The sequence below is a fragment of the Rhodococcus sp. NPDC076796 genome (genome assembly GCF_040702765.1).
Lineage (GTDB): Bacteria > Actinomycetota > Actinomycetes > Mycobacteriales > Mycobacteriaceae > Rhodococcoides.
In genome coordinates, this window is sequence record NZ_JBFBMS010000010.1 from 57,672 (window position 1) to 115,076 (window position 57,405).

Here is a 57,405-nt window from a genome sequence, read left to right on the forward strand (position 1 = left end):
TCCGGGCTGAGGTAGTGCGCAGTACCGACCGTGGTGCCGTGTTCGGTGAGTCGTTCGGCGTCGACGATACGGGCGATGCCGAAATCAGCAAGTTTGGCGCACTGTCCCACACCGACGTCCAGCGCCTGCGCAACGAGGATGTTGGCGGGTTTGATGTCGCGATGCACCACACCCTGATCGTGAATGTAGGCGAGAGCCTCCGCCAGCTCGCATCCGATCCGCGCGACGTGGGCACCGTCCATTGTTCGGCCCTGGCGATACGCACTCAAAGTCGGACCGTCGATCAGCTCCATCACAAGGTACGGCACCGGCATCCCGCCGGCATCGAGTGCAGTGCCCGCGTCGTACAGCGTCACCAGACCAGGGTGCGACAGCGAGGCGAGAGTCCGAATTTCTGCATCGATGCGCTGGGCAGTGTCCGGCGGCTCACCGTGGCGGAATATCTTCACCGCTACCGATCGGCCGAGAACGTGGTCGTCGGCGTGCACCACGTCGGCCATTCCGCCGCGCCCCAATACCGTGCCCAGCCGGTATCGACCCGCGAAGAGGTGGTCGTGAGGGGCACCGGGACGAGAGTCCGCTTCCACCATCGGTCACCGCCGTTCGTCGAGTCCTTGGAGCACCTTATAGCCAAAGAATCGACGCGCAGACCGCAGTCGGGTATCGACATCACGGTGCGGTCGGGCATGATGATGCCCCGGGTGGGGACCGATCGAGCAGTATCGAGGGAGGTCAACCCATGCACCGACGTTCGACGGGTGCCGAGATTTCGCCGATGTCGGTCGATATCACGTCGGTCTATCAGCCGATCGTCACGCTGGACGGACGCGTCGTCGTGGGTTACGAAGCGTTGGTGCGGACCTGTGGAGACGGTGCCTCGATTCCGCCGCCGGAACTGCTGCGCGTGGCTCGGGAACAGGGCGTCACTGCCGATTTCGATTGGCGGTGCCGACTCAGCGCGCTGCGCGGTGCCGTCGACTCCGGCTATCCCGACCAGCTCGCACTGTTCGTCAATGCCGAACCCATCGCCCTCGATGCACCGCCTCCTCGGGACTACCTACCGATTCTCGCCGACGCGTCGCGGCTGTCCATCTTCGTCGAAATCACCGAGCGAGACCTGATGGGTGATCCGGCCGGTCTGCTGAGGGCGGCCGAGCACGCTCGAAACCTGGGGTGGCGAGTCGCCATCGACGATGTGGGGGCGGATTCGTCCAGCCTGGCGCTGATCCCACTGCTGCGTCCCGATGTGATCAAGCTGGACATGGCACTCGTACAGGGGCATTCGAGCAACGAGACCGCCGCGATCGTCGCTGCCGTCGCCGCCGAGGCCGAACGCACCGGTGCGCTGGTCTTGGCCGAGGGAATCGAAACCGAGCAACACGAGAGTTGTGCGCGAGCCATGGGCGCCGTTCTCGGTCAGGGATACCTCTACGGCGCACCGGACGCTCTCCCGGATTTCGGTGAGGTGCAGGGGCCGGCCCGTTCGCTCGAGCTGGATGGAACGGTGACCGTGCGTGCCCCCGTGGCGGTCACGCCGTACGGCCTCACTCATGTGCTCGGCGCTCGCAGGCACGCGGATTCGACTCTGCTCGACGCGATCGAGAACAGTTTGCTGCACAGTGCGTACGGCACCGGTTCCTCGACCGTCGTACTGGCGACGGTGAGCGCGTCCACCGGCCTGACGCCTGCGCGCGAAGCGATCTTCGAAGACCTTGCTGCACGTACTGCGCTGACGGCGGTCTTCGACTCCCACACCGCCCCGCCCGCCGCCGGCTTCCGGACTGTGGTCGTGGGCGCGGACGAACCGTTGGCGCTGGAACGGTCGATCGTGATCGTGGCTCCTATGTCGAGCGTGGCGCTCATCGCGGTAGAGCGAGGTACGGCCGAGGACGGCACCCCGATGTACGACTACCGCCTCACCTACGACCGCCATGTCGTACTGGATGCTGCAACAGTGCTTTTGAGACGAATCCCGGCCAGATCTGCGGAGTGAGTCTCCGGCCTCGGTCAAGATCACGTAAATTATCGCGCGAAATTCGGTAAATCGCGTCCTCTGCCGTCCACGTGCTGTTCACTCGAAGCCATGAGCTCTCACCCCCTCGCAACCGATTTACTGGCCGCGGACGGAGGCACGATCAGCTCCATCGAGACGGCGATCAACAATGCCTTCGATCCGATCTCCGCTGCCGTGTCGAATGTCGTCTTCTTCACCGTGAATATCGGTGGAGCCGCCGTCCCGCTGATCGTCCTCTGGCTCATCGTCGGTGCCGTCGTCTTCACGGTGGCGTTCAAGTTCATCCAGGTCCGCGGAATCAAACGTGCGTTGATTCTCGTCAGCGGCAAGGAGGACGAGGCGGACGCGCCCGGTGAAGTCAGCCACTTCAGAGCGCTCACCGCCGCAGTGTCCGGAACCGTCGGGCTCGGCAACATCGCCGGTGTCGCCGTCGCAGTGACGCTCGGTGGACCGGGTGCCACCCTGTGGATGATCCTCGCCGGCTTGTTGGGAATGGCATCGAAGTTCGTCGAGTGCACACTCGGCGTGAAGTATCGCGACATCAACGAGGACGGCACCGTCTCCGGTGGGCCCATGAAGTACCTGACCAAGGGTCTCGCAGAGCGGGGACTTGCCAAGGTCGGCAAGGTCATGGCCGTCTTCTACGCCATCGTCATCACGTTCTTCGCCATCAGCGGCGGAAACATGTTCCAGGCCAATCAGACGTACGCGCAGGTCCGTTCGGTCACCGGCGGTGACGACGGGTTCCTCGGCTCCGACGGAGCCAAGGCCGTCTTCGGTATCGTCATCGCGCTGATCATCGGACTGGTCATCATCGGCGGCATGAAGTCGATCTCGGCGGTCACTGCCAAGCTGGTGCCGACCATGGCGCTGGTCTACATCGTCGCGTGCGGCGTCGTCATCGCCGTCAACTTCCGTTCGGTCCCCACGGCGTTCACCGCGATCTTCGAGGGTGCGTTCTCGCCCGAGGGTGTGGCCGGCGGTGTACTCGGCGTCATGATCATCGGATTCCAGCGCGCCGCGTTCTCGAACGAGGCCGGACTGGGTTCGGCTGCCATCGCGCACTCGGCCGTCAAGACCAGGCATCCGGTCACCGAGGGCTTCGTGGCCATGCTCGAACCCTTCATCGACACGGTCGTCATCTGTACCGCGACGGCACTGACCATCGTGATCGCCAATACCGTCACCTGGCAGGACCAGCGGGCGATCGTCGCCGAGACGGGCGAGCTTCCCGCCGGAGGTGTGACCCTCACGTCCGACGCTTTCGAGACCGTGCTGCCGTGGTTCCCGTACGTACTGACGGTTGCAGTCGCGCTGTTCGCGCTGTCCACTGCCATCACCTGGGCCTACTACGGGCTGCAGGCGTGGACGTCGCTGTTCGGACGCAGCCGCCTGTCGCGCAGCTTCTTCAACGTCATGTTCTGCGTGTTCACCGTCATCGGAACCGTGCTGTCGCTCGGTTCGGTGCTCGACTTCGCCGACGCGACCCTGTTCCTGCTGGCGCTGGTCAACATCACGGGCCTGTACTTGCTGTTGCCTGTGGTCAAGCGCGAGCTCTCCGAGTACCTGGCGATGCGCCGAGGCGAGCCGGACAAGGTCGACGCCGAGGTGTGACGGGTCGGACGAACCGAATCGGCGAGACTGGGTGGTATCAGTCTCGTCGATTTCGGTTATCAGGTATATCTCTTTGACTGATGTTCCCTAGTGCTCGACAGTGGTGGTAGTCACATACACGCCACAACGAAAGTCGGCCTTCGTGGACATTTCAACAATTTCTCTGCCCAACTTCGCGGTCGGTACCGCTGAAACCGGCGGCAAGCCGCACGCCGTTCTACTGAAGAGCGGTCGGCTGCTGGATCTCGACTCGGTGGCCGATCGGCTCGGCCTCTCGGCACCGATCACAACCCGTGATCTGTTCGAGGTCTGGGATCGGGTACTGCCGGTTCTGCGTTCGTTCGACGATGCGGACGGACAATGGACCGACGCCTCCGATGCCACGGTGCATGCGCCCGTCGAACCCCGCCAGATTCTGCAGGCCGGAGCCAACTACCGCACTCACGTCATCGATCTCGCGGTCAAGCATGCCGACATCGCCGACGGCAGGACCGAGGACGAGGTTCGCGCCGAGACCGCGGCCATGATGGACAAGCGTGCGGCGGAAGGCGATCCGTATTTCTTCGTCGGATTGCCCTCGGCGATCACCGGCCCGTACGACGAGGTCGTCCTGCCTCCCGGTACTTCCAAGAACGACTGGGAGCTCGAACTCGTTGCCGTCGTGGGACGTTCGGGCTACCGCCTGGATCGATCCGAGGCGCTCGACGTGATCGCCGGCTATACGATCGCAAACGACCTGACCACGCGTGAGTTGGTGTTCCGGCGCGACATGCCCGAAATCGGCACCGACTGGCTGCGGGCGAAGAACGCACCGGGCTTTCTGCCACTCGGTCCGTGGATAGTGCCGAAGGACGACGCGGGCGACGTCGCGCAGATGCGGCTGACCCTCGAACTCGACGGCACGACAATGCAGGACGAATCCACCCAGGACATGCTCTTCGACGTGGCAGCTCTGGTCTCTGCCGTCTCACAGACTGTACGACTGCTGCCCGGCGACCTCGTTCTGACGGGCAGTCCGGCAGGCAACGGAATGCACTGGGGTCGGTTGCTGCGCGACGGCGACGTGATGACATCGACCATCACCGGTCTGGGCTACCAGCAGACACCGGTCGTGGGCAGCGCGTCATGACATCGGTGTTGGTCATCGGAGCCGGAATCGCCGGGTCGGCAGTGAGCATCGCACTGGCTCGAGGCGGAGCGTCCGTGGACGTCGTCGAGGCCGCGCCACGGTCGAGCGCGAGCGGGTCCGGAATCACTTTGCAGGGCAACGCGTTGCGCGCACTGCGAGAGCTCGGGGTCTGGGACGACGTTCGGGCCTGCGGCTACGGATTCGACACCATCGGGATCCGCGCCCCCGACGCCCACGGCACTGTCATCGTCGAGATGGACGACGCCCGCACCGGTGGACCGGATCTTCCTGCCGGAATGGGTATGGAACGACCCGTCCTCGCCGGAATCCTGCACGACGCTGCCGAACGCGCGGGAGCGAAGATTCGATTCGACACTGTCCCGGATGGATTGGCGCACAGCGAGACCGGTACATCGGTCACGTTCTCGGATGGCACCGAGAGCCACTACGACCTGGTGATCGGCGCGGACGGGGTGCGGTCGTGGACGCGTCGCACACTCGGGATCGAACTCGAGACCGAGCGCACCGGAATGGGTATCTGGCGTCTGGTCGGACCACGTCCGGCAAGCGTCGTCCGTACCGAGCTCTATTACGGCGGAGCAGCTTTCATCGCAGGCTACTGCCCGACCGGTGAGGACTCGCTGTACGCCTACATCGTCGAGGCCGCGCAGGACCACACGCACTCGACGGCAGAGGAACGACTCGCGGTGATGCAGAACCTGGCCTCGCAGTATCACGGGCCCTGGGACGAGATCCGGGAGCAACTGCGCGATTCCACGAAGATCAACTACACCTGGTTCGAGAGCCACGTCCTCGAAGGACGGTGGCATCGAGGCCGCGTCGTGCTGATCGGCGATGCGGCACATTGCTGCCCACCCACCGTCGCTCAGGGCGGGGCACAAGCGCTCGAGGACGCGCTGGTGCTCGCCGAGATGGTGCTCGCCGCCGACACCGTCGACGACGCGGTTCTCGATGCCTTCGTCGCGCGTCGGCTACCCCGTGCAAAACAGGTGGTGGAGGCCTCACGGCAGATCTGTACCTGGATGCTCGAGTGCGATCCTCACGCCGACGTACCCGCAGTGATGGGGCAGGTGTCCGCACTCGTCACCGAGGTGCCCTGATGCGTCCGATCATCGACGTCCACGCACATGCCATCGTGCCCGAGGTCGAGGCCGTGGTTGCGGGTCACCCTGGCCTGGCCGCGCACCGCGCACTCGATGCGCTGCGCAACGGTTCCGAGTCGCAGCAGGTTTCGGGCCGGATGGTGGCGTCGAGAATTCCGCAGCTCACTTCGATCGATCGTCGGATCGCGGACATGGATGCCGCTGGAATCGACGTGCAGGTGGTGTCTCCCTCGCCCTCGCAGTATCACTACTGGGCCGATCGCGAACTGGCCGAAGTGGTGACGTCGAGTGCGAATCGCGGAATCGCCGCACTCGTCGCGGAGGAGCCCAGCCGATTGACCGGCCTTGGACTGATTGCTCTGCAACACCCGGATGCAGCCGTCGATGCGCTCGACGACGCTGTGCTCACCTGCGGGCTCGCCGGTGTGGAAATATCCTCGTTCGCACCGGGTGTGGAGCTGTCGGACGAACGTCTGGAGCCGTTCTGGAGCCGAGCAGCGCATCTAGGTGCAGTGGTCTTCCTGCACCCTTTCGGATGCTCGCTGGACGAGCGCCTGGACAGGTACTACCTGTCCAACACCGTAGGACAGCCGGTGGAGAACGCGGTCGCCCTGTCCCATCTGATCTTCTCCGGTGTGCTCGACCGCCACCCGGGCCTGAAAGTCGTTGCCGCGCACGGCGGCGGGTACCTCCCCACGTACCTGGGGAGATCCGACCATGCGTGGCGGGTCCGACCCGAGGCTCGGCGTTGCGCGTTACCGCCGAGTGACTATCTCGGTCGGATCACGTTCGACAGCCTCGTCCACGGTCCCGGTGCGTTGCGCGCGCTGATCGATGCCGTGGGGCCACAGTCGGTGGTTCTCGGCTCGGACTATCCGTTCGACATGGGCAACGAAAACCCGGTTGCCGAACTACGCGCGGCCGAACTCTCTGCCGACGTCACCCGATCCATTCTCAGTGGCAACGCCGAACGTCTCGGATTGTCGCCCGCACCAACAGGAGTGAACTCATGAACGACTACGCCTTCACACACCTCCGCCATGTCGATCTCGCGGTACCGGACTTCGACAAGCAACTCGATTTCTACACCCGCCAGTGGGGACTGACCGCGGTCGGAACCGACGGCGACATCACGTATCTCGCCGCCGAAGGTTCGCCCGAGCAGTACGTGGTGCGGATCCGCAAGGATTCCGACAAGCGACTCGACCTGGTGTCCTACGGGATGTCGGACGCCGCAGCGGTGGACGCCTTGGCAGAGCGCCTCGCGGTGGGAGGAGTGCAGTTGGTGAACGAGCCGAACACCCTGCAGACCATGGGCGGCGGGTACGGGTTCCGATTCTTCGACATCGACGGTAGGACGATCGAGGTGTCGTCCGACGTCGCGGTGCGCCGGCATCGAAAAGTCGAAGAGGGCGAATCCATTCCGGTCAAACTCTCGCACGTCGTTCTGAACTCGCCCGACCCCGAGAAGACCGTCGAGTTCTACGACAAGTGGTTCGGCTTCAAGCTCTCCGACACTCTGATGCATCCACGGATGGGCAACATGATGTGGTTCCTGCGCACCAACGCGCAGCACCACAGCATGGCCGTCGCCCGCGGACCGCACGTTTCGCTGCACCACGCGTCCTTCGAGCTGCGTGGTCTCGACGAATACATGCGCGGCACCGGCCGGATGTTGAGGGCTGGGGTGGAGAAGATCTGGGGTCCCGGCCGTCACCAGGCCGGAAACAACACCTTCTCCTACTTTCTCGATCCCAACGGAAACACCATGGAGTACACCACCGAACTCGAGACTCTCGACGAGGACACGTGGCATCCCCATCTGCTCGACTTCTCGCTGCCGGAGGTCTCGGACCAGTGGGGCACCGCGAATGCGATGAACGAATTCGTGGCCACCAGATCCTTCAACGATCCGGACAAGGGTCTGTTCGTGGCACCGCCGGCATGATCCTCGCAACGTACGTTCACGGCGGCGAGACGACGGCCGGCGTCGTCGACGACGGCATGGTCCACTCGCTGGACTGCACCATGGCCGAGTTGCTCGCGGCCGGCCTGCCCGCAGCGCTCGACGCAGGAGCGCGGGCGGTCGAAGCAGTCGGAGTTCCGGTATCGGATGTCCGCCTCCTTGCACCGTTGCAGCCGTCCACCATTCGAGACTTCGTGACCTTCGAGGAACACGTCGAAGGAGTACGCCGCAGCGTCGACGGTGCGGTAGGTGTGGTCGACGCGTGGTACGAGGCACCTCGGTTCTACTTCACCAACCCGTACACGGTGCACGGGACCGGCGACACCGTTCGTCCGCCCGAGGCATGTGTCGATCTCGACTTCGAGTTGGAAGTCGCTGCGGTGGTGGGCAGATCGGGCTCGAGCGTGTCCGTGGACGATGCCGGTGGGCACATTTTCGGATACACGGTCCTCAACGACTGGTCGGCTCGCGACATTCAACGGCGCGAGATGCAAGTGAGCCTGGGGCCTGCGAAGGGCAAGGATTTCGCCAACACGCTCGGGCCCTGGATCGTCACGGCCGACGAGTTCGACGCGTATCGCACCGAGGACGGATTCTTCGAGGTCGGCTGCTCGGTGGAGGTCAACGGTGAGGAAATCGGACGCGATTCGCTCGCGAACATGGGGTGGACCTTCGATTCCATGCTGGCCTACGCCTCACGTGACTCCTGGGTCCATCCGGGTGACGTGTTGGGCAGTGGAACCGTAGGTAACGGTGGGTGTCTGGCCGAACTGTGGGGTCGAAGGGGAGAACAGAGTCCCGAGCCCCTGGCCTTCGGGGATGTGGTGACGATGACGGTCGACGGAATCGGATCGATCACCAACACCGTCGGTCGCCCGCGATCGACGCCGCGCGTGCCACCGGCGAGGCGTCCCGATCGTGAGCAGAATCGAGCACGGACGAGTCATGTCTGATCTGACGGGTCGGGTCGTCGTGGTCACCGGCTCCGATGGAGGCATCGGACGTGCGGTGGCCGCGTGCGCGCGGGACCACGGCGCAACGGTCGTCGGGGTGGACCACGTGAGCGGATTCGATGTGACGTGCGAGCAGAACTGGGCCGCACTGATGGACTCGATCGACGGCCCCGTACACGGGCTGGTGAACTGCGCGGGCATCACGTGGCGATCCCGCCTCTCCGACGTGCGGCCCGACGACATGGCGAGGATCTACTCGGTGAACGTGATCGGCACCCTGCTGGCTGTCCAGGCCGTCGGTGCTCGAATGCCCTCGGGCAGTTCGATCGTGAACCTGGGATCGCTTGCGGCACTGACCGCGCACTACCCGGTGGCCTACACCGCCGCCAAATGGGCGTTGCGCGGATTGACCAAGGCTGCTGCCCTCGAATGGGGATCACGGGGTGTGCGAGTGAACATCGTGCATCCGGGATTCATCGATACCGCGATGACCCGCTCGGCTCCCGGAGTCTTTCGCGAGTCATCGATTGCGGAGACTCCGCTGGGTCGAGCAGGCGACGCCGAGGAAGTCGCGCGAGTCGCGGTGTTCCTGCTCGGAGACGACTCGTCGTTCGTCACGGGTGCAGAAATCCCCGTCGACGGCGGAGCGAGTTCGCACGGCGGCGTCAAATCCATCGCGGACGCGCTCCGCGCCGACAATCGAAAGGAATCCACATGAGCGATGTTTCGCTCGATCGAACCGATCCCGAAGGTGAGATCGCCACCGCGGCTGCACGAAACTCGAACTGGGGCAGATGGGGTGAGGGCGACGTCCTGGGAACCATGAACTTTCTCACCGACGACATACGTAGCGCTGCAGCAGGTCTCGTCCGCTCCGGCGTCTCGTTCTCGCTGTCTCAGAGCTTCGACATGGACGGCCCTCAGCGCGGCTGGCGGCGGCGAACCAATCCGGTCCACACGATGCTCGACACCGGTACCGACGCCGTCAGCGGAATTCAGGGCTTCCCGCACGGACTGGGGGGAGCGGACGACGTGGTGTCGATGCCCCTGCAGTGCTCGACGCAATGGGACGGGCTGGGGCACATCTTCGATCACGGCAAGGCGTGGAACGGACGCGACGCCGACAAGGTCGTCACCTCGCTCGGCGATTCCGTGACCGGAATCGAAACCGTCGCCAACGGCATCGTCGGACGCGGAGTCCTGCTCGATGTGGGCCGGCACTGCGGTGAAAGCGGTGAACTACCCGACGGATTCGCGATCACCACAGCGCATCTGGAGGCCACCATCGAAGCGCAGGGACCGTCGTCGACGGTCCGGCGGGGAGATCTGGTGTTGGTCCGCACCGGGCAGCTCACCCGAGCGCGCCGTTGCGGTTGGGGTGAGTACGCGGGCGGTCCGGCGCCGGGCCTGTCGTTCACCACCGCAGACTGGTTGCACGACAGTGAGATTGCCGGAATCGCCACCGATACTTGGGGATTCGAGGTTCGGCCGAACGAGTTCGACGTGGCGTTCCAGCCGCTGCACCAGGTGGCGATCCCCAACATCGGCTTGTTCCTCGGCGAGATGTGGGACCTCGATGCCCTGGCGGAGCATTGTGCGGGGGACGGTACGTACGAGTTCTTCCTCACCGCCGCACCGATTCCGGTCACGGGTGCGGTCGGGGCCCCGGTGAATCCGATAGCCGTCAAGTAGGCCAGGGCACGCCGGGCTCGTCGGTGGCCATCGAGGCCGCTCGGGTGACCAGATCGCGAAGGAACAGGTGTTCGGGATCCCGCTCGTAGACCGGGTGCCACCACATGGCCTCCACCAATTCCCCGACGTCGACGGGGCAGGCGACGGTCCGGAGCCCGACGTTCAACGGCAGCAAGTGAACCAAGCGCTCCTGTAGCAGCGCAATTCGTTTGCTGCCGACGACGAGTTGCGGCACCGTGAGGAAGCTTTCGGTGATCACCTGCACGGTCGGCTCGATCCCGAGCATGCGCAATTGCCGCGCAGCAGGCGTCGACGCGGTTTGACCGTGATAGACCACGACCCAGGGCGACGTTCTCAGATCGTCCGTCGTCATCGATTCGCCCACGTCGTCGTTGTCGGACGAGAGCACCATCACCCACCGGTCCCGGTACAGATCCTGGTGCGGAAGATCGGTGACGAATCCGTGGGGAACCAGCATCAGGTCTGATCCGAGCAAGGAATGCTCGGCGCGGGCAACCAGGTCCGGACTGGTAGGGCCGAATCTCAGACGCGCTCGGGGCGCGGCGTCGGCAAACAGTCCTGCCAGTGTGTCACCCAGAACTCCGATTCCGTAGTCGCTCACCAGAATACTGAATTCACGCGTACTCTCCGCCGGGTCGAAATCAGGCTGTGCGGAGAAGACGCGTTCGACGCCGTCGAGTGCGAGGCGCACACGTTGCCGCAGCTCGGCAGCCAAGGGACTCAGGTGATATTCGTTGCCCACGCGGTAGAGCAGGTTGTCGTCGAAATGCCTGCGCAGCCGGCCGAGTGCGGCCGACAGCGCAGGCTGGCTCAATCCCAATTGATTCGCAGCCTTCGTCACGCTGCGATGCTGAAGCAGTGCATCGAGTGAGACGAGAAGATTGAGATCCAGATTGGCGACACTGTGCACTTCCCGCATTGAGCTAGCCTATCTCCGCTCGACTGCGTGAAGCAGCGGGTTCGATATATGGGGCGCAGCCGATGTCACGGTTGCAGTGACAGTTTCCGTACGCTCTGCGAACTACGGAGGAGGAGCGCAGTGAGCACTGCCAGTACTCCCAAAGCTGCGAGGGCTGCGGTCAATCCGCCCAATGCGAGCGCAAAGGCGAGCACCACGAGCGGGCTGAGGAATTGCCCGAGGAAGATCGATGCGGTGAAGGCTCCCGTACCGCGAGCGCGTTGCGCGAACTCGAGCTCACCGATCACCCACATCAGCAGGGTCGGCAGCAGCATTCCCGATCCGGCCGAGGCAACGATTCCTCCGGCGGCGACCATCGCTGCATTCGGGGCAAGCCCCACGACGACCAGACCGACACCGGAAACTCCGAATGCCATGGGCAGCAGCACCTTCGGGCCACGATCGGAGATCCGTCCGAACATGAAGGCAGACGCCGCGGTCGCGACCGCGACGATGGCGCTGATCGCCCCGATCGTCCCCGGGTTGTCGATGCCGACGCCGTCGAGTTTGAGCGGTATCTGGACGATCGGTGTGTAGAAGACGGCTCCTCCGAACAAGGTGACGGTCAGTGGCAGGGCAAGGGGCCGCCACGCGAGGCTGTGCACCGTGCCGGACTCGGTATCTGCGTTGGGTTGCCACAGCACGAACGGCACGACGACGGCGAAGACGATGCCCACCGAGTAGAGCCAGAACGGCGTCCGCCACGTGTCCTGTGCCAACGCCCCACCGAGTGCGATGAAGACGACTGCCGACAACGAGGTGAACGCAATCTGCAGTCCGAAGTACCGAGCCCGCTGTTTGCCCGTGAAGTAGTCGGCGATCAGGGTGGTGCAGCACGTCATGATCCCGGCTTCCGCAATTCCCACACCGAGACGCGAGAGGACGATCAGTGGCAGGGAATCGAGCAGAAGCGGGGCGATGCCGCATACGGAATACAGGACGAGGGCGACGGTGAGTAGCCGTATGCGACCGAGGCCGTCCGCGATTCGTCCTGCCGCGAACGCGAGAAGACCGATCATGAGTGCTGGAGCGGTGATCGTGAGCGGCACGAGCGCGTTCACGCCCGCGGTCTCGGAGAAATGCTCGAGCATCTGCGGTTGCAGCGGCGCAAGCAGAACGGCCCCGAGAACGGGTAGACAGCTCATCGATACGAGCAACAGCCCGTGTTTGCGGCCGGCCTGCCTTTCGGTGGACTCGAGTCTGGATCCAAGGTGTGTCATCTGCCATCTCCAGGATTTAGAGTGAGGTACATCACGGTCGAATCACAGTCTCGGGTGCACCGCGCGATCAGGGAAGTCGTGATTGCTGACGGTGGGTATCAGTCGAATCTATGGGGCCGGTCGCACTGGACCAGTGCGATCGAGAACTCGATCGGGGGAGACCAGCGGTGAAAATCGACTTCAAGAAGACGCTCGACGCATATTCGGCGCGGCACAACACCTTTCGTACCCTCGTCGTTCCGCCGTTGACCTACCTGATGATCGACGGTCGCGGCGATCCGAACACCGCTCCGGAGTATGCCGAAGCAATCGGGGCGCTCTACCCCGTGGCCTACGCACTGAAGTTCGCCAGCAAGAACACCCTCGACCGCGACTACGTCGTCATGCCGCTCGAGGCGTTGTGGTGGGCCGAGAACATGGCCTCGTTCACCACCGAGAGGGACAAGAACCAGTGGAACTGGACGGCCATGATCATGGTGCCCGACTGGATCGACCGATCGATGTTCGAGGTGGCGAAGGCGTCCGCCGACGCGAGGAGCCACTCGGATGCGTCGAGCAGTATTCGATTGGAGACTCTCGACGAGGGACTGTGCGTGCAGACGCTGCACATCGGGTCCTACGACGACGAGACGCCGGTACTCGACGAGCTCCACCACCGATACATTCCCAGTTCCGGACTGACGATGACCGGCAGACATCACGAGATCTACCTGAGCGATGCGCGCCGGGTCGAACCCGCGAAGCTCCGCACCATTCTTCGCCAGCCTGTTGCGCATTCAGCGGAGTCGGCGTCGCTCTGACACGATGACCGTCATGACCAACGCGGTGCGCCCGGCATCGTTCACCGCCGGGACCCTCACTCTCCTGGGTGCGCTCTACTTCGCACAGGGACTGCCGTTCGGATTCTTCACCCAGGCCCTGCCGGTGGTACTGCGGGAGTCCGGGTTCTCCTTGGTGAAGATCAGCGCGACCGGTGTGCTGTTCCTGCCGTGGGCACTCAAGTTTCTCTGGGCTCCGTACGTCGATCGGTACGGATCGAGGCGGCGGTGGCTGCTGTCGCTGCAGTGTTCGGCCGCGGCGGTGGCACTGGCGTTGTCGTTCCTCGACCTGTCCTCGACATTGCGCTGGCTGTTCGTCGGCATCTTCGTCATGAATGCTCTCTCGGCGACGCAGGACATCGCGACCGACGGCATCGCGGTGCGTACGCTCACCGCGGCGCAGCGCGGGTTGGGCAACGGTCTCCAGGTCGGTGCCTACCGGATCGGGATGGTGTGCGGTGGCGGACTGCTGTTGTGGCTGTTCACCTTTGCCGGATGGCGGGCGCTGTTCGTCGCGATGGCACTGCTGATCGTGCTGACGACGATCCCCGTGTGGTGGATGCGCAGACAACTCGACGCGGCCGACGCGGACTCCGATCCTCGGGCCGAGCGCCCGACGCCGGGGCGGCTTGCCGGTGCGTGGTGGTCGCGGCTTCGCAGACCCGGAATGGTGGCATTCATTCTGCTGATCATCGGGTTCAAGTTCGGGAACTCGATGGGGTCGGCCCTCGTGGGTCCCTTTCTGTCGGACAGTGGACTGTCCCTGCCCCAGATAGCACTGGTCGAGGGCGGTCTGTCGTCGGTGGCGGCGGTCGGGGGAGCCGCACTCGGGGCATGGTTGGCGTTTCGGCACGGACGTCGCCGGGCGCTGTTGGTGGGCGGCGTGAGCCAAACGCTGAGCCTCGGTCTGTATGTCGTTGCGTCCCTGGGCGTCGGCGGCTTTCCACTTCTGGTCACCGCCAACATCACCGAACACGTGCTCGGTGGTGCGGCCACCGTCGCGGTGTTCGCGCTGATGATGGACGCGTCGGAGAAGCGCTTCGCGGGAAGCGATTACACGCTGATGGCGTGCGCGATCGTCTTCGCGCAGGGCGCGGCCGGGATTGCCGCCGGAGTGGTCGGAGACTTGTTCGGATACACGGCGATGTTCGGTTCCGCGCTCGTCCTGTCCGGTATCGGCTGTGCATTGCTACTGGTGGCACTCGATCGAGGCTGGGGGCCCGAAGGTCTCCGACAGGTGATCCCGCCGAAGACCGTCGTCCGGTAGCGGCGGCCGCTGTGCTCAGCTCCCGCTGGGGGATCCGGCGATGTTGACCATCCACTGCACACCGAACTTGTCGGTCAACATGCCGAAAGTGTCGCCCCACGGAGCCTTCTCGAGACCCATGGTGAACTGTGCGTCGACGGCCAACGCGTTCCAGTAGCCCGTCAGTTCGTCCTCTTCGTCGCCGCTGAGCGAGACGCTCATGGTGTTGCCCGGGGTGTGCTCCATCGACGACGGCGTGTCGGCTCCCATCAGAGTGAAGCCGCTCGGGGTGGTCAACTGGCCGTGCATGATCTTGTCCTGGTCGGCGGGATCCTCGCTGGCGTTGGCCTCGCCGAGCGTGGTGACGGTGAGCTCGCCACCGAAGACCGACCGATAGAACTCCATGGCCTCGCGGGCGTTGTCTCGGAACGACAGATAGGGATTGAGAATGGACATGAGCCGGTCTCCTTCTTCGCTGGACGAGCTACTTCGTAGAACTGCATCGACGACATCCGTCGAAACAATAGACACGCCCCACGACGGAAAGTCACCGCAGACGACTAGATGGAGGCGTCGGTGTCGGCCAGAATCGCGCGCAGTGCCGCCACGTGACGGCGATACGCCGTTCTTCCGTCCTTGGTCAACGACAACCACAGTCGACGCGAGTCCGTGCGTGATCGCTGCTGCTCGACGTACCCCGCATCGACCAGAGCGGCGACCTGTTTGCTCAGCGCCGATGCGCTCAACCCGCTGTGTTCCTTGACGATCGCGAGTTCCACCGTCGTCGCCGCGGCCAGAAGGGCGCAGATTCGCAGCCGGTGGGCGGGGTGAATGATCGGATCGAGATCGCTCGTCATCGACGTGTACTGCGGTAGTGCAGGATCGAGCCGATCGAGTAGATCGACGCGGCCGCGGCCGCGAGCAGAACCACCGGCCCGGCCGGTCCGCTGGGATTGCCGACAGCCTGCGCCAGTGCGACGCAGAGCGCCGAGAGCGCCACGCAGGCGAGGAAGCCTCGGTTGGTGGGTAGGGCCCACGGCGTCCCCATTCGGTATCCGGTGATGACGTTGACTGCGATGATCACCGCGAGGACTCCGAGCAGCGAGGCGGGGCTGTCGAGCAGGGCGGTCAGTGCGGATGCTGCAAGCAGTACGGCGTTGACCGGATACAGCCACACCGGCCAGGGAGTGTCTCGTACCGCGCGTTGAACTCGGTCGATGTCGTCGAGAGCTGTTCGTGCTTCGGCAGGTGTGGGTTCTCCGATGCTTTCCATAGTGGAAACTGTATTGGATAGTTTCCACTATGGCAACGATCTGGCGAGGATCAGGTCTCGGCCGGCCGCGGCACTTCCGCTTCCCATCGAGCTCGTCGCTCGTCGTCGGACTGCTCCCACCACGGTGTTCCTCGCTCGCCGAGGGCGACTTTGGTGGCCTGCACACCTGCACGAGATTCCGGTGCACCCGACGTACGTTTGACCTCCCTGCGCCACGCCATCAGAATCGATCGCAATTCGGCGTTGCGATCCTCCGGGATGTCAGGATCCGTTGCGCGCCAACGTCGACCCTTGATGACGATGTAGTGACCGTCCTCGGTGCGTTCCGGTTCCTCGGCCATGGGTCCACACTGCCATGCGTCAGCTGCTCAGATACTGCGGCACTGCAAGCCCGTCGAGTCCGAGCGCCACGGCGGCACGAGCGGTGACCGGTCCGACCAGATTGCCTGTCCCGTTGTAACCGCCGAACGCGATCACGGTGTCGTCGACCGACGTGCACAGCGGCCGCCCATCGGTGGTGAATCCGACGGATGCAGCCCACCGCGCATCGACCGAGACAGGTTCCCCTGCAAACGATGTCGCGACGGATTCGATGTATTTCTGAACCTGAGCGGTCGGTTCGCCGGACGGTGTCCACTCGTCCACGGCGAAGAGGTCGCGACCGCCCCCGACATACAGCCGTCCCGACGCGTCCTGCTGTGCGTAGTCGTACCCCCATCGTCCGTACACGGGGCACGGCAGCCGACCCGGCGTGACGGGTGAGGTGGCGAGCATCTGCAGACGTGCGGTCCGAACCCGGCCGTCGAGCTGGGGGAGTAGCTGTTCGAGGCGACCGTCGACGGCAACGAGAATCAGGCCGCACCGAACCACTCCATTCGGCGTCGTGACCGCTCCTGGCTCGATAGCAGTTGCGGGCGTGTACTCGTACAGCCGCGCTCGGCCCGCGAGAATCGACGCCAACCCGAGCGCGCGACGCGCGGGATTCATCACCGCGTCGTCCGGTAGGAAGATGCCGCGCCCCAAATCGCCGGAATACTGCTCGACGGCAACGTCGTTCTCGCGCAGGCACTGTGCCAGCGCGTCGCAGTCCTCCGAGTCGGAGAGTTCGATCGGCGCACCGGGGACTCCCGCGAGCCTGATGGAACCGGTGCGTCGGACGACGTCGGATCCGAGAAGCCTTTCCAGCGAGTCGATCTCGGCCAGAGTCGCTCGATACAGATCCACCGCGCACGGACCCCATGTCGCGAGCGCTGTGTGCAGAAAGGTCGCAGGACCACCGAGTAGGAAGCCGCCGTTCCGACCCGCGGCACCGGCAGCGACCCGCCCTGCGTCGATTCCGACCACATCGAGACCACGGTCGAGGAGTTCGGCGACAGCGGCCAGACCCGAGCCTCCCAGGCCGACGACGCAGACGTCGGCGGTGTCGTCACGCTCCAGAACGGGCAGGCCCGGCCAGCCGGACACGGCCGGATCGTCGTCCCACGCCGGGCGGGTCATGTCGCTGGCCATCATCGGTCGATGGTATCGACGGATTCGGCGGCCGGATGGTTTACGATTCCGGCACCCGCATCCCAGCTCCGGTAAGGACCGTCCATGCGCACTGTGATCGTGACCGCGTTCGTTTCGCTCGACGGCGTGATGGAGGGACCGGGCGGCGAGGTGGGCTATCGCAACTCCGGGTGGACGTTTCAGGGCATCGAATTCGATCCGGCAGCGTACGAGATCAAGGGACGCGAGCAGGATGAGGCCACCGCGCTGCTGTTGGGCCGCACCTCGTACGAGGCATTTGCACCGATCTGGCCCACCATGGACGATTTCGCCGGGTACAACGCGATGCCGAGGTACGTGGTGTCGACGACGCTCGAGCAGGACGACTCACGGTGGCCGGCAACCATTCTGCGCAGTGTCGACGACGTTGCCGAGCTCAGGAACTCCGATGGTGGGCCGATCTCGATACACGGCAGCGCCACCCTGGGGCGAAGCCTGGCCGACGCCGGGCTCGTCGATCGGTACCACCTGCTCGTCTTTCCACTCCTGCTCGGGGCGGGGAAGCGACTGTTCAGTGAGGCCGACAAGGACACCACGCATCTCGAACTGGTCGAACACGAGGTCTACGGCAACGGAATTCAGAAGCAGGTGTTCGACGTACGTCGCTGACCCGGCGGGGCGGGTCTCAGATGTCGTCGCTTCGAATGGTGCGCCGCCGAACGGAGACGAGTTGCAGCTCGGGACGTGAGGCCGCCACGCGCTCGATTCGGTCGAGGACATCGGTGACGTGGTCGCGATCGCCTGCAACGACGGACGCGCCGATACCTGCTCGTCTGTGCAACTCGCGATGATCGGTCTCCGCGACCGACACCGCGAACTTGCGTTGCATGTCGGAGATCACCGGCCGGATCACGGAGCGCTTCTCTTTGAGTGAGTGAACATCTCCGAGAAGGAAGTCGAATTCTATCCATCCAATCCACATATGCCGACCATTCTACCGCTGGAGCGATACCCGAGCGGTCGGAATTCGACTCGGCGATGCTTCGGATGCGCACCATTCGCCGAACATGTTCGTACACTGGCGTCATGGCTGCACCGGCGGGACACGGTTCTTTGCCGCCGAGCCTTGTCGAAATGGCGACTCGCCAGGTTCGATCCGAGGTGCTCAGCGGTGCGCTAGAGCCCGGATCCCGCGTGGTCGAGGAAACCCTGTGCGCGCGCCTCGGGATCAGCCGAGCACCGGTACGTGAGGCGTTGCGCCTGTTGGCTCAGCAGGGTCTGGTCGAACATCTCCCACGTCGCGGATTCCGAGTGACGGTGTGGTCGGCAGAGGACATTCTCGAACTCTTCGAGCTGCGTCAGGTTCTCGAACGGCACGCGCTCGAGCGCGCGCTGCCGCTCACGTCGTCTCCCGACGGTGCGTTCGCGCCGGTGAGAACGGCGCTCGACGAGATGCGTGACGCCGATGCGCGGGGGGACACCCTCGAGAAGGACGACGCCCACCGGCGTTTCCACGAGGCCATCGTGGCGTTGGCCGGCAGTCGCCAGCTCGATACGGCGTATGCGCCCATCCTGCTGAAATTGCAGCTACCGATGGCGCGCAATCTCAGGGAAGAAGCCCGAGTCGCCAACCCGGTCGACGGGATTCGGCGTCACGAGTGGTTGCTCGATGCCATCGAATCGAACGACGTGTCGGTGGCGCTCGCTGCGTTGAAGCAGCACGGCGAACTGACCTACCTACATCTCGAGAGTATTTCCTAACAGACTCGAAACACGGCAACAACCTGCAGTAACAGGAAACTGTCGACAATCGACGGTATGAATTCAGACCTGGGACCTGCACTCGGCCCGACCGTCACCGAGATGCTCGCGGCGTACAGAACCGGAAGAACGACTCCCAGTGCAACGGTGGAGGCGTTCTCGACCGCAGTGGCTGCCCGCGGCGACGACGGAACATGGATCACCGTCGTCGGCCGAGCAGAATTGCTCGCGGCCGCCGCTGCTCTCGAAGCGCGACCCGACGCAATGTCGCTACCCCTGTACGGAATTCCCTTCGGAGTCAAGGACAGCATCGATGTGGCCGGATACCCGACCACCCTCGCCTGTCCCGACTACGCGTACACGGCGAATACGACGGCCCCCGCAGTGCAGGCGTTGGTCGACGCCGGAGCCATTTTCGTCGGCAAGACCAGCCTCGACCAGTTCGCGACCGGGCTGAACGGAACCCGCACGCCGCACCCGATTCCGCGGAGCGTCTACGGCAACGACATGATCTCCGGTGGCTCGAGTTCCGGTTCGGCACTGGCCGTCGCCCTCGGACAGGTGCCGTTCTGCGTGGCCACCGACACCGCAGGATCGGGTCGAGTGCCTGCTGCGCTCAACGGCATCGTCGGATACAAGCCGTCCCGCGGCCTGATCAGCACCGTCGGACTCGTCCCCGCGTGCAAGTCGCTGGACTGCATCACCTTGATGGCGACCACGATCGAGGACCTCGATCTCGTATTCGACATCATGTGCGCCGAGGATCCAGCGGACGGGTGGGCACGCCCGCGCGGAGCGAGATACGACGGGCGAGAGATCACTGTCGGACTACCGGACCTGCAGCAGCTGGACTTTTTCGGCGACGCAGCCATGTTCGACGCGCATTCGGTCGCACGCCTGTCGCTCGCCGATCGTGGATTACTCACCACCACAGTGGATCTCACGCCGTTTCTCGAAGCCGGTTCGTTGCTGTATCAGGGGCCGTGGGTCGCCGAGCGACTGGTCGAGTTCGATGAATTCCTCATCGAGAAACCCGATTCCATCGTTCCCGTCGTCCGCGAGATCTTTCTGGGTGGGCGCCGGTACAGCGCCGTCGATGCCTTCCGTGCACTGCAGACGCTGCAAGACCTTCGCGCTCGCGTCGCACAGCTGTGGACGTCGATGGACGTGATGATCGTGCCGACCATCGGCACCACCTTCACCGTGCCGGAGGTACTCGCGGACCCCATTGCGTGCAATACGAAGCTCGGTCACTACACCCACTTCGGGAACCTTGTCGACCTGACTGCAGTTGCGGTTCCCGTGGGGCTCACCGAGGACGGCCGACCGGTCAGTCTCATGGTGATCGGGCCTGCGCTGGCCGACGATACGATTCTCGCGGTCGCGGCTCGGTTGCTCGGAGAAGGGCGCGCCGACTCGCCGCACCCCGCAGCCGATGGGTCGACAGTCGAGACCATCGACATCGTCGTTGCCGGGCATCACCTGTCGGGGGAGCGGGCCAACCCGCAGCTGCTCGAGCTGGGCGGGTCCCTGGTCGAGGCCACGTCCACCGCCCCGACATACACACTGCTTCGGATCGGAACCGCCGATCCGACACCCGGCCTGTTGCGAGTTCCTCTCGGCGGCAGCGCAATCGACGTGGAGAGGTGGCGTCTGCCCGCTACTTCTCTTGCGGTACTCGCGGGCAGAATGCCGGCGGTACTCGCTCTGGGACGAGTACTGCTGGCCGACGGTTCCGATGTTCTCGGCTACGTCTGCGACGTCACTGTGCAGACCGGCGCGCAGCGGCACACCGTCGACGACATCAGCGAGTTCGGTGGCTGGCGGGCATATTCCCGGGCGATCAGTTCTGCTCACGACACTTCCATTGCAGCACAGGAGATCTCATGACCTCAGCACACACTCGGGAAACGTCGATACCGTCGGCGTCACCATCGGAGTTCACCATCGATGCCGCGACGACGGCACTACTCGTCATCGACATGCAGAGGGACTTTCTGCTCCCCGGCGGTTTCGGTGAGAGCCTCGGCAACGATGTCGGCCTGCTCCGAACCGTGATCGAACCACTCGCAGGTCTCATCGCAGTGGCCAGGGAAGCCGGGATACCCGTGATCCACACCAGGGAGGGGCATCTACCGGACCTGTCGGACTGCCCGCCGGCAAAGCTGCGCCGCGGCAACCCGTCACAGCGCATCGGCGATCCAGGAGCGTTCGGCCGCATCCTCGTTCGCGGTGAGTACGGTCACGACATCGTCGACGAGCTGGCACCGCTCGAAGGCGAGGCAGTCATCGACAAGCCCGGCAAAGGGGCGTTCTACGCCACCGAGCTCTCCGAGATCCTCACGCGCGCCGGAACCACCACTCTGCTCGTCACCGGTGTGACGACCGAGGTGTGCGTGCACACCACGGTTCGGGAGGCCAATGATCGAGGATACGAGTGCCTCGTGGTGACGGACTGTGTCGGTTCGTACTTCCCGGAGTTTCAGCGTGTGGGCCTCGAGATGATTTCGGCTCAAGGCGGCATTTTCGGTTGGACCGCGCCGTCGGAGGACGTCGTGGCCGCGTTGGTTGCACTCGTCCCCACCTCGGCAAGTCGATAGGACCGAACATGACCATGGACGTCAAGGACTCACCCGCTGCAGGCTCCTCGTCCTCGTTCACCCTCCCGTGGTGGACGAAGGGCGACACCAACGCATTCTTCGGACTCGGCTTCAACATTCTCGTCAACGTGCTCACTCTGACGACACTGAGCATCGCGGTCGTCGGAATTCCAGGAAGCGACGTCCTCGGGACCCTGCTGCCTGCCCTCGGGATCGCCCTGATCCTGGGGAATCTGTACTACATGGTTCTCGCCCGTCGACTTGCCAAGCGCGAGAACCGAACCGATGTGACGGCGCTACCGTACGGCCCGAGCGTTCCGCACATGTTCATCGTCGTGTTCGTGGTCATGCTCCCGGTCTACCTGGCGACGGGTAACGCGGTGCAGGCGTGGGCGGCTGGACTCGCCTGGGCCTTCATGATCGGCATCATCGTCATGATCGGAGCGTTCGTCGGGCCCTACATTCGCAGGATCACCCCGCGCGCGGCGATGCTCGGCACGTTGGCCGGCATCTCGATCACGTTCATCGCGATGCGCCCGGCCGCGCAGATGTGGGAGGCCGCCTGGATCGGGTTGCCCGTTCTCGCAATCATTCTCATCGGCTTCTTCACCGATGTGAAGTTGCCCGGCAATATTCCGGTGGGGCTCGCCGCGCTCCTGGTGGGCACGGCGATCGGCTGGATCGGCGGGTACATGTCCGTGCCGGACGTGACCGAGGCGGCGAGCAACATCGCCCTCGGCCTTCCCGATCTACGCCTCGACCTACTACTGGACGGGCTCGGAAATCTGGCACCGCTGCTCGCGACGGCAATTCCTCTGGGGGTGTACAACTTCACCGAGGCGATGAGCAACGTCGAGAGCGCATCTGCTGCCGGAGACAACTACAACCTGCGCAGTGTGCTGCTCGCTGACGGCTTCGGTGCGGTCGTCGGCTCGGCGTTCGGATCGCCGTTCCCGCCCGCGGTCTACATCGGCCATCCCGGCTGGAAAGACGCAGGCGGCCGGACCGGATACTCGGTCGCGTCGGGCGTCGCGATCGGGGTGATGTGTTTTCTCGGATTGTTCGGATTGCTGGCAACGTTGCTTCCGATTCCCGCGATCGTCCCGATTCTGCTGTACATCGGACTGCTGATCGGTGCCCAAGCATTCCAGTCGGTGCCCAAGCTGCACGCCATCGCGGTGGTCGTGGCCCTGCTACCGAACCTCGCGGAGTGGGCGGTGGGTCTGATCGACAACGCACTCAGCGCGGCAGGCACGTCGGCGACGGAAGTGGGAAGCGAGGCACTGGGTCAGGCGGGTGTCGTCTACGACGGGCTGAAGACATTCGGGTCGGGAGCGGTACTCGCCGGACTCATGTTGGGCACCATCGTCACGTTCGTTCTCGACAAACGGTTTCTCGCCGCCGCAACAGCGAGTGGGGTGGCCGCGGCACTGTCGTGGGTCGGTCTGATCCACTCGCACGAGGTGGGGTGGGCAGCCAATCCCCAAGTCGCACTCGGCTATCTGTTCTTCGGGCTCGTGTGTCTGGCGTACTCGCGGCTGATTCCCGCGCCGAAGCCGACGACCGAGCCACAACCGGTCGGGGAGTAGGGCATCCCGATGCGGGCCGCACGGCCCGCATCGGGAACTTCTCTAGCGCTTGCTCACGAGCTCGAGCGCCACGAGATCGGAGAGATACTTCTCGATCAGTTCGCGCCCGAGGTGCGGAATATCCCCGACGGCCGAGGCGAACTCGTCGGCAGGCAGTATCGCCCCGGACGACGGGTGTTGCGGCTCTGCGTACGAGGCGATCAGGGGGAGCAGCGAGTGTGAACGTTGCTTCTCCGGAAGAGCCTCGACTGCGGCGCTGAAACGCTCGAACCATTCGTCGTAGTTCTCGACAGTCTCGATGTCGCGACCTGCGTCACGGATCCAGTCGACGAACGTGTCCAGCGAGATGTCGTCGTCGTGTGGGTTGAGGATGTCGAAGGTTCGGTAGCCCGAGGTATCCCCACCCGCGATCGACGTGATGGCCGACGCACTGAAATCGGCCGGCAGTCCGTCGTAGTGGGCCAGCGGTCGCCCCTTCTCGTCGGTGGGTGCCCCGGTGTCGGTGGCGTAGAACGTGTGTGGAGCCAGACCGGTTGCGACGACCGACAGGATCAAACGCGTGAACACGTCCGGGACGTTGAGCTGACCCGTCCAGGTGCTGTGCGCCAGAATCATGTCCGAGCGGAAGACCGAGACGGGCAAGCCGAATTCGTCGAACGCATTGCGCAACAGCACTTCACCGGCCCACTTGGAGTTGCCGTAGCCGTTGGCGTACGAGTCGTCCACAGCCCGCGACGGACTGTCGACACGGATGTCGCCGTTTTCCCGGAATTCCTCGACGCCCGCTGCGACGGCCACCGTCGACAGGTAGGTCACCGGCTTGACATGGTCGGTCAGCGCCAGCCGGATCACCTCGGCCGTGCCGACGACGTTGGGCCCGAAGAGGTGCTCGTACGGCAGGGCATGGTTGACCAGCGCTGCGGGGTGGACGATGCGATCCACCCGTTCGGCCAGCGCCTCGAATGCCTTGTGGTCCAGGCCGAAGTGAGGTGTCCCGAGATCGCCTGCCACGACCTCGAGAGCGGCGTCGGCCAAGGTTCGATAACGCTCCGACAGTTCCGCGTCTCCACTGTCGAAGGCTGCATCGAGACGAGCTCGCGCGTCGGAATCGGAGCGTCCGCGCACCAGGCAGACCACCTTTCCGCCGACCTCGGCCATGCGCCCCAGCCATTCCAGGCAGAGGAAGCGACCGAGGTACCCGTTGGCACCGGTCAGCAAGACCGTGCTGGTCTGTTCTCGTGGGCCGGGAACATGGTGTGCGGCGTCCAGGAGCGCGTCGTCGAGAAATGCCGACAGACGCAGGTCGGAGGCGCGTGCAACGGCGGCACCGCGGCCGTGCACCGAGGCGAATGTCGCTGTGTCGCAATCATTGTCGCGAGCCGAGGAAATGTACTCGGCCAGCGCTGCCAGGTCCATGGCGGGTCCGGTGATCACTCCGACCGGAACATCGACGTCGTAGATCTCACGGAGCAGCGTCGAGAAGGTCAACGCCGACAACGAATCTCCGCCCAAGTCGCTGAAGTGGGCATCGGGGCGAACATCGGACCCGGCGCACCCGAGCAGGGCCTGCGCGGCATCGCCGACGGTGGTCAGGACAGGGGCATCGGCAGCAGTGCGCCTGAGCTCGCGCAGGCGCTCGTTCTGACCGGATTCCAGGTCTGCGTAGCGGCGCTCGAGTTCGTCCCCGTAGCGCTCGACGAGTTTGGGCCTCAGTTGCTTGCCTGCACCGGACAGCAATCCGTTCTCCTGTGTGAACGGCTGGTGCTCGACGATGACCTCGCGCGGAATTTCGTACGAGTTCAGCGCTTCGGTGCGCGCGATCCTCTGCAACGATTCGATGACCGAACCCGCAGTCGTATCCGGGTGGGCCGGTACGACGATTGCCAGGAGATACGCCCGTTGGCTGTTGCCGTACAGAAATATCTGATCGACTAGCTCGCTGGTACCGAACAGGGCTTCGAGGCGCGCCAGCGCGACGAACTCGCCCTGCGCCAGTTTCAGAACGTTCTTGCGTCGGTCGACGTATGCGAGTCGGTCCGGCTCGATCTCGGCGACGACGTCACCGGTGCGATAGAAGCCCTCGGAGTCGAAGACGTCGGCCGTGACGTCCGGGCGCTTGTAGTAGCCGGGAATGATGGACGCCGTCTTGAGCAGGAGCTCACCGCGCGGATGCGGCGTGTCGGTGGAGAAATAGCCGAGTTCGGGCACATCGTCGAGCTTGTATTCGATCACCGGCGGGCGTTGAACGACACCGTCGTGCAACACCATTCCGGCTTCGGTGGAGCCGTAGTTGTCGCGCACCTCGATATCGAGCAGCTCCGTGACGAAGTCCTTGACCTCCTCGGCGATCGGTGCGGTGCCGACCATTGCTGCCAGAACACGTCCGCCGAATTGTTCGATCCTGTTGCGTTCGAGGACCTCCCGACGCGTCCTGTCGGCATCGCTGCCGGCAGAGCGTTCGACCTCGCGGTCGATCTCTGCCAGGACGTTGTGGCGAATCATCTCGCAGACCCGCGGGATCAACAGTGCCATCGTGGGCCGGGCGAGCGCGAAATCCTCGAACAGGGTGGACAGGTCGCTCGCCCCTGCGAAGTGGACGGTGCCGCCGGCCGCAAGCGTCGAGAAGACGAGGCCACGGCCGGCCAGGTGACTCATCGGCAGATAGTCGAGAGTGATGACCGGGAAGGCCGGCCCGTCCGTGGACTCGGAGGACGCTCCGGTGTGGTGCCAGGCCCCGGTCCAGGCTCCGCACACGATTTTTTCGGTGTGCATCGCCCCTTTGGGGGTGCCGGTGCTGCCGGAGGTGTAGATCAGCGTTGCGAGTCGGTCGGGATCCTCGGCATCGGGTAGTGGAACCTCCGGAAGTTGCGCGCCGTCGCGAACCAGCTCGGTGAGCGGCCGAACGAAGACTCCCACCTGTTCGGCATCGGTGCGCGCAGACTTCATAATTCGCGTGTGCGCGTCGATGGCACCGTCGTAGTCGAGAACGACGATTCGGCGAATGGACCGACAATGGGTGGCAACCTGGACCGCGACGGACAGGTTGTCGACATCGGCTGCGAGGACGACGGGTTCGACCTCGTCGGCGATGGCCGAGAGCTGGCCCGCGGTTGCACCGGCCTGCAACGGAACGGCAATCGCGCCGAGTCGAATCGTGGCCAGTTCCGCGATGACATAGTCGGCACTCGCGAATCCCAAGGTTGCGAAGAAGTCTCCTGAAGCAATACCGAATGCGTCGTGCGTGAGCGCCGAGGCCAGTGCACCGGCGTCTTTCCACGCTCGGCCGTAGGTGACGGTGTCGAAGCGGGGGAGCAGCCGCAGCGTGTTCGCGCCGTCGATTCGGGCGGTCTCTCGAGCCCGGCGGCCGAGGGCAGGCCGATTCGAGTAACGCGTCATGATCTCGGCAACCACGCGGGCCAGGTTGGGCGACAGCTCCTGGGCGGCGTCGGCTACTGCGCTGTCCGGTTCGGCGGCTCGAAACTCCTGGTCGGACCCGTGCAGTTCCTGGAATCGACTGCGTTGCCTGCTCTGACGATCCTGTCGGCTGTCGACGGCCAGTGTGTGCGTCATGCTCGACTCCCTCCGACGAAGCGCGCCGATCATTCGGGGCACCTCGCGATTGTCCGCTTCATTTCGTTATCAAAGGTAAGTATATGCCGCGGTGCTCGTTGGTAATCGTGACGCTCCTCATAGTCTGATTGGTCGTAAATGTCTGCCTGACTGCGCTTTTCGAGTCCGGATCGCGGACGCGGATCTGCGCTGACAGCTCACGCGGGTACTCGGTGAAGGCGGGAGATCGCGACTTGTATGGTGAATCCACAGTCATGTGCGTCACAGTGCTCGTCACCATCGTGCGCACGTGTCACCCCTCGCGATCGGAGAAGTGAATGTCGGACGTCCTCTCGCGACGCGACCTGGATTTTCTGCTGTACGAATGGCTGGACGTGGCGGCACTGACTGCTCGACCTCGCTTCGCGGAGCACTCGAGGGAGACCTTCGACGCGGTACTCGACCTCAGCGCGGACATCGCCCGCAAGCATTTCGCTCCGCACAACAAGAAGGCGGATGCGCAGGAGCCGACGATGAATGCGGACGGTTCGGTCGAGTTGATACCGGAAGTCAAGGAAGCGCTCGATGTCTACGCGTCGGCGGGTCTGATCGCCGGGCAGTTCGACGAGTCGATCGGTGGCATGCAATTGCCCGCGACCGTCTCTCGGGCAGCGATGGCGTTCTTCCAGGCTGCCAACGCCGGGACTTCCTCGTACCCGTTTCTCACCATGGCCAACGCCAACCTGATCGCGACGTACGGCACGCCGGATCAGGTGCGAGACTACGTCCGGCCCATGCTGGACGGGCGCTGGTTCGGAACCATGTGTCTGTCGGAGCCGCAGGCCGGATCGTCACTGGCGGACATCACGACCAAGGCGGTACCGCAGGACGACGGAAGCTTTCGTATCACCGGTACGAAGATGTGGATTTCGGGTGGAGATCACGAACTCACCGAGAACATCGTTCACCTGGTGCTCGCCAAGACGCCGGGCGGACCGCCGGGGGTCAAGGGAATCTCCCTGTTCATCGTTCCCAAATTCCTTCCGAATGGCGACGGCGGTACGGGCGAGCGCAACGACATCGTGTTGACCGGCCTCAATCACAAGATGGGCAACCGCGGCACCACCAACACTCTGCTGGCCTTCGGCGACGGAACCCACTCTCCCGGTGGACAACCCGGAGCAGTCGGCTTCCTCGTCGCCGAGGAGAACCGCGGACTGTCGTACATGTTCCACATGATGAACGAAGCCCGGATCGGCGTCGGATTCCTCGCGATCGCCCTCGGCTACGTCGGCTACCTGAAGTCGGTGGAGTATGCGAGGACCCGTACTCAGGGTCGACCACTCGGTGCCAAGGACCCGGCTGCGCCTGCGGTCGCGCTGATCGAACACGCCGACGTTCGTCGAATGTTGTTGGCGCAGAAGTCCTACGTCGAGGGAGCGCTGGCGCTCGGACTCTACTGTTCGCGTCTGGTCGATCATCAGGACTCGGCGTCCGACGATGCCGAAGCTGCGCGATCGACACTGCTGCTCGACGTACTGACGCCCATCGCCAAGAGTTGGCCGTCGCAGTGGTGCCTCGAAGCCAACAGTTTGGCCATTCAGGTGCACGGCGGCTACGGATACACCCGCGACTACGACGTCGAGCAGCACTACCGCGACAATCGCCTGAATCCCATTCACGAGGGCACACACGGTATTCAAGGTTTGGATCTGCTCGGGCGCAAGGTGATCATGCAGGGCGGCGCGGGATTGGCTCTGCTGGCCGAACACATCGCGGAGACAGTCGATCGGGCGCACGCAGCGGGCGGTGACGCTGCTCGGTACGCGGACGAACTGCACGCGCGCGTCGTCAGAATCGTCGAGGTCACCGCTGCAGTGTGGGGTACCGGCGATGCCGCTGTGGCGCTGGCGAACTCCACGGCTTACCTCGAGGCGATGGGGCACACGGTCATCGCCTGGATGTGGCTCGAGCAGTTGCTGGCCGTCGGCACGAAAGCCGGAGACTTCTACGACGGAAAGCGTTCTGCAGCAAAGTATTTCTACGTCTACGAGTTGCCGAAGGTGGACGTCCAGCTCGACCTGTTGGCGAGACTGGACCGCACGACCCTCGATATGTCACCCGCTTGGTTCTGAGTCGAGTACAAGGAGATTCATCAACATGTCGATCTTGGACAAATTTCGCCTGGACGGTCGCGTCGTCATCGTCACCGGTGCATCCTCGGGACTGGGCGTGGCATTCGCCAAAGCAGCCGCCGAGGCAGGAGCGGATGTGGTGCTCGCCGCACGGCGAGTGGACAAGTTGGCGCAGACCGCCGAGTTGATCGACAGCGTCGGAGGGCGCTCGATCACAGTAGCCACCGACGTGGTCGACCCGGATCAGTGCACCGCGATGGTCGAGGCCGCGGTGATGGAGTTCGGAAAGGTCGACGTTCTCATCAACAATGCCGGAGTCGGCACGGCCTACCCCGCAACCCGTGAGACGCCCGAGCAGTTCCGCTCGGTGATCGACATCAACTTGAACGGGTCGTACTGGGCAGCGCAGGCCTGTGGACGGGTGATGTCACCCGGCAGTTCGATCGTGAACATCTCCAGCATTCTGGGGCTGACCACCGCGGGCCTTCCGCAGGCGGCCTACAGCGCCAGCAAGGCAGCCATCATCGGCCTCACCCGCGATCTCGCGCAGCAATGGGGCGCTCGAAAAGGCATCAGGGTCAACGCTATTGCGCCGGGTTTCTTCCAGAGCGAGATGACGGACTCGTACCAGCCGGGATATCTCGACTCGATGGCTCCGCGAATGATTCTCGGACGCAAGGGCGATCCCGAAGAACTGGCCGCAACCGCGATCTGGCTCGCCTCGGACGCCGGGGGATACGTGACGGGTCAGACCATCGCGGTCGACGGCGGGATCACGATCACCTGACGGCTATCCCTCGACGGCCGGCACGGCGATGCCCTCGCGGATCAGTCTGCGCGCAACCACCAGCGAGTCGTCGGTGTCGAGTCCGGGCAGCGCATCCAGGCGGCACGGAGCGCCCTTCATCAGGGACTCGATCGCGTCGGCGCACTGCGACGGCAGCGTGACCGTTTTGTTCCGAAGAACCATCGATACGCCGTCCCTCGTGTGCGCGATCCGCGCGAACATGCCGGGCCGACGTCGGATCGAATCCTCGCCCCGCAACGCTCCCATCGCGGCGACGCTCGCCAGTGGGCGCACCGGTTCCGGTCGGACGAGGTCGTCGTGACGATCGGCGACGCGTTCGGCGAGTCGACGTACCGCGTCGGGGTCTCGGTCGATCTCGTCGAGCGCGGCGCGCATGGCGTCCAGAACTCGGCGTACATGCGGAACGATGGACTCCGGGTCGGAGTGGTCGAGTCCGGCAGGGAGGGGAGCACGCAGACTCTCGACGTCGCCGAGCGACTTCAGCACATGGTGGGCGAGGTCGTAGTCGTTGTACGACGCGACGCCGATGGTCAAGTGCACGGTGGTGTCGCCGAGCGCTTGCGCCGAATGGATCCACCCACGCGGAAGATAGAGCACATCGCCGGGCTCGAGGACGATGTCCAGTTCGGGAGTGTTCGATGCGTGGTCTTCGACGGCCGACCGTCGATCCGACCACGGTTGATTGTTGAGCGGATGCACGTGCACCGGTGAGTGAATGCTCCACCGCTTCGTCCCCGCGATCTGCACCACGAACACATCGTGCACGTCGTAGTGCGGTGAAAAGCCTTGGGACGCAGCAGGTGTGACGTACGAATTCACCTGCACCGGATGGCCCAGCTCGCGAACGAGATCGCCGACGAAGTGAATCAGCGGCGGCCACAGTCGATGCAGGCCCTGAAGTACCAGCGTATTTCCGGCTGCGAAGGCTGCCAGCACCGCTGCGGAGTCGACCTGGTCCGTCACCTCGGCACCGAACCCGCCGGATGCCGTGAACTGCGACTTGTCCAGTAGCCGGCCGTCCTTGGCCATGCGCACGAACGGGGTTCGTACACCGCGTTCGGCTATCAGCTCGTCGACCGCGTCGAGCGTCATCAGATCGTCGAACGAGTCCGACAGATCAACTGATCTGGTCAGCTTGGGAGCTACGCCCCAGAACCGATCTGCGAAGGTCCCGAGATCGATACCGGTCAGACGACGGAGCGCGGACCGGTTTCCCGATCCGCGCTCGCCGCTCGGCTCAGTGCTCAAGCTGTGCCGTCCGCACCGCCGTCGTGCCCGTTGGGGTTGGATCCGCCGTCGGCGGGTCCTTCGCCTGCTCCGGCGGGGCCGTCTGCTCCGCCGTCATGCCCATCGGGGTTGGATCCGCCGTCGGCGGGTCCTTCACCTGCTCCGGCGGGGCCGTCTGCTCCGCCGTCATGACCACCGGGGTTCGATCCGCCGTCAGCGGGTCCTTCGCCTGCGGCTCCGCCCGTGGTGGTGATGTCGTCGTCGTTGATGCTCATCGAAGTCCTTCCGGTCGTGGAGGTTCGTGTGCTCGCGCAGCGCGAGAACATCGGAGGTATTGACGCAAACTCTGTTTCTCAAACAGCAGTCGTGCCGCAAATCTCAGGCAGAATCGTCGGCGATCTCGGGCGCGTTCTCCCGCGTCGCCATCCCGCCTCCGCCGCCGCCGTCCACGGGTCCTGGTCGGCCGCCCTTCGGCGTGTCCGATGCCTTCTCGGACTCAGTCGGGTTTTCGTCGTCGGTGTTCTTCTCACGTCCCATGGTTCGACAGTAGACCGCCGCGCAGGCCGTGGGACCATGGAACGATGGATCGATCCCGAGCGCAGCACGTGGTGCTGCTCGACGACGAAGGCCGTGCCGTCGGCACGCATGACAAGACCACCGTCCACACGCTGGACACGCCACTTCACCTGGCATTTTCCAGCTACGTGGTGAGATCGGACGGCGCTGTTCTTCTCACCCGCAGAGCGTCGAGCAAGACGACGTGGCCAGGGGTGCTGACCAACACGTGTTGTGGCCACCCGGCTCCCGGTGAGAAGCTCGACGACGCCGTGCTGCGACGAATCGGTGAAGAACTCGGCCTGCGTGCGGAATCCGCCGAGTTGGTACTGCCGCACTTCCGATACCGGGCCGTCATGGACAACGGAATCGTGGAGAACGAGATATGTCCCGTGTACCGCGTGAGAGTCGACGAGCACGCGACACTCGATCCGGATCCGGCCGAGGTGGACGAGACACGATGGGTGTCGTGGCGTGAGTTCTCCGCGGGGGTGCTGGGCGGCACCATCGACGTATCGCCCTGGTGCCGAACGCAGGTGGAGCAGTTGACCGCTCTGGCCGACGAGCCATTCGGCTGGCCGGCGTCGCCGGACGATCTGCTCCCTCCCGCCGCCCGGCCTGCCGATACCCGCTGATCTCGCCGGGCCTCTAGGGTTCGTACTGTGACTGTCGACGATTCTGGTAGGCCGAACGAGGACCTGCTCGATCGAGCTTCCGTCGCGCGCGAACTCGCCCGTTTCTCCCATCGCACCGCCGAATCCGACGGATTGCGCGCCGCTGCCGTCGCCGTTGCGGTCGGTGGACTGCCGGGGGACAGGCGCATGCTCCTGACGAGGAGGCCGGATCGGTTGCGCGCGCATCCGGGCCAGTACGCGTTGCCCGGCGGCGGTGTGGACCCGGGCGAATCCACGATGCAGGCCTGTCTGCGGGAATTGGCCGAGGAGTTGGGGATTCGAGCCGATGAGTCCGACGTGCTCGGTAGGTTGGACGACTACGTCACTCGATCCGGGTACGTCATCACTCCGTTCGTGGTGTGGGTCGGCGACTACTCGTCCACCTTGCTCCCCAGTGCGGACGAGGTGGCCGAAGTGTTCGAGGTGACGGTCGACGAACTCGACGTCGACGCCCAATTCGTGTCGATCCCCGAATCGACGCGTCCGGTCATTCGGTGGCCGTACCGAACCGGGGCCATCCATGCTCCTACCGGCGCGATCGTCCACCAGTTTCGTGAAGTGGCATTGCACGGTCGACACACCCGAGTCGCGGACTTCGAGCAGCCGGTGTTCGCGTGGCGCTAACGTGGCCGCAAGCCCCGGTGGGCAGACTGCGACGAGCAGGACGAGAAGGAGGTGATCGCCGATGACGAACAACCATGAGCTCGAGGTGTCGGATCGCATCGCGACCATTCCCAACTTGCTCAGCGCAGTCCGGCTGTTGGGCGTTCCGCTGTTCCTCTATCTCATGCTTGGCCCCGAGGCCGACGGGTGGGCGTTGGTGATATTGCTCGTCAGCGGTGGAACCGATTGGCTCGACGGCAAATTGGCTCGCATGCTCGGCCAGGCATCGAAGCTCGGTGCCATCCTCGATCCACTGGTCGATCGGCTCTACGTCGTCAGCACTCTGGTGGCGTTCGTTCTGCGCGGCATCATTCCCTGGTGGGTTGCAGCGATACTCATCGGGCGCGACGCCGTACTCGGATTGACGATGTTCGTCTACCGCCGCAGGTCCCTCCCGCCTCCGGACGTCATCTACCTCGGCAAGGCCGCCACGTTCGTGGTGATGATCGCGTTGCCGGTCCTGCTCGTATCGGCCGGCAGCAATTCGGTGGCCGACGCCGCAGGACCGCTCGGATACGCGTTGCTGATCTGGGGCACGGCGTTGTACACCTGGACCGGTCTGCTGTACCTCGGCAAAGCGATCGCTGTCGCCAGGGCAGTCGATCCGACAGTGGCCGGCACCTGACTGTGGAGCCTGCGGAACGACCAGGGCGGACAGGAGTGGAGCCTGCGGAACGACCGGGGACACAGGTCAGAAGGAATCCCGTCCCATCGCTGCTGACGTCGTTGCTGACCGACCATCTGGACCCGGGATACGGCGCAGCGGCCGCCGAACGTAGCGCGCTCCACACCCGCAAGCCGCGGGTGCCTGCGGCGCTCTGGTTGTTGGGCGGGGCCGTCGTCGTCGGGGTGATCTTCGGTATCGCGTTCTCGCAACTGGCGTCCGGTGCCGCCGATGTCGACCGCGCGGGTGCCGACGCGTCGGCTGCGGTCCGAGCCGCACAGGATCGCAGCGCCGATTTGGAAGCAACGCAACAGGCACTGGCCGAACAGGTGTCCTCGGAGCGCGACAGAGCCCTTCAGTCCGATGTCTCGGGCAGTGCGCTGCTGGAGCGATTGAGTGCAGTCGAATCCGCCGCGGGCATCGATTCGGTGTCCGGCCCTGGGCTCTCTGTTGTCGTCACCGAACCGGCGGCCGAGGGCGACACGTCGGATCGGTCGGTTCGCCGGGGTTCGGGCGCAGCCGTACTCGATCGGGACATCGCTGCGATCGTCAATTCGTTGTGGGCGAGCGGTGCGGAGGCGGTGTCGGTGGACGGTATTCGAGTCGGCCCGAACGTGACCATCCGGCAGGCAGGCGGGGCGATGCTGCTGGACAATCGCCCGATCGACTCGCCCTACGAGATCGACGCGATCGGGCCGCCGCAGCGCATTCAGGTCCAGTTCGTCGTCAGCGACGCCTATCTGCGGATGAGCACGGTGGCGCAGTTGTACGGCGTCGGATTCACGGTGCGTCCGGCTACGAATCTCGAGTTCGGTCCCGCCGCTGTGAGAGAGTCGTTCGAGGCAGAGGAGGCAGGCCCACGATGACGGAGCACGATCCACCGAGTGCCCTACCGGCCGAGTCCGAGGTGCAGGCGTCGACAGACGCGCCGATCACCCCCACCCACGGCGTCTACGCGCTCGCCGCGATCGCCGCGCTGATCATTGGGGTCGTCATCGGGACGGTCGCGGGTCCTCAGGTTCCCGCAGTGGTTGCTCCTTATCTGCCGATCGCCGTCGTGGCGGCGATCGACGCGGTGTTCGGCGGTGTTCGGGCTTTTCTCGACGGGATCTTCGACGCCAAGGTGTTCGTGATCTCGTTCGTCTTCAACGTTCTGGTCGCGGCCTTGATCGTGTGGCTCGGCGACCAGCTCGGGGTGGGGACCCAGCTGTCCACGGCAATCGTCGTCGTCCTCGGAATTCGCATCTTCGGCAACGCGGCCGCTCTGCGCAGACGTCTGTTCGGTGCCTAGGAAATGACGGCAAGCGGCGGACGGCACGGATGGCGCGCGCGACGTCCCGATGCGCAGGGGCGAAGGCGCGGAGCGGCATTCGGTGTTCTCGCGCTCGCGCTGCTGTGCGTCCTGGGAATCGGCCTGGCCACGCAGGTACGCGAGACGAGCACCACCGATGGCCTGGAGAACTCCCGGCCCGAGGACCTACTGGTCGTGCTGGACACCCTGACCCGACGTGAGGCGTCGATCCGGGACGAGATCGGCACCCTGCAGGCCACTCTGGCGACGCTGCGCCAGTCCGGTTCGGGATCGGAGGCGGCAGTGGCGGAAGCGCAGGAACGATTGTCCGCGTTGTCGATTCAAGTGGGCACCGTCGCGGCCCAGGGGCCAGGCGTGACACTGGTGATCGAGGACCCGAACTCGGGCGTGGGATCGGAGGTACTGCTCGACGCCATGCAGGAATTGCGCGCCGCCGGTGCCGAAGCACTCCAGCTCGAAGGCGGCGGAAACGCCGTCCGCATCGGTGTCGATTCGTGGATCGCCGGTTCCGCCGGTCGGGTGGTGGTCGACGGGCGAGAACTACGAGCCCCGTACACCTTCACTGCCATCGGAGACCCGCCGACGCTCGCGTCGGCATTGAACATTCCCGGCGGGGTCGTGGACACGGTGACCCGCAACGGTGCCACGTCGAACATCGCGCAGTCGGACCAGGTCACGGTGTCCGCCTTGCGGGACCCGCGCCCGCGTCAATACGCTCAGCCCGGTAACTGACCGCCCGATCGCCCCGGGCCACGATCGAAGGGAATGCCGCGTTGAGCGACATCGACACACCAGCTGATCTGTACTACACCCCCGAGCACGAGTGGGTGCAGCGCACGGGGCCTGCAACGGTGCGCATCGGGATCACCGATTTCGCGCAGGCGCAGTTGGGCGACGTGGTGTTCGTTCAGCTTCCCTCGATCGGCGACACCGTCACCGCGGGCGAGTCTCTCGGCGAGGTCGAATCCACCAAGAGTGTCTCCGACGTGTTCAGCCCGCTGACCGCGAAAGTGGTTGCCGTGAACCAGGATCTGGACGGCGAACCCGAGAAGGTGAACTCGGGACCCTACACCGGAGGCTGGCTGATCGACCTCGAGGTTTCGACACCGGAGGAGTTGGACGCGGCACTGGCACAGATGCTCGATGCCGCCGGATATGCTCTCATCACGGCCGAGTGATCGGCCGGCTGTCGACACCGGCCAACAGGCCACACGGCCCCCGCTGCGCAGGGTACGGTCGACACCGAGCGAATACCCTGTCGGGGCGAAGGTCCAGCAAGCTGTACGACGCTACGCAACACCGAACGCCAAGCAACACCTGATGTGAAGACCATGTACTGCGTTACCCGCGGCGTTCTCTGCCCCGGGTGAACGGACTGAGAAGGAGTAACGGTGAGCCAGAACGACAACGACAGCAACTACGGGGAGTCACCGGCAGAGACCACCTCGGTCTTCCGTGCAGATTTCCTGCAGGAGCTGGACAACTCCGCGGCCGCCCAGAGCACCGAAGCTCCGGTATCGGGTGTCGAGGGGTTGCCTGTCGGTGCCGCGCTGCTCGTCGTCAAGCGAGGACCCAACGCAGGATCACGGTTCCTGCTCGACCAGCCGACCACCTCGGCCGGTCGGCACCCCGACAGTGACATCTTCCTCGACGATGTCACCGTCAGCCGTCGGCATGCCGAGTTCCGGCAGGACGAGGACGACTTCCAGGTCGTCGACGTCGGCAGCCTCAACGGGACGTACGTCAACCGGGAGCCGGTCGACTCCGCTGTGCTGGCCAACGGCGACGAGGTCCAGATCGGCAAGTTCCGGCTGGTGTTCCTCACCGGACCGCGCGGCGGCAACGGATCTCAGGTCGGCGACACGTCTGCGGGTGCAGGAAGCCAGTGACCGCCGTCGGGCAGCAGTCCAACGGGGGGATGTCGATTGGCTCCGTCCTCGATCGACTTCGGCCCGACTTTCCTGATGTCACCATTTCGAAGATCAGATTCCTCGAAGCCGAGGGGCTGATCTCGCCGGAGCGCACTCCGTCGGGGTACCGGCGGTTCTCCATCGCGGATTGCGAGCGTCTGCGTTTCGTGCTGACCGCGCAGCGCGACCAGTACCTGCCGCTCAAGGTGATCAAAGAGCAGCTCGAAGCCATCGATCATGGAGTAGCCACCGTGGAGCGGGCCGATGCGTCGGTCAAGCGTCCGCGGTCGCTCACGGTTGCCGCGGGTGAGGTCTCTCCCGAGGAGTTCCTGCCCGATCGTGAGGTTCGCATCGCCAAAGCAGATCTACTCGCTCAGTCGGGGATCGACGATGCGTTCCTGACCGAGCTGTTGCGAGCCGGTTTGATCACCCCCGGGCAGGCCGGTTTCTACGACGACGGAGCCGTGACGCTCGCTCGAACGGCACACGCGATGTTGCAGTTCGGTCTCGAAGTGCGCCACCTTCGCGCCTTCAAGCTCGCGGCGGACCGCGAAGCCGGCCTGGTTGCGCAGATTGCCGGACCCGTGGCCAAGGGCCGAGACGCCGGTGCGCGCGATCGCGCAGAAGAAATGATTCGCGAGTTGGCCGCACTGTCCTTGACCTTGCACACCTGCCTGGTCAAAGCGGCGGTGCGAGGTGCACTCGATCGGTGACGTTCGCTCGCGTCGTTTCGAATTCCAATAGACTCGGCAGCGACGAGCTGAGCCCGTTTTCAGTGCAGCCCGGATTTCTCGAGGTGAGAGGCAGACACGATGAGTGAGATGCGTGTGGTCGGTATTCGTGTCGAACAGCCGCAGAACCAGCCCGTGTTGCTGTTGCGCGAGGCCGACGGCGACCGGTACCTCCCGATCTGGATCGGTCAAACCGAGGCTGCTGCAATTGCTTTGGAGCAGCAGGGTGTGCAACCCGCCCGGCCGCTCACTCACGATCTCGTCAAGAATTTGATCTCGGCTCTCGGGCACCAGCTCAAAGAGGTGCGCATCGTGGATCTGCAGGAGGGCACCTTCTACGCCGATCTCGTGTTCGACAAGGACATCAGAGTCTCCGCTCGGCCGTCGGATTCCGTTGCCATCGCACTTCGGGCCGGGGTGCCGATCTTCGCCGAGGAGCCCGTGCTCGCCGAAGCCGGGTTGATCATGCCCGACGAGCGCGAGGACGAGGTCGAGAAGTTCAAGGAGTTCCTCGAATCGGTGTCTCCGGACGACTTCAAAGCCACCGACGGGTAACAGAAGAGTCTCAACCTCAACTTTAGGTTCAGGTTTACGGCGCGTTGCGTTGAATCTGCACGATCGTCCCCATAACGTTCGTGCCAGTGAAGTTCATCGCCGCTGCTGGTCCGATCCGGTGCAGTTCACGCCTCGTCGACAGCTACCGAGGCGTACTCTGGCCTGGTACACGGTATGACTTCACGCGAGTACACCGAGGCATTTCCAGTGTCTCGGACGGATCGCAGTACTGACTCGATCCGAACGCAGTGAGACATCCGAGAGGGAGCAGTCAGTGGGAGATCAGCCGCAGCAGCATCACGGCAGTCGAGAGTCCGAAGCCGCAGGCCGGACCGAGGACACGCCCGTCGGTGCCGATGCTCGGGTCGACACCCCCGACCAGGCGTCGAGCGCCCGAATCGAAGCGCCCCAGGACATCCAACCGGGATTGTTCCCCGACGACTCCGTGCCCGACGAACTCGTGGGCTATCGCGTGCCGAGTGCCTGCCAGATCGCCGGCATCACCTACCGCCAGCTAGATTACTGGGCCCGCACCGGGCTCGTCGTCCCGTCCATCCGCGGCGCAGCGGGGTCGGGAAGCCAGCGGCTGTACTCGTTCAAGGACATGCTCGTCCTCAAGATCGTCAAGCGGCTGCTCGATACCGGTATCTCACTGCAGAACATCCGCGTCGCCGTCGATCACCTACGCCAGCGCGGCGTGGGCGATCTCGCCAACATCACGCTGTTCTCCGACGGCACCACCGTCTACGAGTGCACGTCGGCCGAAGAAGTGGTCGACCTTCTGCAAGGTGGACAGGGCGTGTTCGGTATCGCCGTGAACGGCGCGATGCGCGAGCTCACCGGCACCATCGCCGACTTCCCGGCCGAACGTGCCGACGGCGGTGAAAGCCAGCCGAGCCCCGAGGACGAGCTGGCCTCGCGCCGCAAGAATCGCGCGAGCCGCAAGACCGGCTAGACTTTCCTAGTCGCGCCCGCGCGGGAGAGTTCCGAGGCATCCAGTCTCGGACGCCGAAGGAGCAACACCTCCCCGTCAATCTCTCAGGCACACGGACCGTGTGGGCTTCGACAACTCTGGAAAGTGGTGGGAGCACCCACCCGCCCAAGGGGAAAGGTGCCGGCGCGCTTTTTCGGCGCGCCGTGTCCGACCGAATCTCTCAGGCGCACGCGTCAGCGGGCACACGACAGAGGGGGAGGAGCGGCCGGAGCGTTTGCCTCGGTCGTCCGACGCCTCGTCTTTCCGGCACCTGGGAGCACATCGTGACCGACCGAACTGCCTCGTCCGCACACACTTTCGTCGATCGCCACATCGGCCCCGACGTCACCGAGTTGGTCCGCATCCTCGACACGATCGGGGTCGACAGTCTCGACGAGTTGGCCCGCAAAGCCGTTCCGTCCTCCATCCTCGACACCGTGGTCGACGGCGTTCCCGACGGCTTGTCGACGCTGCCGCCTGCCCTGAGCGAGCACGAGGTGCTCGCCGCACTGGCCGATCTCGCCGGGCAGAACACCGTGGCGACGTCGATGATCGGCCTCGGGTACTACGACACGCTGACCCCGCCGGTGCTGACCCGGGGAATTCTGGAGAACCCGGCCTGGTACACCGCCTACACGCCGTATCAGCCCGAAATCAGCCAGGGGCGACTCGAAGCGTTGCTGAACTTCCAGACCATGGTCGCCGACCTCACCGGCATGGACGTGGCAAATGCGTCGATGCTCGACGAGTCGACGGCGGCCGCCGAATCCATGACCTTGATGCGGCGCGCGAACAGGGCGTCGAAGTCGCCTCGGTTGCTGGTCGATTCCGACATCTTCCCGCAGACCGAGGCCGTACTGGCCACTCGCGCCGAGCCGTTGGGGATCGAACTGGTCTACGCCGATCTGACCGAAGGCCTTCCCGACGGAGAATTCTTCGGTGTGCTGGCACAGCTGCCGGGAGCGTCGGGCCGTCTGATCGATCACACGGCCATCATCGAGGCCGCGCACGAGCGTGGCGCGCTGGTTGCCGTGGGAGTGGACCTGCTCGCTGCCACCGTGGTGACTCCGCCCGGTGAGATCGGCGCGGACGTCTGCTTCGGAACCACCCAGCGGTTCGGTGTTCCGATGGGCTACGGCGGACCGCACGCCGGATACCTCGCAGTGCGGTCCGGTCATTCCCGTCAGCTACCGGGCCGACTGGTCGGGGTTTCGCTCGACGCGGACGGCCATCGCGCCTACCGACTGGCGCTGCAGACCCGCGAGCAGCACATCCGCCGGGAGAAGGCGACCTCCAACATCTGTACCGCTCAGGTCCTGCTGGCCATCGTCGCCGCGATGTACGCCAGCTACCACGGCGCAGACGGATTGCGGGCCATAGCAACTCGGGTGAATGAGCATGCTCGAACCGTGGCGGCAGGTCTGCGGGAGGCAGGCATCGACGTGGTGCACAACGAATTCTTCGACACCGTCCTCGCGGCGATCCCGGGCAAGGCTCAGGAAGTCGTCGACCATGCCAAGCAGCGCGGCATCAATTTGCGGCTGGTCGACGCCGACCACGTGGCCGTCGCGTGCGACGAGGCGACGACGCCCGAGCACATCGCGAACGCGCTCGCCGCGTTCGGCGCAGAAACGGCCGGTTCCGGGGCCGAGTCGTTGCCGGCGAACATGGCTCGCACCTCGGAGTACCTCACGCACCCGGCATTCACCCGGTACCGCACCGAGACGGCAATGCTGCGCTACCTGCGCGCGTTGTCCGACAAGGACATTGCGCTCGACCGCAGCATGATTCCTCTGGGTTCGTGCACGATGAAGCTGAATGCAACCGCGGAAATGGAGTCCATCACCTGGCCGCAGTTCGCCCGTCAGCACCCCTTCGCTCCCTCCTCGGATGTGCCCGGTCTGCTGCGGGTGATCGCCGACCTGGAACGGTGGCTGGTGGACATCACCGGCTACGACGCGGTCAGCCTGCAGCCGAACGCGGGAAGCCAGGGCGAGTACGCGGGACTGCTCGCCATTCGTCGCTACCACCTCGGCAACGGCGATGCCGGACGCACCGTCTGCCTGATCCCGTCGAGCGCGCACGGCACCAACGCAGCCTCGGCGGTGATGGTGGGCATGCGCGTGGTCGTCGTGGCCTGCCGTCCCAACGGCGACGTCGACGTCGACGACCTGCGCGGCAAGATCGCCGAACACGCCGACACCCTCGCCGCGATCATGATCACCTATCCCTCGACCCACGGCGTCTACGAGCACGAGATCTCCGAGATCTGTGCAGCGGTCCACGACGCAGGCGGTCAGGTGTACGTCGACGGTGCCAACCTCAACGCTCTTGTCGGTCTGGCGCGCCCCGGCCGATTCGGCGGCGACGTCAGCCACCTGAACCTGCACAAGACTTTCTGCATCCCGCACGGCGGCGGCGGGCCCGGTGTCGGACCCATCGGTGTGCGGTCGCATCTGCAGCCGTACCTGCCGGGTCACCCACTGGCCCCACAGCTCGGTTCGGGACCGACGGTGTCCGGCGCCCCATACGGCAGCGCTTCGATCCTGACGATCACGTGGGCCTACATCGCGATGATGGGTGCGACGGGACTCCGGCAGGCGACGTTGACTGCGATCGCGTCGGCCAACTACATCGCCCGCCGCCTCGACGAGTACTTCCCGGTTCTGTACACCGGCGACAACGGCATGGTTGCCCACGAGTGCATTCTCGATCTGCGAGGTTTGACCAAGGACACCGGAGTCACCGTCGACGACGTTGCGAAAAGGTTGGCGGACTACGGCTTCCACGCGCCCACGATGAGCTTCCCGGTGCCCGGAACTCTGATGGTCGAGCCCACCGAGAGCGAGAACCTCGAGGAGATCGACGCCTTCTGCGATGCGATGATCGCCATCAGGGGCGAGATCGATCGCGTCGGATCGGGTGAATGGACTGTCGAGGACAACCCACTTCGAGGCGCACCCCACACTGCTCGGAGTCTGGTGGCCGAGTGGGATCACCCGTATTCACGGGAACTCGCTGCCTATCCGGCCGGCTACGACCGTCCGAAGGTGTGGCCCGCGGTGCGACGCATCGACGGTGCCCACGGCGACCGCAATCTGGTGTGCTCGTGCCCACCGATCGAGGCATTCGCCTGAGCCGAGAACAGAGCCCGCCACGGCGACGTGGCGGGCTCTGTTCTGTTCGAGCCGGAGAAACTCAGCCTTGCGTGAGCTCGAGCATCGCGATCTCGGGCGGAGCAGCGACACGGACCGGTGGACCCCACGCGCCCGCACCCCTGGTGGTGTACAGCGTGGTGTTGTCGATCGTGTCCAGGCCTTCGACACTCGGCTGCTGGAGCGGCACCAGGTACCGGATCGGCCATATCTGACCCCCGTGCGTATGCCCGGAGACCTGCATGTCGACTCCGAAGTCCGATGCCTCCACCGCCTGCAACGGCTGGTGGGCCATCAGTAGCACGAAACGGTCGGGATCGATCCCCTCCAATGCCGCACCGAGATCGGGTTCGTACGGTGCGGGGGCAGTGGCGTCGTTGATACCGGCGAGATCGATCGCGGCGTCGCCACGGGTGAGGGTCGTGCGTTCGTTGCGTAGGACGTCGATTCCGAGCGTCGACCACAGATCGAGCCATTCACCGCCGTCTCCCGCATAGAACTCGTGGTTGCCGCTGACAGCGAACACACCGAGCGGGGCGTCGAGGTCGCGGAGCGGTGCGAGGTCGGCACCGACCAACGGAACCGTTCCGTCGATGAGATCGCCGTCGAGCAGGACGACATCGGGATTCTGGGCGTTGATCGAATCGACGACCTTGCGCACGAAGTCCGCGCCGCGGGAGGGCCCGGCGTGCAGATCGGACACCAACGCCACTCGGACGCCGTCGAATTCGGCCGGCAGCCTGTCGAGCGCGACGTCGGTGTTCGTCACCCGCGGAGTTGCCGCCTCGACGAGTCCGTACCCCACTGCGACCACGCTGACGAGTGCCACCGCAGCTGAGCCGATCCTCGTCACACGCAGTCGAGCCGAGGACGAATCGCGACGCCTCGCTGCGAAAACCACTCTCATGACGGTGCAGACCACGGCCACCAGCACCGTTCCCAGGAACAGGTACAGCACCACGGCGAGCCAACTGAGCCCGACGAAGGCGGGTCCTCGTGCCCAGGACGGATCGAATTCGACGCCGCTGCCGAAGCCGATCACCGCGCCCAGCCACAGGAGCGCCAGCGCAGCATCGACAGCCCGTTTGGGACGTGTCGGCATCCTGGTGACGGAGAGAAACCGCCAGTGCAGGAACAGGGTGACGAGGAGCAAGAAGACGCCGACAAAAATTACACGAGACATGTTCTAGTACAGCAACTTTCCGAGTAGATCGAAGAAATCCGGTGAATCCGACGTCGGCACGGTCGTCGCAGTGCCGCCCGTCCGGGCCGATATGTCGGTGAATGCGGTCGCGTCGGTGTTCTCGCCGATCATCACCACGTTCACCGCGACCGGACGTGCGGCATCGGATGCCGAGTCGAGGTCGGTGAGCAGGTCCTGGGTGGACAGCGACGGGTCGTCGTTGGGGCCGTCGGTGATCAGCACGACGGAATTGACGCGTCCGGGGACGAATCCGGCCACTGCGTCGCGATAGGCGGCCAGCAACGACTCGGCGGAGTACGACGCTGATTCGGGTGTCAACGCCGCCGCACCGGCAGTCAAAGCAGGACGCCTGGGAGTCGGCCCGATCGCAGCCGCCATCGGGCCGGTCGGAACGTCGACGCGGTAGGGGAGCGAGTTGTCCAGGTCCTCGCTGAAGCTCCACAGGCCCAGCTCGGTGGAGTCGGGCACTCGCTGGAACTGCTCATCGAGGGCACGAACCGTGTTCTGCAGCCGAGTCGCACTGCCTTCGGTCGTGCCCATCGACTCGGACACGTCGAGCAGTACCGTGGCTCGGCGCGGCAGGACCGGATTTCGCAGCACGGCCAGCAGTGCGTCGGCAACCGGTCCGGTAGGAGCAGCGACGGCTTCGACGGCCGGTGTCTCGCCGACGCCGAAGCCCGCATCCGTGAGCAACTGCGCACCGTCGGGCTGCCGGATGAAATCGACGAATGCGGCGGCGGCCCGGGTCGATGTCTCGTCGCCGGAGAGTACGGCCGCGGGATGATCGGCAACGGGAGTGGGGCCCTGGGGTTCGACGGCGGTCAGCGTCGACGAATCGGTCGATGCCAGTTGTTGTTCGGTGACCGGAACCGCGTGGACTGGAGCGTCGGGGCCCGGCGCGTTCTCGAGGGCCGCGAGTGCGTCGTAGGTGGTGGACGCAGACGTTGCGGAGGCTCCGGTGTCGGTGACGGCCAGCTCCGACACAGCCGAGACCAGTTCCCTCGACGAGACCTGTTCGACGGTCAGGGCAGTGGTCGGATCGCCGCGTACCCCGGCAGCGATGGCGGCGACCGCGAGTGTCGTTGCGCCGGCATCGGATCCGGTCGGTAGTGCGAGGCGAAGTGCGCCCCACTCGCCGAGGCCGAGCGCCTGTGGGTCGCGTTGCAGGCCGACCAGATCGGCCCAGCTCGCAGTGGCCAGAGCGTCGGCCACGGCTGACGGCACCGCGAGTACGACCGGACTCGTCGCGAGTGGCCGCGGGGTGCCGTCGACGGCTCCTCGGTCGGTCACGGCTTCGACGTCACCCGACGATTGTGGTATCCACAGGCCCGGCCGAGCGCCGAGTGCTCCGACGTCCCAGTTGTCCATACCGGTGTTCAGAGCCATTCGCACGGCATCGGAGGCCGTAGCTCGAACCTGCACTGTCACACAGTGATCCCGTACCACCGGTGCGGTGTCGTTGAACCGAGCAGCCAGTTGTTCGATCGGCCCGGAAATGTCGGGATCGGCGGCGACAGTGAGCACCGCCGATCCCTCCACACATGTGTCGGCAGCTTCGACCCCTTGATCGAAGATTCGATCCCGCAGTTGAAACCATCCGAACACGGCCGCAGCCAGCACCGCGATCGCTATCACGGCGATCACGGGTCCGGCGGCTATCGAACGCCCGCGCCCTGTGTTCCGATGTTCACCCACGTGGTCGATAAGTCCGTCAGGCGTTGACGGCCTTGTACTCCCGTCGGCGACGATGCAGGATCGGCTCGGTGTAGCCGTTGGGCTGACTGGTGCCCTGGAAGATCAGGTCACTGGCAGCCTGGAAGGCGATGTTGGTGTCGAAGTCGGGAGCCAACGGCTTGTACGTCGGATCGGATTCGTTCTGACGGTCCACCACCGGGGCCATCCGCTTCAGCGACTCGCGCACCTGGTCTTCGGTGACGATGCCGTGGCGCAGCCAGTTCGCGATGAACTGGCTCGAGATGCGCAGCGTCGCCCGGTCTTCCATGAGTGCGATGTCGTTGATGTCGGGAACCTTCGAGCAGCCGACGCCGTGGTCGATCCACCGCACGACGTAGCCCAGGATCGACTGCGAGTTGTTGTCCAGTTCGTTCTGCTTCTCCTCGTCGGTCCAGTCGGTGGACGGTGCGAGAGGAATTTCGAGGATGTCGTCGACAGTGGCGCGCTTGGCCTGTGCGATCTCGTGCTGACGGGCGAAGACATCGACCTTGTGATAGTGCAGGGCGTGCAAGGTCGCTGCGGTGGGCGAGGGAACCCACGCGGTGTTGGCTCCGGCCTTGGGGTGGCCGATCTTCTGCTCGAGCATGTCGTGCATCAGATCGGGCATGGCCCACATACCCTTACCGATCTGTGCCTTGCCTTCGAGTCCTGCGGCGAGACCGGTATCGACGTTGAAGTCCTCGTAGGCGGCGATCCACTTCTCGCCCTTCATCGCTCCCTTGCGTACGACGGGGCCTGCCTCCATCGAGGTGTGGATCTCGTCGCCGGTGCGGTCGAGGAAGCCGGTGTTGATGAACACGACCCGCTCGGATGCGGCCTGGATGCATGCCTTGAGGTTGACCGTCGTGCGGCGTTCCTCGTCCATGATGCCGACCTTGAGCGTGTTGGTCGGCAGACCGAGAACCTGTTCGACCCGGCCGAACAGCTCCGCGGTGAACGCGACCTCGTCCGGTCCGTGCATCTTGGGCTTGACGATGTACAGCGAACCGGTCCGTGAGTTGGACAGCACGTTGTCCGAGGTGAGCGAGTGCATACCGGCCAGCGAGGTGAACAGGGCATCGAGAATTCCTTCGGGCACCTCGTTGCCGTCGGCGTCGAGGATCGCATCCGAGGTCATCAGGTGACCGACGTTGCGGACGAACAGCAGCGAGCGTCCGTGCAGCGTCAGTTCCGAACCGTCGACCGAGGTGTAGGTGCGGTCCTTGTTCATCGCGCGAGTGAAGCTCTTGCCGCCCTTGGAGACTTCCTCGGTCAGATCGCCCTTCATCAGGCCGAGCCAGTTGCGGTATCCGAGAACCTTGTCGTCGGCATCGACTGCAGCGACGGAGTCCTCGAAGTCCATGATGGTGGTGACAGCCGACTCGAGCAGGACGTCCTTGACTCCTGCGCCGTCGGTCTTGCCGATCGGGCTCTCGGGGTCGATCTGGATCTCGAAGTGCAAGCCGTTGTGCACGAACAGGATTGCCGACGGTGCGTCCGGGGTGCCCTGGTAGCCGAGCAGCTGTGCGGGATCCTTCAGCCCGACCGTGCTGCCGTCGGCGAGGGTGACGGTCAGCGATGCTGCGTCGACGACGTATCCGGTGGTCCCGACGTGCGAGCCGGAGCTCAGGGGCAGTGCCTCGTCGAGGAAGTCCCGCGCGAAGGCGATGACCTTGTCGCCGCGGACCGTGTTGTAGCTGGTGCCCTTCTCGGCGCCGTCGGTCTCGGGAATGGCATCGGTTCCGTAGAGGGCGTCGTACAGCGAGCCCCACCGTGCATTGGAGGCGTTGATCGCGAACCGGGCATTGAGCACCGGCACCACGAGCTGCGGGCCTGCGGTGGTGGTGATCTCGGTGTCGACACCGGAGGTGCTGATCTGGAAGTCGGCCGGCTCGTCGAGCAGGTAGCCGATTTCCTTCAGGAAGGCCTTGTAGGCGGCGCGATCGTAGTTCGGGCCTGCGTGCTCGCCGTGCCAGGCGTCGACCTTGCCCTGGATCTCGTCGCGGACAGCGAGCAGTGATTTGTTCTTGGGAGCGAGATCGGCGATCACCGACGCGGCACCGGCCCAGAAGGCATCGGAATCTACGTCGGTACCCGGCAGCGCCTCCTTCTCGACGAAATCGAATAGGACCTTGGCGACCTGAAGTCCACCAGCCTGCACACGATCGGTCATGAATTCCTCACTCTTTTCCGGTCACGGACACCGGTGACGGTGTCCCCACGACAACGCTGTCGATGTTACTCGGCGGTAGGTCCGACGCCGAACTCGCCGCCGATCAGTAAATTCTGGCATCGAGCGATCAACGCCGAGCGCAGAGGTGCCGCTTCGCTCGACAATTCGCCCTGCGCACGCACGTATTCGGCTCGTCCGGCCGCGGTCTCTATCCGAATGGGTTCGAGGTCGTAGCCGCTCAGGTCGTACGGACTCGCGCGCATGTCGATCGTTCGCGCGTGCAGGGCCAGCTCGAAACAGTCGGTGAGAAACTCGGAATCGATCAGTGGTCCCAGCTTGTAGCACCACTTGTACAGATCCATCGAGGCATGAATACAACCGGGTTGCTCGGACGTCAGACGAGACTCCGGGGACAGCGGAAGAGCGTTGCGCGGCGCTGCATCGGGGGTGAAGAACCGGAAGGCGTCGTAGTGGGTGCAGCGCAACGTCATCGAATCGACCACGGCGTCGGTTCCGTCGTGCCCCAGACGCAGTGGCACCTGTTCGTGCCGCTGCGCCGCGGTGCCCCCGCGGTAGACCATCGCCCACTCGTGCAGTCCGAAACAGCCGAGCACCGGCGGCCTGTCTCGGGTGGCGACGAGCAGGCCGAGGGTGAATTCGATGCTCGATCGACGACGCTCCACCAGATCCGACCGCACCCGAAAGCCCGGGCCGTCGTCGGTGTCCACCTGCTCGTAGGACGCGAACGCCGCGAAATCCTGAGCACGATCACCGGTGAGGACGACGCCGTGACCTGGATTCCATCGGCGCAGCTGACCCGGCCGGTGACTGTAGTAGGTGAACAGAAAGTCGAGCACCGGATGGACGCCGCCGTGGCCCCGGTCGGTGAGATAGTCACCGACGAGGTTCTCCACCCGTGCCGCATGCGCCGCACGACGAGTGGTCCACTGCTCTTCTCTCAGCAACGTCGAGGAGGTCATTCACGCGTTCCGTGGGGAGCAACCGCGGATTTGAAACTGGACGACGATTGACCCGGACGAGGACCGGCCACCCGGTGCGTGCCGTCACGAACCGTACCGACGAACTCTTCGACCAGGTCCTCGAGCGCGACGATGCCGACCGTCGCACCCGTCGCGTCGTGCACGGCACCGAGATGGCTGCTGGCCCGACGCAACTTGGTCAATGCGTCGTCGAGCACCGTGTCGATGGAGACCACCGGGAGTGCTCGCACGTCGCTGCGGGGAATGACCGTGTCCGGTCCTGCCGACTCGTCGGCCATGTCGTCGAGGACGTCCTTGAGATGCAGGTAGCCCACGAGTGCCCCCGAGGCGTCGCGGACCGGATAACGAGAGAATCCCGTTTCGATGACAGCGCGTTCGACGGAGCCCAGGGTGGGTCCGAGTGTGTGATCGGGCCCGGACAACTCGATACTGCGAACCTGGTGAGAGGGAATCAGAACCTCACCCACCGTCCGGCCGGACGTCTCGAGCGCCTGCCGCAATCGTCGATGCTCCTCGGCGTCGATCAATCCCTCGGATCGTGATTCGCCGATCATCTGCGACAACTCGACCGCCGACACCGAGGAACTGAGCTCGTCCTTGGGTTCGATCCGCAGCAGTCGAAGGGTCAGGTTGGCGCACATGTTGTAGAACGAGATCAGCGGCAGCGCCACCTTGATGAACAGCAGATGGATGGGCACCAGAACCATCGCAGTGCTCTCCGGGCCCGCGATGGCGATGTTCTTGGGCACCATCTCGCCGATGAGAATGTGTAGAACGACCACGAGCGTCAACGCGATGGCGAAGGCGATCGGGTGCAGGAAGGACTCGGGAATGCCGACTGCCTCGAGCGGAACCTCGATCAGGTGTGCCACCGCAGGCTCCGCCACACGCCCGAGAAGGATCGAGCAGATCGTGATGCCGAGCTGGGCCGCGGCGAGCATCTGCGACAGGTTCTGACCGGCCTCGATCACGCTCTGAGCACGCTTCTTACCTTGCGCGAGCAGAGCTTCGAGGCGGTCCCGCCGGGCCGAGATCAGAGCGAACTCGGCTCCGACGAAGAAAGCGTTGCCGGCGAGCAGCAGAACGGCGAGACCGACTCCGAGGAAATCACCCATCGATCTCACCGTCCGATCTCATCCGAGCCACCGCTGCCGCGTCGACGGGCAGGAGCACCACCCGGTCGATGCGACGGCCGTCCATGCGAATCACCCGTGCCACCCAACCGCCGTCTCGTTCGAGCGGATCCTCGTTCGCCGGGGGAGGCAACAGAACTGCGTCCCCCTCGGTCGGTATGCGACCCAACTCCGTCAGTACCAGGCCGCCGATGGTTTCGTACTCGCCTTCCGGTGCCGAATACCCGGTGGCCGACGCGACCTCGTCGATACGCAGCAGACCTGCGCAATCCCATCCGTCGCCCGATCTGGAGACGTCGAGCTCCGGCTCGTCGTGTTCGTCGCGCACGTCACCGACGATCTCCTCGATCAGATCCTCCATCGTGACCATGCCCGCGGTGCCGCCGTATTCGTCGACGACGAGCGCGACCTGCATACCGTCGGCACGTACCCGTTCCATCACCGCGTCGCCGTCGAGGCTGGACGGTACGACGGGAACGTCGCGCGCCAGGGACTCGACCGTCGTCGAGCGACGGTGCGCTCCGGCGACAGTGAACGCATGCTTGATGTGAACGACGCCGATGGTGTCGTCCAGGTCGCCGTCGACCACCGGAAAGCGTGAGAAGCCGGTCCGCGCGGCCGTTTCGATCAGATCGGCCACGGTCGCGTCGGTGGCGAGCGTTTCGATCTTGACTCGCGGCGTCATCAGTTCCTCGGCCGTGCGGTCGCCGAACTGCAACGACCGATCCACCAGTCGGGCGGTGTTCTCGTCGATCGATCCCTGCCGTGCCGACGTGCGGACCAGCGAACCCAATTCCTGCGGCGACCGCGCGGATCTCAGTTCTTCCGCCGGTTCGATCCCGAGCCGGCGCACCAGCCAGTTCGCCGAGCCGTTGAGCCCGTTGATGGCCCACTTGAAGACCAGCGAGAACCCGGCCATCGCACCGGCTGTGACGCGCGCGGTCGACATCGGCTTCGCGATGGCGATGTTCTTGGGAACGAGCTCACCGAAGATCATCGAGAACGAGGTCGCCAGGATCAGGGCCACCGCAAGTGAGATGCCGGCGGAGAGGGTCTCGGATGCGCCCAGCGCGTCGGCCACCGGCCGAATGAACCCGGCCAGCACCGGTTCGGCGAGATAACCGGTGATCAGTGTCGTGATGGTGATGCCGAGCTGGGCACCGGACAGCTGAAACGACAGTGTCTTGTGGGCGTGCAGAACCTGGCGCGAGCGCAGGTCGCCGTTGTCGGCCTGTGACTCGACCGCACTGCGTTCGAGAGCCGTGAGGGAGAACTCGGCCGCAACGAACAGCGCCGTGCCGGCCGTCAGGGCGACGAAACCGAGCAGGCTGACGATGGTGAGAAGAAGAGCCACGCGTCAACTCCGCCTGAGCCGGGACCGTCGAAGCTGGGACAGGAGCATCGCGCCGCCGGAGTGCACGTGGCTGCCGAAATCGGTGTCGCCGGGTTTCTCTCCCGGCTCGATAGAGGATCCCTCCGAAGTGGAACCGTCGTCGTGTTGTTCCGCAGTTGCCGTGGCGGCAACCGAGATAGTGGGTGCCTCGGGCACCTGATTCCCTTCTGTCGGTTCGCGCTGTGGTCCCACTCCGTGAGGAGCCGACCGTTCGGCCACACGTCGAGAATCGAATGCTCGAATTTTCGACGAATAACGAGCGCGAACAACTGTGTTTGCTGTAGGCGAGTCTAACCGTGCCCGACCGTCACCACCCGGAGGGCAGGGGCCGTCCCTCGGCGAATCCGGCAGCGGACTGGACACCCAGAACTGCTCGTTCGGCCAACTCCGGGAGGGAACGGGCTCCTGCATACGTGCACGTGCTCCGAACTCCGGCACAGATGTGATCGATCAGATCCTCGACACCCGGCCGATCGGGATCGAGTCGCATCCGCGAACTGGAAATGCCCTCCTCGAACAAGGCCTTGCGAGCCCGATCGAACGCCCCGTCGGTGGCGGTACGCGCGGCAACGGCCCGCTTGGACGCCATGCCGAAGCTCTCCTTGTACCGATTGCCGGATGCGTCCACTCTCAGGTCGCCCGGTGACTCGTAGGTGCCGGCGAACCACGAGCCGATCATGACGTTCGCAGCACCGGCAGCCAGTGCGAGAGCAACGTCACGAGGATGGCGCACACCGCCGTCGGCCCACACCGAAGCTCCGAGTTCGGCTGCCGCAGCCGAACAATCGGCCACAGCCGAGAACTGGGGGCGTCCGACACCGGTCATCATTCGCGTCGTGCACATCGCTCCTGGTCCGACGCCGACCTTGACGATGTCTGCGCCCGCCTGCACCAGATCGCGTGTGCCCTGGGCAGACACAACGTTGCCGGCCGCCAAGGGAACACCGAGATCGAGGGAGCGCACAGCGGCGAGGGCTTCGAGCATCTTCTCCTGATGCCCATGCGCGGTGTCCATCACGAGCACATCCGCACCGGCCTCGACCAGTGCGGTCGCCTTCTCCGCCACGTTGCCGTTGATGCCGACGGCGGCAGCGATACGGAGGCGTCCCGACGCGTCGACTGCAGGCGCGTAGATACCGGTCCGAACTGCGCCGGTCCTGGTCACGACACCTGCCAGGGAGCCGTCGTTCTCGACGACGACGGCGAGGTGGGCGTGTGCCGCTTCCATCAGCTCGAAGACTTCCTTGGGCGACGCATGGCGAGGAACGCGCACGAAATCGGCCGACGCCACGGAACTGAGCCGGGCGAATCGGTCGACGTCGGCGCAGGCACTTTCGGTCACCACGCCGATCGGCTTGCCGTGTTCGACGATCACGACGGACCCGTGTGCGCGCTTGTGCACCAGAGCCAAGGCGTCGGACACGGACTCGTTGGGGCCGAGTACGACGGGTGTGTCCGCGATCAGGTCACGACTCTTGACGAATGCGACGGTCTCGGCGACGGCCTCGGTGGGGAGGTCCTGGGGGATCACTGCGATCGCTCCGCGACGTGCGACGGTTTCGGCCATCCGCCGTCCCGACACCGCGGTCATGTTCGACACGACGATCGGAATGGTGGTGCCCGAACCGTCGACCGTACTCAGGTCGACATCGAACCGCGACGTGACGTCGGTTCGGTTGGGGACGAGGAAGACATCGTCGTAGGTGAGATCGTAGGGCGGTCGGTGACCATCGAGGAACTGCACGTTGATCGAGACTACCGGTCGGGCGCAGTCGGGGCCGAAGCCCCGTCCACCGTCTCCGTTTCGATGCGGGTCGACGCCTGGGTCCGAGACAGTCGAATCGTCGTGACGACCATGACGGACACCGCCACGGCGATGATGGCGAGGGCAGCCCCGTCGGTCCTGATTCGCTCGTCCAGGACCGTGATGCCGATGAACGCCGCACCGAGAGGCTCGCCGATCGTGACGGCCGGTAGTGACGCGGACAGGGGACCGACCTGAAATGCTCGCTGCTGCAGATAGAACCCGAGAGCTCCGGATCCGACCAGCGCGTACGTCTGCCAGGCGGCCAGTGCTCCGAGCAGGTCGCTCTCCACGAGATCGGTGACGAACTTCGTCAGAGCCGCAGCCAGCCCGAACAGCATTCCTCCCGCGGCTCCGAGCAACAGAGCCCGCGCGCCGGGAGTTCTCAGCATGAGCCCGCCCACCGCAGCGCCGCCGATCACGACCGCGGCGATGATCAGCGGAACCGCCCAGTCGGACAGAGGGGCGTCGGTATTGCCTTCGCTGGGATCGCCGACCACGATGAACACCGCGAGGGCGGCGGCCAGGAGAAAGGCGAGCGTCCACGCCGAAGCTGGGAGTGCGCGGCCGGCCAATTTCGCCGACATCGGGAGGGCGAACAGCAGGGCGGTGACGAGCAACGGCTGCACGACCAGGACCGAACCGACCCACAGTGCAGCGATCTGAACCGCGTAGCCGCCCGCGTCGCCGAGTACGCCCACCCACCATCTCGGGCTTCGGATCAGAGCCGAGAGCAGCGACGTTCCCTCCGGAACCGATGCTGCGGCGCTCTGCTGTGCCACCGACGCGCAGGCGAACAGGAATGCCGAAACCAGGGCGAGCGCAATCGGCAACCAGGAGGAGGTCACCCGCGTCGTCCTCGGCTGCCGCCGCGCCTGCCTCCGGCCCGCCCGCTTCGCTCGTGTCGGACGGGTGCGGTACCGCGTCGAGAACTGCGAGGTGCTGGTGGTTCCGCCGCCTCGGCCGGGAGCGGCCTGCCGATGGGTGTACGAGCCCCGGTCAATCGACGCCACGAGGTGGGATCGGTCTCGGTATCGACCACCGTTGCCGTGACACCGGCATCGCCGGCCATGGCACACACGTGATCCAGCTGTTCGGCGGTGGCCAACGTCACGACGGTTCCGCTGGCTCCGGCGCGTGCAGTGCGGCCTGCGCGATGCACGTAGTCCTTGGAGTCCAACGGTGGGTCGACGTGGACCACGAGGGTGACGTCGTCGACGTGAACCCCACGTGCTGCAACATCGGTCGCGATCAGTGCAGTCGATGCGCCGTCGCCGAAAGCAGCCAGCGAGCGTGTGCGGTGCGCCTGAGTCTTGTTGCCGTGCAACGACGATACCGATACACCCAGCCGGCGGCAGTCGTCGGTGAGTCGGTCGACCGCGTGAGTGGTGCGGACGAACAGCAACGTGCGACCGTCTCTGTTGGCAAGTGCGGCAGCTACTTCGGTCTTGCGGGCAGCATCGACCCGAAACACGTAGTGGGCAATGTCGGGCTCGCTCACCGACTCCGCTGTGGAATGTTCGGCCGGATCGTTCAGGAACTTCTCGACCAGGCGGTCGACGTCCTCGTCCAGGGTCGCCGAGAACAGCAGCCGTTGCCCGCCTGCTGGTGTCGCGGCGAGGAGCGAATCGACCTGGGGCAGAAATCCCATGTCCACCATGCGATCCGCCTCGTCGATCACAGTCACCTCCACACGATCCAACGTGATCGAGCGTCGCTGGAGCAGGTCGTTGAGGCGACCGGGGGTGGCAACCACGATGTCGATTCCGCGCTGGATCTCTCGGACATTGCGCTCGAGCGGAACGCCGCCGACCACACCGACGCTGCGTAAGCCGAACGTCGCACCGTGGACGTCGAGCACTTCCTGGATCTGGAGCGCGAGTTCGCGAGTGGGAGCCAGTACGAGTCCACGCGGTGCACCGGGCTCACTGCGACGGCCGGCGAGCCGCACGAGCAGCGGAAGCCCGAACGCGAGAGTCTTTCCCGATCCTGTCGGAGCACGGCCGAGCACATCGCGGCCCTCGAGCGCATCGGGCAGGGCGGCGGACTGGATCGGAAACGGCTCGGAGACACCCGCTTTCCTCAGCGAGTGCACGAGAACCACGGGCAGTCCCAGTTCTGCGAACGATCGAACGGATTGACCCGGCATGGATGTGACCCTACCGCTGCGTCGACCACGCGTCGGAATCTTCTTGTCGGTGCCCCGCGCGATACTCGGCGTAGAACGCATGTTCGATCGGCGTTCGACACCGTGATCGCCGAGGGGGCGATCGCACGCAGAGTGTGGGGGAGCTATGTGCAAGATGTGTCAGGGCTACAGCGTCGACGAGTACATCGAAGGTGTGAAACGCACCATCGACAGGTGTGGGTGGGCTCTGCAGTACGTCGAATCGGAAGTCGATCCCGACGGTATCCACCCGGCGTTCTGCTACACGGTCGGTCTCACGAATTTCGGCAGCCCGGAGATCGTCACGACGGGGCGCGGGCCGCATGAGTCCTCGCGAATTCTCAATTCGCTCGGCGCCTCGGTAGTCTCGGGAATGCTGGAGCTCGAATCCGGAATTGGGTGCACTGCAGCAGGATTCGAGCTGTTAACCATCGACGTACCGGACTGTGCCGAAATTCTCTACACAGCGTCCGACGTCTACGGCCGAGGGCGCTTCAGTGCCGTGCAGGCGGTGTGGAAGGACCTGGACGGTGCTCTGCCGTGGGAGGGCATCCCGTCGACGGTGGTCCAACCGGTCCTCGGGCCGGTACCCGTCTGACCGGGTTCCTCGGTGCTGTACCGGTGGCGCTGCGTGGTGAACGCAGCGCCACCGGCGGACGGTCGTCGGTCAGGCTTCGATCTCGGAACGATCGCCGCTCCACAGAGTGTGGAACTTTCCTTCCGAGTCGGTTCGCTCGTAGGTGTGCGCCCCGAAGAAGTCTCGCTGTCCCTGGGTCAGAGCGGCCGGTAGACGCTCTGCCCGCAACGCGTCGTAGTAGGAGAGCGAGGACGCGAACGCGGGGACCGGAATGCCCAACGAGGCCGCGGTGATGACGACCCGACGCCAGCTGTCGATGGCGTTCTCGATGGCGTCACGGAAGTAGGGGGCCAGGATCAAGCTCGGCAGTTCGGCGTTGTCGTCGTACGCGTCCTTGATGCGATCGAGGAACCGGGCCCGAATGATGCAGCCACCGCGCCAGATCGTGGCGAGGTCACCGGGATGCAGATTCCAGTCGTATTCGGCACTGCCCGCGGCGATCTGGTCGAAGCCCTGTGCGTAGGCGACGATCTTCGACGCGTACAGAGCCCGACTGATGTCGTGCGTGAACTGCTCCGCATCGGTCGGCTTGTCGGCGAGAGTTCCCGAGGCGAGCCCGACGGCTGCCTTGCGCTGAGCGCGTGACCCCGACAGCGCCCGAGCGAACACCGCCTCGGCGATACCGGTGACGGGAACGCCGAGGTCCAGGGCCGCCTTGACGGTCCAACGACCGGTGCCCTTCTGCTCCGCAGCGTCGACGATCACGTCGACGAGAGGCTGACCGGTCTTGGCGTCGACCTGGCGGAGAACCTCGGCGGTGATCTCGACGAGGTAGCTCTCCAGATCACCGTTGTTCCACTCGGTGAACACGTCCGCTACCTGAGCCGGCGTGTAACCGAGGGCGTCGCGGAACAGGTTGTACGCCTCGCCGATGAGCTGCATATCGGCGTATTCGATGCCGTTGTGGACCATCTTGACGAAGTGTCCGGAGCCGTCGGGTCCGATGTGGGTGCAGCACGGCGTGCCGTCGACCTGCGCTGCGATGGATTCCAGCAGCGGTCCGAGGGCCTTGTAGGACTCGGCTGGACCACCCGGCATGATCGACGGTCCGTTGAGAGCGCCTTCCTCGCCGCCGGAGATACCGGCACCGACGAAGAGCAGTCCGCGCTCCTTCATGGCAGCCTCGCGACGGATGGTGTCGGTGTAGAGGGCGTTACCACCGTCGATGATGATGTCGCCCTCCTCCATCGCGCCTGCAAGCTCCTCGATCACCGCGTCGGTGGGGTCGCCTGCCTTGACCATGATGAGCACTCGGCGCGGCTTCGCGAGAGCGGCGACGAACTCCTCGATGGTTTCGGTGCGAACGAAGTTGCCCTCGGTGCCGTGCTCGGCGATCAGGGCATCGGTCTTGGCGACACTGCGGTTGTGCAATGCGACGGTGTGGCCGTGATGGGCGAAGTTGCGGGCGATGTTGGAGCCCATGACGGCGAGTCCGGTGACTCCGATCTGAGCCAGTTCTGTCGGTTCTGCTGCTGAGGTCATACCGACAGCTTTCCCTGCCGAGAGATTTCGCGCGAGCCAACCCCCCGGCCGGTGTCGAACCCGACCACCGGCAACGACAACGGGTGCCGCATTCGCGAAGAATGCGACACCCGTTTGTGCAGTTCCGGTCGGATCACGACCTCACGGTGACGAAGCGATCAGTGGCTGCGAGCCGGACCGTCGAAACCGTCGTACGAACGGCGTTCCGTGCGGCTGCGGAAGCCACCGGAGCGGTGCTCGTCCTGGCGGGGGCCGGACGCGGGACGACGGTTGTCGGAGCCACGGTTGTCGGAGCCGCGACCTTCGTAGCCACGACCCTCG

55 protein-coding genes and 1 riboswitch (2 of these 56 running past the window's edge) are annotated in these 57,405 nt (G+C 64.9%); of the genes, 31 read left to right on the forward strand and 24 right to left on the reverse strand.

Going from position 1 to position 57,405, the window contains the following annotated elements; genetic code table 11:
• A protein-coding gene (locus tag AB0366_RS22835; RefSeq protein WP_366245951.1) for a serine/threonine-protein kinase crosses the window boundary here: on the reverse strand, positions 1 to 590 show its 5' portion. 760 nt of this gene lie to the left of the window's left edge; 590 of the gene's 1,350 nt are visible here — the first part of the coding sequence; its start codon is at positions 588 to 590; the stop codon falls past the left edge of the window.
• Between the two features lie 185 nt (positions 591 to 775).
• Between AB0366_RS22835 and AB0366_RS22840 the strand changes: the two genes are divergently transcribed.
• The 9 genes from AB0366_RS22840 (at position 776) to AB0366_RS22880 (ending at position 10,492) form a co-directional block, all read left to right on the forward strand.
• Complete coding sequence (locus AB0366_RS22840; protein ID WP_366245952.1) at positions 776 to 1,993, forward strand: EAL domain-containing protein; 1,218 nt, start codon at positions 776 to 778, stop codon at positions 1,991 to 1,993.
• Positions 1,994 to 2,083: 90 nt separating this feature from the next.
• Positions 2,084 to 3,628: an alanine/glycine:cation symporter family protein gene (locus tag AB0366_RS22845; RefSeq protein WP_366245954.1), complete on the forward strand. Its 1,545-nt coding sequence runs from the start codon at positions 2,084 to 2,086 to the stop codon at positions 3,626 to 3,628.
• Between the two features lie 142 nt (positions 3,629 to 3,770).
• Positions 3,771 to 4,757 carry a fumarylacetoacetate hydrolase family protein gene (locus AB0366_RS22850; protein WP_366245955.1) on the forward strand — a complete coding sequence of 329 codons (987 nt, stop codon included), beginning with the start codon at positions 3,771 to 3,773 and terminating at the stop codon, positions 4,755 to 4,757.
• The gene (locus AB0366_RS22855; protein ID WP_366245957.1) at positions 4,754 to 5,878 is read left to right on the forward strand and encodes an FAD-dependent monooxygenase; all 1,125 of its coding nucleotides are present in this window, start codon (positions 4,754 to 4,756) and stop codon (positions 5,876 to 5,878) included. Before AB0366_RS22850 ends, AB0366_RS22855 begins: the two co-directional genes overlap by 4 nt.
• Positions 5,878 to 6,894 (forward strand): amidohydrolase family protein, encoded by a 1,017-nt coding sequence (locus tag AB0366_RS22860; protein ID WP_366245958.1) that lies wholly within the window; start codon positions 5,878 to 5,880, stop codon positions 6,892 to 6,894. The genes AB0366_RS22855 and AB0366_RS22860 overlap by 1 nt, the downstream gene beginning before the upstream one ends.
• On the forward strand, positions 6,891 to 7,829 hold the full coding sequence (locus AB0366_RS22865) for a VOC family protein (protein ID WP_121869783.1): 939 nt from the start codon (positions 6,891 to 6,893) through the stop codon (positions 7,827 to 7,829). The genes AB0366_RS22860 and AB0366_RS22865 overlap by 4 nt, the downstream gene beginning before the upstream one ends.
• Positions 7,826 to 8,800 (forward strand): fumarylacetoacetate hydrolase family protein, encoded by a 975-nt coding sequence (locus AB0366_RS22870; RefSeq protein WP_366245960.1) that lies wholly within the window; start codon positions 7,826 to 7,828, stop codon positions 8,798 to 8,800. The genes AB0366_RS22865 and AB0366_RS22870 overlap by 4 nt, the downstream gene beginning before the upstream one ends.
• Positions 8,793 to 9,518 carry an SDR family NAD(P)-dependent oxidoreductase gene (locus AB0366_RS22875; protein ID WP_366245961.1) on the forward strand — a complete coding sequence of 242 codons (726 nt, stop codon included), beginning with the start codon at positions 8,793 to 8,795 and terminating at the stop codon, positions 9,516 to 9,518. The genes AB0366_RS22870 and AB0366_RS22875 overlap by 8 nt, the downstream gene beginning before the upstream one ends.
• A complete protein-coding gene (locus AB0366_RS22880) occupies positions 9,515 to 10,492 on the forward strand; it encodes a cyclase family protein (RefSeq protein ID WP_366245963.1) in 978 nt (325 codons plus the stop codon). The genes AB0366_RS22875 and AB0366_RS22880 overlap by 4 nt, the downstream gene beginning before the upstream one ends.
• On the opposite strand, the gene AB0366_RS22885 is transcribed toward AB0366_RS22880, so the two are convergent.
• A complete protein-coding gene (locus AB0366_RS22885; protein WP_366245965.1) occupies positions 10,485 to 11,432 on the reverse strand; it encodes a LysR family transcriptional regulator in 948 nt (315 codons plus the stop codon). The two genes, AB0366_RS22880 and AB0366_RS22885, sit on opposite strands and share 8 nt — an antisense overlap.
• Before the next feature lie 65 nt (positions 11,433 to 11,497).
• On the reverse strand, positions 11,498 to 12,691 hold the full coding sequence (locus AB0366_RS22890) for an MFS transporter (protein ID WP_366245966.1): 1,194 nt from the start codon (positions 12,689 to 12,691) through the stop codon (positions 11,498 to 11,500).
• Between the two features lie 167 nt (positions 12,692 to 12,858).
• Here AB0366_RS22890 and AB0366_RS22895 point away from each other — a divergent pair, with 167 nt between their 5' ends.
• Together AB0366_RS22895 and AB0366_RS22900 are read left to right on the forward strand one after the other, a co-directional pair.
• Entirely contained in the window at positions 12,859 to 13,491 is a 633-nt protein-coding gene (locus tag AB0366_RS22895) for a GyrI-like domain-containing protein (RefSeq protein WP_366245968.1), read from the forward strand.
• Positions 13,492 to 13,504: 13 nt separating this feature from the next.
• Positions 13,505 to 14,776 (forward strand): MFS transporter, encoded by a 1,272-nt coding sequence (locus tag AB0366_RS22900; RefSeq protein WP_128644571.1) that lies wholly within the window; start codon positions 13,505 to 13,507, stop codon positions 14,774 to 14,776.
• A gap of 15 nt (positions 14,777 to 14,791) precedes the next feature.
• On the opposite strand, the gene AB0366_RS22905 is transcribed toward AB0366_RS22900, so the two are convergent.
• The 5 genes from AB0366_RS22905 to AB0366_RS22925 all read right to left on the reverse strand — a co-directional run bounded on the left by AB0366_RS22905 (position 14,792) and on the right by AB0366_RS22925 (position 17,540).
• Complete coding sequence (locus tag AB0366_RS22905) at positions 14,792 to 15,211, reverse strand: VOC family protein (protein ID WP_366245969.1); 420 nt, start codon at positions 15,209 to 15,211, stop codon at positions 14,792 to 14,794.
• A gap of 104 nt (positions 15,212 to 15,315) precedes the next feature.
• Entirely contained in the window at positions 15,316 to 15,612 is a 297-nt protein-coding gene (locus tag AB0366_RS22910; protein WP_121869790.1) for a transcriptional regulator, read from the reverse strand.
• Positions 15,609 to 16,028 carry a hypothetical protein gene (locus AB0366_RS22915; RefSeq protein WP_314143030.1) on the reverse strand — a complete coding sequence of 140 codons (420 nt, stop codon included), beginning with the start codon at positions 16,026 to 16,028 and terminating at the stop codon, positions 15,609 to 15,611. Before AB0366_RS22915 ends, AB0366_RS22910 begins: the two co-directional genes overlap by 4 nt.
• A 50-nt stretch (positions 16,029 to 16,078) precedes the next feature.
• Positions 16,079 to 16,369 (reverse strand): hypothetical protein, encoded by a 291-nt coding sequence (locus AB0366_RS22920; protein WP_366245971.1) that lies wholly within the window; start codon positions 16,367 to 16,369, stop codon positions 16,079 to 16,081.
• 19 nt (positions 16,370 to 16,388) lie between these two features.
• The gene (locus AB0366_RS22925) at positions 16,389 to 17,540 is read right to left on the reverse strand and encodes an FAD-dependent oxidoreductase (RefSeq protein WP_366245973.1); all 1,152 of its coding nucleotides are present in this window, start codon (positions 17,538 to 17,540) and stop codon (positions 16,389 to 16,391) included.
• 81 nt (positions 17,541 to 17,621) lie between these two features.
• Between AB0366_RS22925 and AB0366_RS22930 the strand changes: the two genes are divergently transcribed.
• Positions 17,622 to 18,185, forward strand: a complete 564-nt coding sequence (locus AB0366_RS22930; protein WP_366245974.1) for a dihydrofolate reductase family protein — start codon at positions 17,622 to 17,624, stop codon at positions 18,183 to 18,185.
• Positions 18,186 to 18,201: 16 nt separating this feature from the next.
• Here AB0366_RS22930 and AB0366_RS22935 read toward each other — a convergent pair whose 3' ends face one another.
• Positions 18,202 to 18,498, reverse strand: a complete 297-nt coding sequence (locus AB0366_RS22935; protein WP_094674439.1) for a DUF503 domain-containing protein — start codon at positions 18,496 to 18,498, stop codon at positions 18,202 to 18,204.
• 104 nt (positions 18,499 to 18,602) lie between these two features.
• Between AB0366_RS22935 and AB0366_RS22940 the strand changes: the two genes are divergently transcribed.
• From AB0366_RS22940 to AB0366_RS22955, 4 genes are read left to right on the forward strand one after another with little or no spacing between them, the layout of a single operon-like run.
• Positions 18,603 to 19,277: a GntR family transcriptional regulator gene (locus AB0366_RS22940; protein WP_366245976.1), complete on the forward strand. Its 675-nt coding sequence runs from the start codon at positions 18,603 to 18,605 to the stop codon at positions 19,275 to 19,277.
• 57 nt (positions 19,278 to 19,334) lie between these two features.
• Entirely contained in the window at positions 19,335 to 21,167 is a 1,833-nt protein-coding gene (gene atzF / locus AB0366_RS22945) for an allophanate hydrolase (RefSeq protein WP_366245978.1), read from the forward strand.
• Positions 21,164 to 21,877 carry a cysteine hydrolase gene (locus AB0366_RS22950; protein WP_366245979.1) on the forward strand — a complete coding sequence of 238 codons (714 nt, stop codon included), beginning with the start codon at positions 21,164 to 21,166 and terminating at the stop codon, positions 21,875 to 21,877. The genes atzF and AB0366_RS22950 overlap by 4 nt, the downstream gene beginning before the upstream one ends.
• A gap of 8 nt (positions 21,878 to 21,885) precedes the next feature.
• On the forward strand, positions 21,886 to 23,466 hold the full coding sequence (locus AB0366_RS22955) for a regulator (protein WP_366245981.1): 1,581 nt from the start codon (positions 21,886 to 21,888) through the stop codon (positions 23,464 to 23,466).
• Between the two features lie 42 nt (positions 23,467 to 23,508).
• Here the strand turns inward: AB0366_RS22955 and car are convergent, their stop codons facing one another.
• Entirely contained in the window at positions 23,509 to 27,036 is a 3,528-nt protein-coding gene (car, locus tag AB0366_RS22960; RefSeq protein WP_366245983.1) for a carboxylic acid reductase, read from the reverse strand.
• 317 nt (positions 27,037 to 27,353) lie between these two features.
• Here car and AB0366_RS22965 point away from each other — a divergent pair, with 317 nt between their 5' ends.
• Complete coding sequence (locus AB0366_RS22965) at positions 27,354 to 29,150, forward strand: acyl-CoA dehydrogenase (RefSeq protein WP_366245984.1); 1,797 nt, start codon at positions 27,354 to 27,356, stop codon at positions 29,148 to 29,150.
• A gap of 25 nt (positions 29,151 to 29,175) precedes the next feature.
• On the forward strand, positions 29,176 to 29,937 hold the full coding sequence (locus tag AB0366_RS22970; protein WP_366245986.1) for an SDR family oxidoreductase: 762 nt from the start codon (positions 29,176 to 29,178) through the stop codon (positions 29,935 to 29,937).
• A 3-nt stretch (positions 29,938 to 29,940) separates the two neighbouring features.
• Here the strand turns inward: AB0366_RS22970 and AB0366_RS22975 are convergent, their stop codons facing one another.
• From AB0366_RS22975 to AB0366_RS22985, 3 genes are all read right to left on the reverse strand, one after another.
• Positions 29,941 to 31,206 (reverse strand): cupin domain-containing protein, encoded by a 1,266-nt coding sequence (locus AB0366_RS22975; RefSeq protein WP_366245987.1) that lies wholly within the window; start codon positions 31,204 to 31,206, stop codon positions 29,941 to 29,943.
• Positions 31,203 to 31,460, reverse strand: coding sequence for a hypothetical protein (locus AB0366_RS22980; protein ID WP_032398144.1), 258 nt, complete (start codon positions 31,458 to 31,460; stop codon positions 31,203 to 31,205). The genes AB0366_RS22975 and AB0366_RS22980 overlap by 4 nt, the downstream gene beginning before the upstream one ends.
• A 103-nt stretch (positions 31,461 to 31,563) precedes the next feature.
• Complete coding sequence (locus tag AB0366_RS22985; protein WP_183130139.1) at positions 31,564 to 31,722, reverse strand: hypothetical protein; 159 nt, start codon at positions 31,720 to 31,722, stop codon at positions 31,564 to 31,566.
• A 44-nt stretch (positions 31,723 to 31,766) separates the two neighbouring features.
• Here AB0366_RS22985 and idi point away from each other — a divergent pair, with 44 nt between their 5' ends.
• The 12 genes from idi (at position 31,767) to gcvP (ending at position 42,359) form a co-directional block, all read left to right on the forward strand.
• A complete protein-coding gene (gene idi / locus AB0366_RS22990) occupies positions 31,767 to 32,375 on the forward strand; it encodes an isopentenyl-diphosphate Delta-isomerase (RefSeq protein ID WP_366245988.1) in 609 nt (202 codons plus the stop codon).
• A 132-nt stretch (positions 32,376 to 32,507) separates the two neighbouring features.
• Complete coding sequence (locus AB0366_RS22995; protein WP_259468157.1) at positions 32,508 to 33,038, forward strand: CoA pyrophosphatase; 531 nt, start codon at positions 32,508 to 32,510, stop codon at positions 33,036 to 33,038.
• Between the two features lie 61 nt (positions 33,039 to 33,099).
• A complete protein-coding gene (locus AB0366_RS23000; RefSeq protein ID WP_121869805.1) occupies positions 33,100 to 33,702 on the forward strand; it encodes a CDP-alcohol phosphatidyltransferase family protein in 603 nt (200 codons plus the stop codon).
• Between the two features lie 101 nt (positions 33,703 to 33,803).
• On the forward strand, positions 33,804 to 34,607 hold the full coding sequence (locus tag AB0366_RS23005) for a DUF881 domain-containing protein (protein WP_366245990.1): 804 nt from the start codon (positions 33,804 to 33,806) through the stop codon (positions 34,605 to 34,607).
• Positions 34,604 to 35,032: a small basic family protein gene (locus tag AB0366_RS23010; RefSeq protein ID WP_121869806.1), complete on the forward strand. Its 429-nt coding sequence runs from the start codon at positions 34,604 to 34,606 to the stop codon at positions 35,030 to 35,032. Before AB0366_RS23005 ends, AB0366_RS23010 begins: the two co-directional genes overlap by 4 nt.
• A gap of 3 nt (positions 35,033 to 35,035) precedes the next feature.
• Positions 35,036 to 35,785 (forward strand): DUF881 domain-containing protein, encoded by a 750-nt coding sequence (locus AB0366_RS23015; RefSeq protein ID WP_366245991.1) that lies wholly within the window; start codon positions 35,036 to 35,038, stop codon positions 35,783 to 35,785.
• Between the two features lie 41 nt (positions 35,786 to 35,826).
• Positions 35,827 to 36,231, forward strand: coding sequence for a glycine cleavage system protein GcvH (gene gcvH / locus AB0366_RS23020; protein WP_094614226.1), 405 nt, complete (start codon positions 35,827 to 35,829; stop codon positions 36,229 to 36,231).
• Between the two features lie 213 nt (positions 36,232 to 36,444).
• On the forward strand, positions 36,445 to 36,942 hold the full coding sequence (locus AB0366_RS23025; RefSeq protein WP_057479400.1) for an FHA domain-containing protein: 498 nt from the start codon (positions 36,445 to 36,447) through the stop codon (positions 36,940 to 36,942).
• Positions 36,939 to 37,676, forward strand: coding sequence for a MerR family transcriptional regulator (locus tag AB0366_RS23030; protein ID WP_366245992.1), 738 nt, complete (start codon positions 36,939 to 36,941; stop codon positions 37,674 to 37,676). Before AB0366_RS23025 ends, AB0366_RS23030 begins: the two co-directional genes overlap by 4 nt.
• A gap of 99 nt (positions 37,677 to 37,775) precedes the next feature.
• Positions 37,776 to 38,249: a bifunctional nuclease family protein gene (locus tag AB0366_RS23035; protein ID WP_037189246.1), complete on the forward strand. Its 474-nt coding sequence runs from the start codon at positions 37,776 to 37,778 to the stop codon at positions 38,247 to 38,249.
• Positions 38,250 to 38,646: 397 nt separating this feature from the next.
• Positions 38,647 to 39,204, forward strand: coding sequence for a MerR family transcriptional regulator (locus tag AB0366_RS23040; RefSeq protein ID WP_052047548.1), 558 nt, complete (start codon positions 38,647 to 38,649; stop codon positions 39,202 to 39,204).
• A gap of 11 nt (positions 39,205 to 39,215) precedes the next feature.
• Positions 39,216 to 39,313: riboswitch (glycine riboswitch) on the forward strand.
• Between the two features lie 193 nt (positions 39,314 to 39,506).
• Positions 39,507 to 42,359 (forward strand): aminomethyl-transferring glycine dehydrogenase, encoded by a 2,853-nt coding sequence (gene gcvP, locus AB0366_RS23045; protein ID WP_366245993.1) that lies wholly within the window; start codon positions 39,507 to 39,509, stop codon positions 42,357 to 42,359.
• Positions 42,360 to 42,420: 61 nt separating this feature from the next.
• Here gcvP and AB0366_RS23050 read toward each other — a convergent pair whose 3' ends face one another.
• The 9 genes from AB0366_RS23050 to AB0366_RS23090 all read right to left on the reverse strand — a co-directional run bounded on the left by AB0366_RS23050 (position 42,421) and on the right by AB0366_RS23090 (position 54,947).
• Entirely contained in the window at positions 42,421 to 43,560 is a 1,140-nt protein-coding gene (locus AB0366_RS23050; RefSeq protein WP_366245995.1) for a metallophosphoesterase, read from the reverse strand.
• A 3-nt stretch (positions 43,561 to 43,563) separates the two neighbouring features.
• Positions 43,564 to 45,225 carry a substrate-binding and VWA domain-containing protein gene (locus AB0366_RS23055; protein ID WP_366245997.1) on the reverse strand — a complete coding sequence of 554 codons (1,662 nt, stop codon included), beginning with the start codon at positions 45,223 to 45,225 and terminating at the stop codon, positions 43,564 to 43,566.
• Between the two features lie 67 nt (positions 45,226 to 45,292).
• On the reverse strand, positions 45,293 to 47,467 hold the full coding sequence (locus AB0366_RS23060; RefSeq protein ID WP_366245998.1) for a malate synthase G: 2,175 nt from the start codon (positions 47,465 to 47,467) through the stop codon (positions 45,293 to 45,295).
• 65 nt (positions 47,468 to 47,532) lie between these two features.
• Positions 47,533 to 48,447, reverse strand: a complete 915-nt coding sequence (locus AB0366_RS23065; protein ID WP_366245999.1) for a 3-methyladenine DNA glycosylase — start codon at positions 48,445 to 48,447, stop codon at positions 47,533 to 47,535.
• Positions 48,444 to 49,583, reverse strand: coding sequence for a hemolysin family protein (locus AB0366_RS23070; RefSeq protein WP_366246001.1), 1,140 nt, complete (start codon positions 49,581 to 49,583; stop codon positions 48,444 to 48,446). Before AB0366_RS23070 ends, AB0366_RS23065 begins: the two co-directional genes overlap by 4 nt.
• Positions 49,576 to 50,955 carry a hemolysin family protein gene (locus AB0366_RS23075; RefSeq protein ID WP_128644567.1) on the reverse strand — a complete coding sequence of 460 codons (1,380 nt, stop codon included), beginning with the start codon at positions 50,953 to 50,955 and terminating at the stop codon, positions 49,576 to 49,578. Before AB0366_RS23075 ends, AB0366_RS23070 begins: the two co-directional genes overlap by 8 nt.
• 346 nt (positions 50,956 to 51,301) lie before the next feature.
• The gene (locus tag AB0366_RS23080; RefSeq protein WP_366246003.1) at positions 51,302 to 52,738 is read right to left on the reverse strand and encodes a GuaB1 family IMP dehydrogenase-related protein; all 1,437 of its coding nucleotides are present in this window, start codon (positions 52,736 to 52,738) and stop codon (positions 51,302 to 51,304) included.
• An 11-nt stretch (positions 52,739 to 52,749) separates the two neighbouring features.
• Complete coding sequence (locus AB0366_RS23085) at positions 52,750 to 53,646, reverse strand: DMT family transporter (protein WP_366246004.1); 897 nt, start codon at positions 53,644 to 53,646, stop codon at positions 52,750 to 52,752.
• Positions 53,643 to 54,947 carry a DEAD/DEAH box helicase gene (locus AB0366_RS23090; RefSeq protein WP_366246005.1) on the reverse strand — a complete coding sequence of 435 codons (1,305 nt, stop codon included), beginning with the start codon at positions 54,945 to 54,947 and terminating at the stop codon, positions 53,643 to 53,645. The genes AB0366_RS23085 and AB0366_RS23090 overlap by 4 nt, the downstream gene beginning before the upstream one ends.
• 154 nt (positions 54,948 to 55,101) lie before the next feature.
• Here AB0366_RS23090 and AB0366_RS23095 point away from each other — a divergent pair, with 154 nt between their 5' ends.
• Positions 55,102 to 55,563, forward strand: coding sequence for a DUF4262 domain-containing protein (locus AB0366_RS23095; RefSeq protein WP_366246006.1), 462 nt, complete (start codon positions 55,102 to 55,104; stop codon positions 55,561 to 55,563).
• A 69-nt stretch (positions 55,564 to 55,632) separates the two neighbouring features.
• Here the strand turns inward: AB0366_RS23095 and gndA are convergent, their stop codons facing one another.
• Together gndA and AB0366_RS23105 are read right to left on the reverse strand one after the other, a co-directional pair.
• Positions 55,633 to 57,084, reverse strand: a complete 1,452-nt coding sequence (gene gndA, locus AB0366_RS23100) for an NADP-dependent phosphogluconate dehydrogenase (RefSeq protein ID WP_094615060.1) — start codon at positions 57,082 to 57,084, stop codon at positions 55,633 to 55,635.
• 158 nt (positions 57,085 to 57,242) lie between these two features.
• A protein-coding gene (locus AB0366_RS23105) for a DEAD/DEAH box helicase (protein WP_259468158.1) crosses the window boundary here: on the reverse strand, positions 57,243 to 57,405 show its 3' end. 1,469 nt of this gene lie beyond the right edge of the window; only the last 163 of its 1,632 coding nucleotides appear in the window; the start codon falls outside the window, past its right edge; its stop codon occupies positions 57,243 to 57,245.

Coding starts and splice junctions, on each gene's coding strand:
- AB0366_RS22840 (WP_366245952.1), top strand. CDS start 776: ATGTCGGTCGATATCACGTCGGTCTATCAGCCGATCGTCACGCTGGAC.
- AB0366_RS22845 (WP_366245954.1), top strand. CDS start 2,084: ATGAGCTCTCACCCCCTCGCAACCGATTTACTGGCCGCGGACGGAGGC.
- AB0366_RS22855 (WP_366245957.1), top strand. CDS start 4,754: ATGACATCGGTGTTGGTCATCGGAGCCGGAATCGCCGGGTCGGCAGTG.
- AB0366_RS22860 (WP_366245958.1), top strand. CDS start 5,878: ATGCGTCCGATCATCGACGTCCACGCACATGCCATCGTGCCCGAGGTC.
- AB0366_RS22865 (WP_121869783.1), top strand. CDS start 6,891: ATGAACGACTACGCCTTCACACACCTCCGCCATGTCGATCTCGCGGTA.
- AB0366_RS22870 (WP_366245960.1), top strand. CDS start 7,826: ATGATCCTCGCAACGTACGTTCACGGCGGCGAGACGACGGCCGGCGTC.
- AB0366_RS22875 (WP_366245961.1), top strand. CDS start 8,793: ATGTCTGATCTGACGGGTCGGGTCGTCGTGGTCACCGGCTCCGATGGA.
- AB0366_RS22880 (WP_366245963.1), top strand. CDS start 9,515: ATGAGCGATGTTTCGCTCGATCGAACCGATCCCGAAGGTGAGATCGCC.
- AB0366_RS22885 (WP_366245965.1), bottom strand. CDS start 11,432: ATGCGGGAAGTGCACAGTGTCGCCAATCTGGATCTCAATCTTCTCGTC.
- AB0366_RS22890 (WP_366245966.1), bottom strand. CDS start 12,691: ATGACACACCTTGGATCCAGACTCGAGTCCACCGAAAGGCAGGCCGGC.
- AB0366_RS22900 (WP_128644571.1), top strand. CDS start 13,505: ATGACCAACGCGGTGCGCCCGGCATCGTTCACCGCCGGGACCCTCACT.
- AB0366_RS22905 (WP_366245969.1), bottom strand. CDS start 15,211: ATGTCCATTCTCAATCCCTATCTGTCGTTCCGAGACAACGCCCGCGAG.
- AB0366_RS22910 (WP_121869790.1), bottom strand. CDS start 15,612: ATGACGAGCGATCTCGATCCGATCATTCACCCCGCCCACCGGCTGCGA.
- AB0366_RS22915 (WP_314143030.1), bottom strand. CDS start 16,028: ATGGAAAGCATCGGAGAACCCACACCTGCCGAAGCACGAACAGCTCTC.
- AB0366_RS22920 (WP_366245971.1), bottom strand. CDS start 16,369: ATGGCCGAGGAACCGGAACGCACCGAGGACGGTCACTACATCGTCATC.
- AB0366_RS22925 (WP_366245973.1), bottom strand. CDS start 17,540: ATGATGGCCAGCGACATGACCCGCCCGGCGTGGGACGACGATCCGGCC.
- AB0366_RS22930 (WP_366245974.1), top strand. CDS start 17,622: ATGCGCACTGTGATCGTGACCGCGTTCGTTTCGCTCGACGGCGTGATG.
- AB0366_RS22935 (WP_094674439.1), bottom strand. CDS start 18,498: ATGTGGATTGGATGGATAGAATTCGACTTCCTTCTCGGAGATGTTCAC.
- AB0366_RS22940 (WP_366245976.1), top strand. CDS start 18,603: ATGGCTGCACCGGCGGGACACGGTTCTTTGCCGCCGAGCCTTGTCGAA.
- atzF (WP_366245978.1), top strand. CDS start 19,335: ATGAATTCAGACCTGGGACCTGCACTCGGCCCGACCGTCACCGAGATG.
- AB0366_RS22950 (WP_366245979.1), top strand. CDS start 21,164: ATGACCTCAGCACACACTCGGGAAACGTCGATACCGTCGGCGTCACCA.
- AB0366_RS22955 (WP_366245981.1), top strand. CDS start 21,886: ATGACCATGGACGTCAAGGACTCACCCGCTGCAGGCTCCTCGTCCTCG.
- car (WP_366245983.1), bottom strand. CDS start 27,036: ATGACGCACACACTGGCCGTCGACAGCCGACAGGATCGTCAGAGCAGG.
- AB0366_RS22965 (WP_366245984.1), top strand. CDS start 27,354: ATGTCGGACGTCCTCTCGCGACGCGACCTGGATTTTCTGCTGTACGAA.
- AB0366_RS22970 (WP_366245986.1), top strand. CDS start 29,176: ATGTCGATCTTGGACAAATTTCGCCTGGACGGTCGCGTCGTCATCGTC.
- AB0366_RS22980 (WP_032398144.1), bottom strand. CDS start 31,460: ATGAGCATCAACGACGACGACATCACCACCACGGGCGGAGCCGCAGGC.
- AB0366_RS22985 (WP_183130139.1), bottom strand. CDS start 31,722: ATGGGACGTGAGAAGAACACCGACGACGAAAACCCGACTGAGTCCGAG.
- idi (WP_366245988.1), top strand. CDS start 31,767: ATGGATCGATCCCGAGCGCAGCACGTGGTGCTGCTCGACGACGAAGGC.
- AB0366_RS23000 (WP_121869805.1), top strand. CDS start 33,100: ATGACGAACAACCATGAGCTCGAGGTGTCGGATCGCATCGCGACCATT.
- AB0366_RS23010 (WP_121869806.1), top strand. CDS start 34,604: ATGACGGAGCACGATCCACCGAGTGCCCTACCGGCCGAGTCCGAGGTG.
- AB0366_RS23015 (WP_366245991.1), top strand. CDS start 35,036: ATGACGGCAAGCGGCGGACGGCACGGATGGCGCGCGCGACGTCCCGAT.
- AB0366_RS23035 (WP_037189246.1), top strand. CDS start 37,776: ATGAGTGAGATGCGTGTGGTCGGTATTCGTGTCGAACAGCCGCAGAAC.
- AB0366_RS23050 (WP_366245995.1), bottom strand. CDS start 43,560: ATGTCTCGTGTAATTTTTGTCGGCGTCTTCTTGCTCCTCGTCACCCTG.
- AB0366_RS23060 (WP_366245998.1), bottom strand. CDS start 47,467: ATGACCGATCGTGTGCAGGCTGGTGGACTTCAGGTCGCCAAGGTCCTA.
- AB0366_RS23065 (WP_366245999.1), bottom strand. CDS start 48,447: ATGACCTCCTCGACGTTGCTGAGAGAAGAGCAGTGGACCACTCGTCGT.
- AB0366_RS23070 (WP_366246001.1), bottom strand. CDS start 49,583: ATGGGTGATTTCCTCGGAGTCGGTCTCGCCGTTCTGCTGCTCGCCGGC.
- AB0366_RS23090 (WP_366246005.1), bottom strand. CDS start 54,947: ATGCCGGGTCAATCCGTTCGATCGTTCGCAGAACTGGGACTGCCCGTG.
- AB0366_RS23095 (WP_366246006.1), top strand. CDS start 55,102: ATGTGTCAGGGCTACAGCGTCGACGAGTACATCGAAGGTGTGAAACGC.
- gndA (WP_094615060.1), bottom strand. CDS start 57,084: ATGACCTCAGCAGCAGAACCGACAGAACTGGCTCAGATCGGAGTCACC.